Origin of the sequence: Tunturiibacter gelidiferens, assembly GCF_013410115.1 — a bacterium.
Taxonomy (GTDB): domain Bacteria; phylum Acidobacteriota; class Terriglobia; order Terriglobales; family Acidobacteriaceae; genus Edaphobacter; species Edaphobacter gelidiferens.
Genome location: NZ_JACCCV010000002.1, coordinates 2,016,218 through 2,073,888, shown reverse-complemented (window position 1 = coordinate 2,073,888; position 57,671 = coordinate 2,016,218). Strand labels below are relative to the sequence as shown.

Sequence of the window (57,671 nt, the reverse complement as noted above, 5' to 3'; positions counted from 1 at the left end):
CTCCCCTACACTCCCGGCGGCGTCTTCGCCCAGGGCCTCGAATCCAGCCATGCTGCGGCCCTCGAACTTCACCACCGCCTCACCGAATCCACCCACTTCCTCACCCCGTCCAGCCCGCCGCAGCTCGACATCGTATTCTGGGCAGTCAACGCCCCAACCCCCGAGACTTCCTCAGCTCTGGCGCAGTCGATATTCGACGAAGCCGCCAAAAATGATCTTCACCTTGCTCTCGCCAAACTTCCGGTACGTTTTTTTCCACATAATACCTGGCTAGATACCCCCAAAAACGACTCTGAAAATAAAGTCACCTGTCTCCGGTCAGTTCTGATGAAGCCAGAACATCTCCTTTGGTTAGACCACTTATGGCAGCGTCTCCAGGCCGCCGCAGTCCACGAAGTCGCGTCAATACCCCAATAGCATGAGGGAAAGTAACCAGAGTTCCATCTTTTGGAGGAGAGCCGTTTGGTAGAATCAGTCCTAAATTCGACGCTTCAACGATCTAATCTTCGGATCTCATACAGCGCATCTCCCGCCGATAGAGAGTGATGATGTCGCAACTCGGGCCATCGACGCTAGAAATAGAAAATCGGATGAGATAAGGACCAATCAACGCATGACTCTTCCCTCCGCCGCCACCCCTGCTTCGACACCCGATCTCTCCGCCCGCACTATCGCCTACTTCTCCATGGAGATAGCTCTCTCCCCGGCATTACCCACCTACTCCGGTGGCCTCGGCATGCTCGCCGGCGATACCCTTCGTTCCGCCGCAGACACCGCAGCCCCCATGGTCGCTATCTCGCTCGTCCATCGCCGCGGATACTTCCGCCAGAAGCTCTCCGACGTCGGCCAGCAGACAGAAGCCGACGTTCCCTGGTCCCCTGAGACCACCCTGCCCAGCGCCAACCAGATCATCGCCCTCACCCTGCAGGGCCGTCAGGTCCTGGTTCGCGCCTGGCGCTTCGACGTCATCGGCGTCACCGGCCACATCATTCCCGTCTTCCTCCTCGACACCGACGTCGAAGGCAACGACCCCTGGGACCGCCGCCTCACCGACCACCTCTACGGCGGCGACACCTACTATCGTCTCTGTCAGGAGACCGTTCTCGGCCTCGCCGGCGTCTCGCTACTCGATGCCCTTGCCTGTAAACCGAAGGTCTATCACATGAACGAGGGCCACGCCGCCCTCCTCGCCATCGGCCTCCTCGAAGACCACCTCGCTGGCACCCCCCTCAAGAACGCAACCGAGGCCGACATCGAGTTCGTCCGTCAGCAGTGCGTCTTCACCACCCACACTCCAGTCCCGGCCGGCCACGATCAGTTCGGCGTCGATCAGATGTACCAGGTTCTTGGAAACGACCGCGCCGCCGCCATCGAGCAGTTCGGCTGCCTCCATAACGGCCTGATGAACATGACCTACATCGCCCTCCGCTTCTCGCGCTTCGTCAACGGCGTCGCCATGCAGCACGGCAAGGTCTCCCAGCAGATGTTCCCCGGATACAAGGTGTACTCCATCACCAACGGCGTCCACGCCGCCACCTGGCTCTCGCCTCACTTTCAGGAGCTTCTCGACGACGAGATCCCCCACTGGCGCACCGACAACCAGTACCTCCGCTCGGTCTACGGCATTGACCCGGCCCGCATCGCCGCCGCTCACAATAAGGGCAAATTACGCCTCTTCAGCTCCATCGCAAAACGCACCGGGCATCACTTCAACCCCAACGTCCTCACCCTCGGCTTTGCCCGCCGCGTCGCCACCTACAAGCGCGCCAGCCTACTCCTGCACGATCCCAAGCGGCTCGTTGAGATCGCCGAGAAGATCGGCGGCCTCCAGATCCTCTACGCCGGCAAGGCCCATCCCGCCGACGTTGCCGGTAAAGGTCTCATCCGCGAAGTGTTCGCCTCTGCCGCCAAGCTAAACTCGTCGGCCCTCAAGATCTTCTACATGGAAAACTACGACTGGGAGCTAGGCGCTCTCCTCACCCAGGGCGTCGACGTCTGGGTCAACACTCCGCGCCGCCCCTACGAGGCCTCCGGCACCTCCGGCATGAAGGCCGCCCTCAACGGCGTCCCCTCGCTCTCGATCCTCGACGGTTGGTGGATAGAAGGCTGTGCCGAGAACACCACTGGTTGGGCCATCGAAAACGGCGAAGACGAAGCCGCAGAAGCCACCAGCCTCTACGAGAAGCTGGAAGAGTCCATCGCTCCCATGTACGCCAACCCCCACGCGTGGGCTCGTATGCAGCAGCATTGCATCGCCATCAACGGCAGCTTCTTCAACACCCACCGCATGCTGGCGCAGTACTTCAAAAACTCATACTTCCCCCCTACGCCGCTCTCCCCAACCCAGGCCAGCTATCTCGACCACCGTCGTTCCACGGACACGGTAGTCCCCGAACCAGCTCTCGTCTAACAGAACCCGCAAACAACATCTCAGGCAACGACGATCTTTACCGTCGTTGCCTGTTCTCTTTTCACTCCCACAAATCGAAGGGTGCCCCGTCTTAGCGCAGTCTCATCGCGCTAAGGTAGGAATGTAAAACCTTTCACCCGTGTCGCTGCTGTTGCCGTTGTTGTGGCTGTTGTGCTGTTGTTGTTGCCGCTGTTGTTGTTGCTAGTTTTTTTGTTGTCATTCCGCAGCGAAGCGGAGGAATCTGCTGTTGCGTTTAAAAACTTCCAACCACTAATCCCCAGCCACAACCTCTGCCACCCGCCGCCCAGCCCGTCGTCCCCGCACCGCCCGGGCAAACCTGCCCCTCACTCGATCGAAGAACAGATAAACCACCGGCGTAGTAAACAACGTAAGAGCCTGCGAAACAATCAGCCCACCCACAATCGTGATCCCCAACGGCCGCCGCATCTCGCTGCCTGTCCCTCGTCCCAGCGCCAGCGGCAATCCTCCCAGCAAAGCCGCCATCGTCGTCATCATGATCGGCCGAAACCGCAGCATACACGCCTCGAAGATCGCCTCCTGCGGCGTCTTCCCATGCTGCCGCTCCGCCACCAGCGCAAAGTCGATCATCATAATCGCGTTCTTCTTCACAATTCCGATCAACAGAATGATCCCGATCATCGCGATCACACTCAGATCCACCTTGAACAGCAGCAGCGCCACAATCGCGCCCACGCCGGCCGAAGGCAGCGTCGACAGAATCGTCAACGGATGAATAAAGCTCTCATACAGAATCCCCAGCACGAGATAGACAGCCACCAGCGCCAGCAAAATCAGCCACGGCTCACTCTTCAGCGAATCTTTGAAAGCCTGCGCCGACCCCGCAAAACCCCCATGAATAGCCGAAGGCATCCCGATATCCACTCGCGCCTGCTGAATCGCCTGCGTCGCCTCACTCAGCGAAGCCCCTGGCGCAAGATTGAACGACAACGTAGTAGCCGGCGACTGCGACTGATGATTCACCGCCAGCGGAATCCTCTGCGCCTCAAAGTGCGTCACTGCCGACAGCGGCACCATCGCCCCGGTCGTGCTCTTCACATAGATACTCTTCAACGCATCCGGATCCTCCTGAAACTGCGGCGCAACCTCCATCACCACGTGGTACTGATTCAGCGGCATGTAGGTCGTCGAAACCTGCGTCTGTGCAAACGCATCCGACAGCGTAGAATCGATCGTCAACGGCGACACCCCCAGCCGGCTCGCAGTCGCCCGATCAATCACCAGCTGCCCACGTAGTCCCTGCTGCTGCTGATCCGTCGCGACGTCTTTAATCTGCGGCAGCTGGTCCATCGCAGCTTCCAGCTTAGGACCCCACTCGTCCAACTCTTTGAGATTGTCTCCGGTCAGCGTGTACTGATACTCCGTCGCCGTGTTCCGGCCGCCAATCCGCAGATCCTGAAAAGCCTGCAGATACATAATCACGCCAGGCAGGTTGCTGACCTTCGGTCGCAGTCGGTTGACGATCACCTGCGCCGTGTCTCCCGTCTTCTTGCGCTCGGCATCCGGCTTCAGGGACATAAACATGAAGCCGCCGTTTGAATTTCCGCGCCCACCCGCAAACGCCGTAACATCTTCAACGCCAGGGTCCTGCTGTGCGATCGCCGCCAGCGCCAGCACATTCTTCTTCATCTGCGCGAACGATACATCCTGCTGCCCCTGCACCTGCCCGCCAATACGCCCCGCGTCCTGCTCAGGAAAGAATCCCTTCGGCACCAGGATGTACAGATAAACATTCAGCACAAACGTCAGCACCGTTATGACCAGCACCAGCCTCTGATGCTTTAACACCCAGCGCAGCCCCAGCTCATACTCCGCTGCCAGCCACCCTAGAGCCCGCTCGCCCGAACGGTAGAACCACCCATGCTCCCGCCTGCCGTGCGGCTCCAGATACTTCGCGCTCAACATCGGCGTAGTCGTCAGCGATACTACCAGCGACACCATAATCGCCACCGACAGCGTCACAGCAAACTCGCGAAACAGCCGCCCCACAATCCCACCCATCAGCAGAATCGGAATGAACACCGCAATCAGCGACGTGCTCATCGACACCACCGTAAATCCAATCTCCTTCGACCCCAACATCGCGGCCTGATACGGCGACATCCCCGCTTCAAGATGACGGCTGATATTCTCGATCACCACAATCGCGTCATCGACCACAAACCCCGTCGAGATCGTCAGCGCCATCAGCGACAGATTGTCGAGCGTATACCCCAGCAGGTACATGATGGCAAACGTCCCCAGCAGACTCAATGGCACCGCGACTGTCGGGATTAAAGTCGACCGCACCTCGCGCAGGAACAGAAACACCACCAGCACCACCAGCAGAATCGAGATCACCAGCGTTCGCGTTACATCCTTCACTGAGGCGCGAATCGTAGTAGTCCGGTCGAGCGCCACATGCACCGAAATCGCCGGCGGAATCGACGCCTCCAGCATAGGCAACATCTTCTTCACGTTATCCACGGTCTCAATCACGTTCGCCGTCGAGGTCTTGAACACGATCACAAGAATCGCAGGCTTCCCGTTGAACACTCCGGTAGCATGAACATCCTCAACACTGTTGACGACATTCGCCACATCCTGAATCCGCACCGCACCATGCGCCGTCCCCGGTCCGGCACCCATCCCTGTACTCGCAACCACAGGTGCAGCGACGGCCGCTGTCGTACTGTTTGTCGCGGCTCCATTCGCACCGGCCCCGTTGCCGGTCGAGCCAGTACCTCCACTCACCGCCTGCGGATTACTCGTCAATGCGCTCGCCACCGAAGCAGGCAGACCCGTGCTCGCAGGTGCCGAACTCACCGGTCCCTTATCCGTTGCCACAATCAGCGGAGCATACGCCGCCGCACCAAACAGCTGATCCGTTGCACTGACACTCCACCGCCGCGTGTCATCCTGCAGATATCCCTTCGGCTGATTCACATTCACCGTGCCGATCGCCGCCCGCAGCGCCTCGAGCCCCACGCCATAGTGAGCCAGCTGCATCGGGTTCGCCTCAATCCGAACCGAGGGCTTCGCGCTCCCCCCGCAGAAGGTCTGCCCCACGCCCGGTATCTGAGCGATCTTCTGCGCCAGGATGCTGTCGCAAGCGTCGTACAACTGCGGCACATTCATCGTGTCAGAGGTCAGCGCGATAATCATGATCGGCGAGTCAGCCGGATTTACCTTGTAGTACCCAGGATTACTTGGAAGATTCGCAGGAAGCTGGCTCCGCGCCGCATTGATCGCCGCCTGCACATCCCGGGCCGCCCCATTCACATCACGCGTCAAATCGAACTGAAGCGTAATCCCCACCACGCCGGTAGAAGAATAGGACGTCATCTCGTTGACGCCGGCAATCTTCGAGAACTGTCGCTCCAGCGGCGTCGCCACAGACGAAGCCATCGTCTCCGGATCCGCGCCCGGCAAATTCGCACCCACCGAGATCACCGGAAACTCCACCTGCGGCAGACTGGCCACCGGCAGCAGCGTATAAGCCGTCGCGCCCGCCAGAATCACCGCTATCGACAAAAGAAACGTCGCTACCGGACGCCGAATAAATGGTGCTGAAAAATGCATAATCCCTAATCCTTAACCATCAATCAGCCGACATCGCATGCGCGTGCAACTCCGCATCCTTCGAACGCCCCGACCTGCGCGCAAGCCGGTCGAAGAACAGATAAACCACCGGCGTCGTAAACAGCGTCAACACCTGCGACACAATCAGTCCACCCACAATCGTGATACCCAGCGGCCGCCGCAACTCACTACCCGTGCCTGTACCCAACGCCAGCGGCAGACCGCCCAGCAGCGCCGCCATCGTCGTCATCATAATTGGCCTAAACCGCAGCAGACATGCCTGATAGATCGCCTCCGTCGGCGTCATTCCCTGCTCGCGCTCGGCCTCCAGCGCAAAGTCGATCATCATAATCGCGTTCTTCTTCACAATGCCTATCAGCAAAATAATTCCGATCAGCGCAATCACACTCAAATCCACATGGAACAGCAGCAGCGCCAGAATCGCGCCAACTCCAGCCGAGGGAAGCGTCGAAAGAATCGTAATCGGATGAATATAGCTCTCGTACAAAACGCCCAGTACGATATACACCACGATCAGCGCAGCCAGAATCAACAGCGGCTCATTCGCGATCGAAGACTCAAAGGCCTTCGCCGAACCTTGGAATTCACCCTTCACGCTCGGCGGCATATGCAACTCCGCCTGAGCCTTGTTCACCGCATCCACCGCGTCGCCGATAGACTTGCCCGGCGCCAGATTGAACGAGATCGTCACAGCAGGGAACTGCCCCTGGTGATTGATCACAAGCGCTGTAGGCTTCTCCTCAAAGTGCGTAAACGTCGACAGCGGCACCTGCGTCCCGTTGGAGCTCTTCACATAAATGTTGTCGAGCGCCGCCGGATTCCGCTGATACTTCGGAGCCACCTCCAACACCACGTGATACTGATTCTGCTGCGTAAAGATCGTCGAGACCTGCCGTTGCGCAAACGCGTCATCCAGCGTGTCGTCGATGTTTTGCGGCGTAATCCCCAGCCTCGAAGCCGTATCGCGGTCGATCACAAGCTGGGCCTCGAGCCCGCTCATCTGCTCATCGCTCGCCACATCGCTCAAAATCGGAATCTGTTTCAGCTTTCCGACCATTCTGCTGGTCCACATCGTCAGCTCCTCAACATTCGCATCCTCCAGCGAATACTGATACTGCGTGCGGCTCACGCGGTCTTCCACCGTCAGATCCTGCAGCGGCTGCAGAAAACACTGAATCCCATCCACCGTCGCAACCTTCGGCTCCAGCCGCTCGATCACCTCCAGCGCCGTCGAGCTTCTCTGCTCCCGATCTTTCAAATTAATCTGAATGCGCCCGCTGTTCAAAGTAGAGTTCGTTCCATCGATTCCAATGAACGATGACACGCTCTCAACATCTTTATCCTGCAGAATGATCCTCGCCAGCGCCTGTTGCCGCGAGCTCATCGCATTGAAGCTGATTGTCTGCGGAGCCTCCGTTATCCCCAGTAGCACACCCGTATCCTGAACCGGAAAGAACCCCTTCGGCACTATCAAAAACAGATAAACCGTCAGCGCAAACGTAGCCAGCGTCACCAGCAATGTAGCAGTCTGGTGCCGCAGTACAAACCGCACACCCACCGCATACTTCGCAATCACATACTCAAAGAACTCTTCGCTCTTCTTGTAGAAGGTATTCTGCTCGCTCTCAGGCGTATGCTTCAACAGCTTCGCCGACATCATCGGCGTCAACGTCAGCGACACCAGCGCCGAAACAAGAATTGTAACCGCCAGCGTTACAGCAAACTCGCGGAACAGTCTGCCGACAATATCGCCCATGAACAGCAGCGGAATCAGCACCGCAATCAGACTCACCGTCAGCGAAACGATGGTGAATCCAATCTGCTCCGAGCCCTTTAGCGCAGCCTCCAGCGGAGAATCTCCCTGCTCCAGAAAACGCGAGATGTTCTCGATCATCACGATCGCGTCATCCACCACAAACCCTGTAGAGATCGTCAACGCCATCAGCGACAAGTTATTCAGGCTGTACCCCAGCAGGTACATCACTCCAAACGTCCCCACAATCGACAGCGGCACCGCAACCGAAGGAATAATCGTCGCAGCAATCGACCGCAGAAACAGGAAGATCACCATCACGACCAGTCCAATGGTCAGCACTAGCGAAAACTGCACGTCCTTCACCGAAGCCCGAATCGTATTCGTCCGGTCCGTCAGCACCTGGAGTTGCACCGTCGCCGGCATCGTCGACCGCAGCTGCGGCAGAATCTTCTGCACCTCATCCACCACGCCGATGATGTTCGCCCCCGGCTGCCGCTGGATGTTCACGATCACCGCCGGCTTCAACACTGCCTCGCGCGTCTGCTGTCCGCCTGCGCCAGCTTGCGCCGCAGTCCCCATCCACGCCGCCTGAAACAGATTCTCCGCGCTGTCTACCGCATTCGCCACATCCGACAGTCGCACCGGAGACCCGTTCCGGTAAGCAATAATCACATTGTTGTAAGCCCCACTCGAAGGCAACTGATCGTTCGCGCCGATCGTATACGACTGGCTCGCTCCATTCAGATTTCCCTTCGCCTGGTCCACATTCGTCGTTCCGACCGCAGCCCGAATATCTTCAAGGCTCAGTCCATAGTTCGCCAGCGCCGTCGGGTTCGCCTGAATCCGCACCGCCGGCTTCTGCCCACCATTGATCGACACCAATCCCACGCCCGAAAGCTGCGAGATCTTCTGAGCGATCACCGTATCCGCCAGGTCCTCCACCTTCGAAAGCGGAAGCGTATCGCTCGTCAGCGCCAAGGTCATAATCGGAGCATCAGCGGGATTCACCTTGCTATATACCGGCGGATTCGGCAGGTCCTTCGGCAGATAGCTGAACGCCGCATTGATCGCCGCCTGCACATCCTGCTGTGCGATATCGATCGACTCCGTCAGCGAAAACTGCAGCGTAATCACACTTCCGCCGCCCGAGCTCGACGATGTCATCTGGCTAAGCCCAGGTATCTGCCCAAACTGCCTCTCCAGCGGAGCCGTTACCGACGACGCCATTACCTCCGGACTCGCCCCCGGATAAAACGTCTGTACTTGGATCGTCGGATAGTCCACCTGCGGCAACGCCGACACCGGCAGTTGCTCATACGCGACAAACCCCGCAAGCAAAATGGCCACCATCAAGAGCGAGGTGGCCACAGGCCGAAGAATAAACGGCTTCGAAGGACTCACGAGGGCTGCCCCACGTTGCTCGTCATTCCCAACTCCGCAGTAGTCCCATCTCCAGCCTTCGTCGGAGCAGTCTTCGGAAACACCTTGCTTCCATTCTTCAGCTTCTCCTGCCCATCCACCACAATCTGGTCTCCCGGCCTCACGCCGCCGCTCAGGATCACCTGCGTCCCCTCGGTCAGTTCCACGTTTACCGTCTGCGCCTCGACATAAAATTTCGTCTGGTTCTCTGGCAGCTCAATCGTCGGACCATCCGCATTCTTCTTCGCCAACGGGTCCGGCGGCGGCTGCCCCTGCTTCAGCAGATAAACAAAGTTCCCCTGCGTTCCCGTCTGCAGCGCCGAAGCCGGAATTACCACCGCATTACGCTTCTCCTGCAGGATCAATCGCACATTCACAAACTGATTCGGAAACAAAGCACCGTCTTTATTTTCGAAGACGGCCTTTGCCTTCACCGTTCCGGTCGTCGTGTCAATCTGGTTATCGACCGTCAACAAACTTCCACTCGCCAGATGCGTCGCCGCAGCCCGGTCATACGCCTCCACCACCAGCTTGTCGCCCGCGCGCGTTCGCCTCAACACCTCAGGCAGCTGATCTTCCGGCAGTGTAAAGATCACCGCGATCGGCTGCAGCTGTGTCACTACCAGCAAGCCATTTGTATCTGCCGCATGCACAATATTTCCAGCATCGACCTGCCGAAGCCCAACCACTCCATTGATCGGCGAAAGAATCTTCGTATATCCCAGGTTCACCTTAGCGGCTTCAATCGCCGCGTGGTCCGAAGCGATCGATCCCTCCGCCTGCCCAGCCGTCGAAGCCTGCGCCTGCTGGCTCTCCTTCGAAACCACGCCAGCTGACAACAGCGCCTCATACCGCGCCGCCTCCGCGCGAGCATTCACCGCATTCGCCTGATCTTTCACCAACTGTCCCTGCGCCTGTTCCAACGCCGCCTGGTAAGGCTTCGGATCAATCTCAGCCAGCGTCTGTCCCTGCCGCACGGCCTGCCCTTCGCGCACCGGCACCTGCATCAACTGCCCATCCACACGCGACTTGATCGTCACGGTGTTGTAAGCGGTCACCGTTCCCAACGCCGTCAGGAAGATCGGCATCGTCTTCTGCTGCACCGCAGACACCTGCACCGAAGCCGGCCGGTCCGCCTGCGCCGCCATCATCATCTGCACGCCGTTCTGTTCCTTCGTGTTTCGGCGGATCTTCCACACCGCCGCGCCCACCACCGCGAGAATGACCAAAACCACAATCCACTTCCGCGCCGACGACCCCTTCGGCTCCTCTGGCACCGGCTCGGCACGCCGCAACTCTCTCTGCGACTCGCCCGCCGCTACCCCATCGTGTCGTTCTTTCTCATTTACTTGCGTTGACAGCATGGAGATGGTCTCTGCTCTCTCGGTAAAATTCACTGCACGAACAAATGGATTACTGTGCCAGATATCTAAGAATAAATGATAATGACGTTGGTCGCCCACGCACTTTCTTGCTCAACGGCCAGCCGAACCACTGTGCAACGTGATGCGCTAATTCCAAATATTTTGGTTAGACGTACGAAAGGACGCTTTTGCCTCTCCCGGCCACTGAAATTGACACTGCCGCGCTCCCGGTCCTCTGTGTCGACCTCGACGGCACCCTCGTCAAATCCGACACTCTGCACGACTCCGCGCTCGCCGTCGCCCGCCACCACCCCCTGGCCCTCCTCAAAATCCCCTCCTGGCTCCTCCAGGGCAAAGCCGCCCTCAAACGCCACCTCGCCGCCACCGTCCAGCTCGACGTCGCCCACCTCCCCTACAACCGCGAACTCCTTCAGTATCTGCAACAACAACACGCCACTGGCCGCCCCATCTACCTCGCGACCGCCGCAGACGCCGACACCGCCCACCGCGTCGCCGCCCACCTCGGCCTCTTCACCGGCGTCCTGGCCTCCGACGGCCAGCTCAACCTCGCCGGCAAAAACAAGCTCGCCGCCTTCCGCTCCCGCTTCGGGGACAACTTCACCTACATCGGCAACGCCATGCCCGACCTCACCCTCCTCGAAAGCTGCAAGGAGCCCATGGTCGCGAATCCCACCCCTTCCCTCCGCGCAGCCCTCCGCAAAGCCCGCGTCACCCCCGCCCGCACCTTCGACGAGACCGTCTCCCCCCTCAAAGCCTGGCCCAAAGCCATCCGCCTCCACCAGTGGGCCAAAAACGTCCTCATCTTCCTCCCCCTCCTCCTCGCTCACAACTGGACCCCCGGCATTCTCGCCGGAGCCACCGTCGCATTCCTCAGCTTCGGCCTCTGCGCCTCCGCCACCTACATCGTCAACGACCTCCTCGACCTCGAAGCCGACCGCCAGCACCCGCGCAAACGCCGCCGCCCCTTCGCCTCCGGAGATCTCTCCGCCCTCTCCGGAATCGCCGTCATCGTCCTCTTCCTCACAACCTCCCTCGCCCTGGCCATAATCGTCCCGCTTGTCATCTCAGCCATCTCCCCCGACGCCAGCCTGGTTCGGCCTCACCACTTTCTGCTCTGGCTGGGCATCTATCTGGTCACCACCCTCGCCTACTCGCTGCGTCTCAAACGATCCGTCCTGGTCGACGTCATCGTCCTCTCCGGCCTCTACACCATCCGCATCATCGCCGGCTCAGCCGCCACGGGAATCCCCGTCTCCACCTGGCTCGCCGGCTTCAGCATCTTCTTCTTCCTCTCCCTCGCCTTCGTCAAACGCTTCGCCGAGCTCGAAAATCTCAGCGAGCGCGGCGGCTCCACCGTAGGCGGCCGCGGCTATCACGTCTCCGACATCGAACAGCTCCGAAGCTTCGGCACCGCAAGCGGTTACGCCTCGGTCGTCGTCCTCACCCTCTACATCTCAAACCTCGACGCGGCCCAGCTCTATCACCACACCAACCGCCTCTGGCTCCTCGTCCCCGTCCTTCTCCTCTGGATCAGCCGTCTCTGGTTCATCGCCTCCCGCGGCCAACTCGACGAAGACCCCGTCGTCTACGCCATCACCGACCGCCGCAGCCTCTTCATGGGCCTCCTCGTAGTTCTGGTCGTCCTCTCCGCCCTCTGACCCCATCACACCCGCCTTCCCGAACGCCCTCAAGTTGCCATTTACGAACTACTTATGCGCGACTCAATAGCATGGGCATAGAAGTCAGAAGGGAGGCATGCAAAATGCCCAACGTGCATGGTATCGAGTTCAATTCAAATCAGTCGGAGCTGGTCAAGGACCTGGTTCGTGAACTCGTCAAAGATGGAAGCTGTGCCGTATACGCGCTCAGCAACATGAAGCCCAACGGCGAACTCAGGATGGCAACCACACCGCCTACTCCAAATTCAAGACAAGTCGGCGGAGTCTTCCTCAGAATTCGTCCCGGGATTAACGAGGCAACCATCGTTCGTCCGATGAACGCCAAGGCAGGCGATCCGCTCACCAAGTTGGCCAAGCTAACCCAGGCCGAGACGCTTGAGATGATTCGTATCTGGCGAAAAGAGACCAAATGCGGTCCCACCCTGATAAAGTCAGCGCCAGCCAGCAAACTCGCAAACCCCGCCAGCTCCGGCCGATCTAACCAGGCAGGCGTCTAGTGGAAACACCCAAACGGCCCTGATCGCACAAAGTCCATACTCAGCGTTCAGGGCTGTTCATACTCCCGCTGAAACACTTCCTGCACCCCTCGCTTCGTCAAACAACTCTCCCACTCCACTGACACCGAAGTGCATCATTAACACAGGAGAGTCCAGCATGCGCCCAGACATCGTCCCCGGAGCCATCTTCCCCGACTACGAACTAAGCGACCACACCGCCACCCGGCGCAAGCTCTCCGAACTGCAGGGACCGGACCCCATGGTCCTCGTCCTCGGCCGCGGAGGATTCTGCCCCAAAGATCGCCGCCAGGCAGAACTCCTCGTCCAGCTCCATCGCGAGATGGAAGTTGGCTACAGCCGTCTCGTCACCATCAGCACCGACAATATTGTCGAAACCAAGGAATATCGGTTAGGAGTCGGTGCTCACTGGACCTTCCTCTCCGACGCCGGACGCCGCATCCAGAAAGACCTCGACATCGCCGAATACACCGACACCACCCACAATCCCATGATTCCCCATACCATCGTCCTTGAACCCGGTCTCGTCGTCTTCAAGGTCTACAACGGCTACTGGTTCTGGGGCCGTCCTACTCTTGAAGAACTGCGCCAGGACCTCCGCGAGATCACCAAAAAATGCCGCCCCGACTGGGACATCACCGACGCCGAACACAGAGCGGCCTGGCAGCGCGGCGAAAAGGACCGCTTCTACCCCTACGGAAAAACCTACGCAACCGTTTTCGGCGAGCATGACTAATAAACGGAACAGAATGAGCGAACTTCGGGGATCATGGTAACGACACTATTGGCTAACCCACCCCCAAAAGAATCGTCATCTCGACCGGAGGCGGCGCTTTTGCCGCCGCAGTGGAGAGACCCCGCATTTTGCCGTTGTCGTTGCTGTTGCTTGTCCTTTGGTTGTCATCCCGCAGGGATATGCTTCTGTCTTTGCGGCGCCAACAGGTACGCGAGGGTTCGCAAGCGAGGCTCTCCCAGCCAACAACTAGAAGGACCGTCAGCCCCGCGCGGTATCGCGTCCTCGACGCCCTGAAGTCCCCTAGACACCCATGTAATTTATCCTGAACACAACCCATGAACGAAGCCATCCCTCAACTCCACACCTTCGACGAACCCTCCCTCGACGCCGCCTTCGCCACCCTCGCCGAAGAAGTCCGCACCGCCGACACAAATGACGTCGAAGCCTTCCGCCTCCACTGGCTAGGCCGCAAGCAGGGCCGCCTCAAGCTCATCAGCGAAGCCTGGTTAAAATCCGCACCCCCCGAAGCCAAAAAAGCCCTCGGCATCCGCTTCAATGAGCTGAAGGCCCTCGTGGAATATCAACTCTCGCCGGAGAGGCTCGTAAAAGTACCTGTCTCAGAATCGGGGCTTATCGCTGAATATGCGACCCAAGGAACGATCTCTGCCAACCTTCATAAGAAGCAGCATCCTTACCCTCTGGACATCACCCTCCCCGGCTCCCTCCGCACCCCTGGCATCCCCCACCCCCTCCTCAAGACCATGCACGAGATCGTCTCCGTCTTCCATCATCTCGGCTATAGCACCAACCTCGGCCCCCAGGTCGAGTCCGATTTCTACAACTTCGAAGCCCTCAACTTCCCCGAAAACCACCCAGCCCGCGACACCCAGGACACCTTAGTCATAGCGAACCAGCACGGGCGCCCCAGCCGCGACCGGCTCCTCATGCGCACCCACACCAGCCCGGTCCAGATCCGCACCATGATCGCGCAAGCCCCGCCCATCCGCATCGTCATCCCCGGCAAGGTCCACCGCAATGACGCCGCCGACGCCACCCACTCCCCCATCTTCCATCAGATCGAAGGCCTCTGCGTCGACACCAATATAACGTTCTCGGATCTAAAGGGAACGTTAGACCACGCCATGAAGGCCCTCTTCGGCAGCGACGTCAAAACCCGCTTCTTCCCCTCCTTCTTCCCCTTCACCGAACCCAGCGCCGACGTCCAGATCTCCTGCATCTTCTGCGGAGGCAAGGGCTGCCGCAAGTGCAAACACTCAGGCTGGATCGAGCTTCTAGGCTGCGGCATGGTCGACCCCGCCGTCTTCGCCGCCGTCACTGCCGAGCGCCGCAAACTAAACCCCGCAGACGACGCCTACGACCCCGAGAAGATCACCGGCTTCGCCTTCGGCATGGGCGTCGAGCGCATCGCCATGATGCTCCACGGCGTCTCCGACATAGGCCACTTCTACTCCGGCGACATGCGCTTCCTGGAGCAATTCGCCTAACTCCAATCCCGAGCAACGCGAGTGCCGCAAAAAGCCCGCATCACCCAGACAAGGTATAAAAGTCACGAAGTGACCGCCCGCCGAAACTCCCTCGGCGTCTGCCCCTTCAACCCTCTGAACTGCCGATTAAAGTTAGCCAGATTCCCATACCCCACCTCATCCGCAATCACCGCAATCGGCTTCTCGCTATTCAGCAGCAGCGCACAAGCATGGCCCACCCGCAGATGCGCCACATACATCCCCATCGTCATCCGCGTCTGCCGCTTGAACAGCCGATGCAGCGAGCTCCGACTCAGCGCTCCAACCTTCACCAGCTTCTCCACCACCATCTCATCGCGATAGTGCCCATGCAGATGCGAGATCACCTTCCCAATCCGCTCCTCGGTCGCCTCCGCGAAACTCTCACTCTGATTCGCCTCTGAAGCCAGCGGCTCACTCCCAGCATCTTCCGCCAGCAGCAGCAAAACATTCAGCAACCCAGTCAGCCTCGGCCCCGCCCCCTGCCCAACCATCGCGCAGATAATCTCCCGCGCCTTCTCCCTCACCGGTTCAGAAAACGTCAGCGCCCGCGAAGACCGCTCCAGCAGCCGCCGAATCGGCCTCAACTCCACATGCGGATCGATCATCCCTTTCACAAACGCATCGCTGAACCAAAGCACCAGCGCCTGATGCTCCCTCTCCTTACACACATCCTCACTCGAGCACCACGTATGCGGAATCTTCGGTCCAATCAGCACCAGGTCCCCAACGTCATACCGCGAGATGTTGTCCCCAATGAACCTCTGCCCGCGACTATTCAACGTCAACGTCAGCTCATACTCGCTGTTGTAGTGCCACTCAAACGGAATCGCAGGCAGCCGCCGGTCAAACAACACCCACGAAGAATCCTTCGACGTCTTAATGTGCTCCAGAAACGGCTTCATTCCGCCCCTTAAAGTCTCTCTCGAAATTCGTCATCTCGACCGAAGCCATGCGGTCTTATCGCATGGCGCAGCGGAGAGACCCCCGCATTTGCTTTTCTTTCCAGCAGCAAGAATCAGTACATCCACACACAAGCTCTCAAAGTCGACGCAATTATAGCCATCCCACGCAGCCACGTGAGATTCCAGTACCAGTAATTGGCACCCAAGGCCAACAACTCCCCCTCGCACCGCTCTAAAGTTCTCTCGTACGTAACCAGCGCAAAGGACCGGAACCAAAATGAGAACTCAAACCGCAGTGCTCGAACACAACGTCGTCGGCAAGCCCGGCGAAAACAGCCTCAACATCGAAGTCGCCCGCCAGCCCCTCCGCGAGATCAAGAAAAAACTCCCCCTCCGCGTCCTCTCGCAAGCCGACTTCGACCACTGGCAAACCTACGGCTACGTCGTCGTCTGCCAAGCCGTCCCCTCCGCCAACGTCGAGCGCACCCGCAACTTCCTCTGGGAGTTTCAGGAGATGAACCCCAACGACGTCTCCACCTGGAACGCCGCCCAACTCCGCAACCACGCCATGAAGGAGCTCAACAACAGCGGCATGGTCGAGGTCTACAACCACCAGACCCTCTGGGACAACCGTCAGGAGCCCCGCGTCTACGACGCCTTCGTGGACATCTGGGACGACGAGCGCCTCTGGGTCACCATCGACCGCGCCAACCTCAACACCCCCAACCGCAGCGGCCGCGCCTTCGCCGGCTTCATCCACAACGACGTCGACACCACCCTCGACCCACTCCCTGTCAACGTCCAGGGCGTCCTCTCCCTCGTCGACACCGACGCCTCCACCGGCGGCTTCCAGTGCGTCCCCGAGATCTTCCGCAACTTCGAAGCCTGGAAGAAGACCCAACCCGCCGATCGCGACGGCTTCAAACCCGACATCACCGGCTACGAACTAAAACCCGTCCTCATGAAAGCTGGCGACCTCCTCATCTTCAACAGCCTTCTAACCCACGGCATCCGCCCCAACACCTCCGAAGACAAAGCCCGCGTAGCGCAATACATCTCCATGACACCCGCCGACGGAGGCAACGAAGAGATCCGCCAGCGTCGCATCGACTCTTGGCGCGAACGCCGCGCCCCCGAAGGCTTCGCCTTCCCCGGCGACCCCCGCGAGTGGGAGCGCACCAAATACAAAACCGCCGAACTAACCCCACTCGGCCGCAAACTCCTAGGCCTCGACCCCTGGTAACAGACCTCATTCTCCTCAGCAGCCTTTATTTTTCTTCCAAAACAACGTCATCTCGACCGAAGCGACGGACAGTCTCACCGTCCGTCGCGCAGTGGAGAGACCACCGTGTTTGTCGTTGCTCTTGTCGTTGCTTGTGCCTTTGCTGTCGTTCCGCAGAAAAGCGGAGGATCTGCCGTTGCTTGTTACTTTGTTGTCATTCCGCAGCGAAGCGGAGCAATCTGCTGTTGTATTTTGCATTTAAATTTTGGCCGTCATTCCGACCGGAGCGCAGCGTAGTGGAGGAACCCGCTGTTTCACCACCACTTCACCAACATCCCGTAACAATCAGACGCAGCGATAAAATCGTTCATGCCGTCCGCCCCAGACACCATAGACCAAATCTTCGCCGTCGCCCCCGCCATCCGTTACGTAGCTCTCTACCGTCAAGGCCACCTGACCTCCCGCCAACGTTCCGCAATCTCCGGCGCCTCTGCCTCAGAGTCCGACCGCTACGAAGAGCTGTTCGTAAATCCAACTCTTCTCACCCTCGCTAGGCAGCGCGGCAACCTCGACTGCGGCGGCGCAAAGTTTGTCCTCGTCGGCTACGGAAACTTCTACCAGCTAGTCCTCGACCTGCCTGACGGTCACGCATCCATCTGCTTCGAACTCTCCTCAAATCCCTTGAACTACGCCGACGCGATCCGCACGATCTGCAACAAGACGTAACTCTCAACGCAACTGGTCCTCCGCTAAAGCGCGTCTATCGAGTCCACATCCTCCACCTCACCGAAAAGCTCATCGTCAAAAAGAATCACCCATCCGTGTCGCAACTCACTCCGCCCCCAACCCAGCCCGCAAACTAACCAGATTCTGTGGCCGCACCTTGATCACTCCACCCCGCGGACTATCGATATCCGCGATCAGGAAAAACGAGATCGCCACCACCAGCGGAAGCACCATAAACAGCCTCCATTCCATCCCCCGCGCCCCATACCCCACCAGGGCATTGCTGAAGGTGGCGATGGCAAACATCAGACCCCATGCTGCAACAGGAATCCTGTTCCACCACGCCGCCTGCGTATACCCCTGCGAGTTCAGCACGTCATTCATTCCGCCGACTGCCAGCGCAATCACCGGCGAAGGCTGCGCCACCGCTGGCTTCGATGCTGCCGCCCAAAGCTCTCCCTGCACCCGGGCCGTATCCAAATTAATCTGCTGCAACACCTGGGGGCTCCGCGTCCGGTAAAACCCAATCCGCAGATCGGTGTACTGCGTCAACAGCGCCCGCAGCCGCGCTCCATCCGCCGCCGGAAGCAGATCCGCCCTTACATACTCTGTTCCAATCGCATTCGCCTCTGCCTCTTCATACGTTTTGCGCAGATCGTACCGTCCCGTCGCCATCGAAAAGCTGAACCCAATAATCAACCCCAGCAACGTCAGGGTCGCAGCTTGTACAACGCCGAAATCTGTCCGAATCTCCTCCGTCAAATCCGATCGCCGACGGCTCAGTCGCCTTCCCACCCAAGCCGCAAACCACATCAGAAAAAACGCAATCACAGCTACCAGCAATGGATAGTCCAAAGGGTTCCTCACTCGCGTGTCTCCGAAATCTCCAATAACGCTATCTCTCGCAGACTACAACTCTAAGCCCGCTTAAGACCTCCGCTTCGTCGCCGACCCAAAGAACCCAAACAGCAGATGCAGCACCGCGAGCGCCAGCGCACCAAGAAACGCCGCCTTGAACGTCGTCACCGCAAACCCCGGCACAAACTTACTCGAGAACCAGAGAATCACCGCATTCACAACAAGAAAAAATATCCCAAACGTAAGAATGCTCAACGGTAGCGTAATGATCTTCAAAAACAACCCGATCGTCGCGTTGAACAGCCCAATCACCACGACGGCAATCAGCGCAGACACGAAGTTACTCACGTCAAAGCCCTGAACAAAGTGCGCCACCACCAGCAAAGCCACAGCATTCAGAATCCAGTGCAGAAGCAAGCGAAGCATCGTCTATCCTCGTTTAGAAAAATGTTCAACGTTTAGAAAAATGTTCAGCGAAATTTGATATACGGAGTGCGACCAGCATATCCGACGCCACCAACCTCCGCCACAACTTCCGCCCGAGCATCGCCTCAAACACTAATCACTTCACCTCGCCCCATTGCCATGATTCTTGCCTCCCCGGCGCATAGATAACAGGTGTTCTGCGCAAATTTTTGCCGTCCGCCGTATGGTATTCTCCCCTCGTTCCCTCGATTCCAGGCCCCCGCAGTTGTAATTTCGTCACCGTCTCTGTGCCGATCTCTCTTCGCGCACCGCGAGGAAATCTCCGTGGCCATCGCTTCATCAACCGGCCAGCCATCAACGCCCACAGCGCCTGCTGGCGCCGACCCGCAACCTCGGCTGCGTGAGCTCGACTCGCTCCGCGGTTTGGCCTCCCTCGCCGTCGTTCTTCATCACTTTGTTCTCATGTGGCCCGCCTGGCCCTGGCCCACGCACGGACCCCTCTGGCACCGCCTTCATCTCACGCTGCTCTTCTATCCCCTTTACGCAGGACACGAAGCCGTCATGCTCTTCTTCGTCCTCAGCGGCCTGGTCCTTTCCTTCCCCTACCTTCTGGGCCGAGGCCAGCCCTATCCCATCTTCCTCGCTCGCCGCATCCTGCGCATCTACGGACCCTACCTCGCCGCCCTGATTCTCTCCATCGCCGGCGCCGCCATCTGGCACGGCAACCACGCCCGCGGCGCCTGGGCCGCACCCTTCTGGTCCGAGCCAGTCCGTTGGACCCTCGTCCTCCAGCACATCGCCTTCCTCGGCATCTACAACTGGCAGCAGTTCAACTTCGTCATCTGGTCCCTCATCATCGAGATGCGAATCTCCATCATCTTCCCCCTCCTCGCCTACTTCATCCTTCGCCTGCGAACCCGCATCGCTCTCCTGCTCGCCCTCGCTCTATCGCTCACCACGTTCCTCGTAGTCTTGTTCCATCCCGATGCCGATCAAACCACCGGCCTCTTGAGAACCGTTCACTACACCGCCTTCTTCATCTTCGGAATACTCCTCGCCCGGCACCTCAAGACAATCTCTGCCCGCTTCCGCTCTCTGCCCGTAACCATTCGCTTCGGCATCGCCGCCCTCTCCTTCGCCCTCTACAACTTCAGCGTCCCCTTCCTGTGGAACTTCCGCCGCCCCTGGACCATGACGGCAACCGAATGGCTCGTAGCCGCAGGAGCGATCGGATTCATCGTCGTGGGCCTCAACGCCCCGCCAGTCCAGCGCTTCCTTCTCTCGTCCATCCCGCGCTTCCTCGGCAGAGTCTCCTACAGCCTCTATCTCATCCACGTCCCCGTACTGCTCGCCCTCACCTTCTCCCTGCGCAACACCCTCTCCCCCTGGGTGCAGTTTCCCCTCTACCTCGCCGCCACCCTCCTCCTCGCGTGGCTCTTCTGCCTCTGCGTGGAAGAGCCCTTCATCCGCCAGGGCCAGCGCCTCGGCAAGAAGAAACCCGCAACCCTCCATGAGCCTTCCCTCAACCACCAGCCCCGCGTCGCTCTGCACAGTTGACCGCCCCGCCTCTCCATCACAACTTTTGTGCGTTTCAACAAGACTCTCGCCGCGATCACTCAGGCGCGAGTGTCTTCAGGCAGCTTTCTCACTGCGCTCCCGGCGTCACTCCAATCGTCTTCATCCACTCCTCTACCAGATCAGGCCACCCCGTCACCGGAAGCTTGGTTCGCCGCAGCCCATACCCATGCCCACCCTCGGCATACACATGCAGCTCCGCCGGAACACCCGCGCCCTTCAACGCCAGAAAGTAGTCCACCGCATTCTCCACATGCACCGTATCATCCTCTGCCTGCACCAGAAACGTGGGCGGCGTATCTCTGGTCACCGGAATATCCGCACTGAACTTCATCCCATTCTCCGCATCCGCCATCTCCCCCGGATACACCACCACCGCAAAGTCCGGCCTGCAACTCAACTCGTCCGCCGAATCCACCTTCGCGTAGAGCCTCGTCTCATAGTGGGTACTCACTGCCGCCGCCAGATGCCCGCCAGCAGAAAACCCCAGCACACCAATCTTCTTTGGATCAACCTTCCACTCCCCAGCCCGAGCCCGCACCATCCCCACCGCTCTCTGTGCATCCTCAAGCGCCGCAGCCGACTTCGGATAAGGCCCCGTCCCCGGCACCCGATACTTCAGCAGAAAGCACGCAACCCCTCGCGAGTTCAGCCACTCGCAAACCTCGGTCCCCTCCAGATCCATCGCCAGAATGCTGTACCCACCTCCCGGAAACACCACGACCCCAGCACCATTGCCCACCTTCGGCTCATACACCGTCAGCGTAGGCACCGACACATTCCCCAACCGCACCACCGGCCTTCCCGCAATCTTCTCGCTCGCCGCCGTCGAAGTGTCCGCCTCCGGCCCCGTCGCAGTAGCAGCCGCACCCGGAACCCCCTTCGGCCAAAGCTTCACCACCGCATGCTCCGCCCCCGCAGGCCAACTCGAAGACTGCCCCCAAGCCACAGCACATCCAGCAACCATCAAAAAACCCGCCACCACTCGCCGCATCACAAATCTCCCAGGTCACCCAGCAATCATCACCGGATACCTCGCGTCGGGCAAGCCACCCCAGAAGCGAATCATCAGATCGCGCGAGTAAAAGGGATCTCTTTCAACGAGACGAATCTCGTCAATCAAGCTACCAGTCAGGCTTACTTGGGATTCCGTGTCTGTGATACGTCAAGGAGCTTTGAGGGCTCAACATCCTGCCCTGTCTTCATGTCAGCAGCTGTAGGAACCCATACCGCCTGAGGTTTGTCAGAGTCACGAGGCGTCTCAGGCTTCGGCCGCTCTCGCGGATTCTCTGGATCCTCAGGCTTCTCCTTCCGCTTTCTCATTCGCGAATCAAGGCTTCCCGCCAGCACAACCAGCGACCCCACCAGCGCGAACCCCGACTTGAAATCGATCCACGCCATCTCAGTCCGCCGTCCTTATCGCGGCCGCGCTCCCAAGAATCAATACCCCAATCCCGTAGTACCAGCTGTGCATCTGAACCCGGCCGTCGGGAATCATCGCCCTCGTCGTCTCGCTATGGAGCATCGTGCTGATCACCCCAAACTCGAACGAAACCATGACGGTGTACGCGATCACAAAACCAACCGACAATACGTCCCAGATCGTCTTCTTGCGGATCATCACGAATCGTCCCAGACTATCTCCAACCAGTGCCACACAGATCAGGTAAACATCTCCTCGTTCGATCGCTTCTTTAAACCCGGAGGCCGTTTTGTTTAGGTCATCCCCCGTCAGTGCAAAGGCGAGCGGAATCATCGCAAACGCAAAACCAAAGATCCCCCACACCAGCAGTCCCTTCCACGGCAGCGTGCTCAGCGTGAGTGTCCTCATGCCCGTCATTGTGCTCCGAATTGTCGCAAAAAGAATAAGTTTTTTTTGAGTCCACTCCATCCAGAACAATCTCAGTCTGCACAGGTTCGCGCCTTACTTACCTTGCCGAAACCACCCCCTACATCCGCAACATTTAGACTAAAACCGTCCAACATGAAACTCCCGAATCTCGAATATGTGCGGCACGGCCCGCGGTTACAACGTAGACGCGCTTCCTCCTATCAGGAGATGTCTTTCCAGTCCGCAAGAGGCAAGCGATGAGAACTAGGCATTTCCGAGAGCTTCTCGTATGGCAGAAGGCAATGTTTTTGACGAAACAGGTCTACTGCCAAACAGCAACTCTGCCAAAGAGCGAAATCATCGGCCTGCAAAGCCAGATGAGGCGCGCTGCCGTCTCGATTCCCAGTAACATTGCAGAAGGACATGGCAGGCTCAGCGACCATCTACTCCGAGTTTTTCTCGCGCAGGCGCGGGGCTCGCTCTACGAACTTGAAACGCAGATTCAGCTTTGCCACGATCTGGATCTCATTCCGCCAGACGCGGTAAAAGATCTCTTCGAACTTTGCAACGAAGTAGCCAGAATGATCAACGGCCTACTCAAAACCCTAAAGCCCAAGGAAACCAAACAGTCCGCCGGCTAGGTGACTCGCCGCTAACTAGCTGACTTGCTGACTCGCTAACTTATGAACATCATCACGCCATGGCTCCGCACCTACGTCCCCAACATCCCGGTCGATGATCACCAACTCGCCGAAGACCTAACCCTCCGCGGCATCGCCGTAGAAGGCATCCATTCCCTCGGCAGCCCTACCGATGGAAAAGCCAACGGCCACCTCTTCGAGATGGACATCACCACCAACCGCGTCGACGCCATGAACCACTACGGCATAGCCCGCGAAGCCGCCACCATCTACAACCTGCCTCTGGCTCCCCTCAACACAAAGCTCCCCATCGGCACCCTGGTCGACGAGCCCTTCTCCATCCGCATCGCCCCCGAAGCCAAAGGCCTCTGCGGTCGCTTCACCGCGCAGGTCATTCGCAACGTCACCATCGCCCCCAGCTCAGCCCACGTCGCCGACTACTTCACCCTCCTCAACCAGAAACAGATCTCAAACGCCGTCGACGCCTCCAACTTCGTCCTCCTCGGCATGGGCCATCCCACCCACGCCTTCGACCTCGACAAGATCGAAGGCGGCATCGTTGTCCGCCTCGCCCACAAGGGAGAAAAACTAAAACTCCTCGACGGCACCGACCGCACCCTCGAAGCCGACGACCTCGTCATCGCTGATCACAAAAAAGCCCTCTCGCTCGCCGGAGTCATGGGCGGCTGGGACTCCATGATCACCCCCGAGACTAAAAACATCCTCGTCGAAGCCGCCTGGTTCGACCCCGCCACCGTCCGCCGCAGCTCCCGCCGCCACGGCCTCCACACCGACGCCTCCCACCGCTTCGAGCGCGGCGCAGACTTCAACGCAGCCCCCATCGCCAACGCCCTCGTCACCCAGCTCATCCTCCAGAGTGGAGGCGCCCAGAGCGGTGGCCCCGAAGCCCAGGGAAACGGAAAGCTAGAGGGCGAACTCATCGACCTCATCGACCCCGACGTAGCCGCCCGCACCGCCAACCGTCCCCCCATCGAGCTCTCCGTCCAACAAGTCCAACGCCACCTCGGCACCACGATCGACCCCCAGGGCATCACCTCCGAGATCGTCGCCCAGTACCTCACCTCCCTCGGCTGCGAGCTCCTCCTGCAAGGACTAGACCTCTACTCCACCAAACTTCCCAGCTGGCGTCTCGACCTCGAGCGCGAGATAGACCTCATCGAAGAAGTAGCCCGCGTCTACGGCTACAACCGCTTCGCCAACACCCTCCCCGCCCCCGCGGTAGTCATGACGGAACCAACGCAGGCCAAAGAAGCCGCCGTCCGCACCCGCCTCCTCGCCCTCGGCTTCAGCGAATCCATCTCCAGCACCTTCGCCTCGCAGCACGACTCCGACCTCTTCTACCCCACAAAGAATTTGAATCCGCTCAAAAGTCCGGGTGCCCCACATCTCGACTCTGAGATGTGGGCATCGTCCGAAGGACGACCGCTCTCCTCCACTCCCCGCGCAACCGTCCCCCTGGAGAACCCACTCTCCGAAGAGGCCTCTCTCTTGCGCCCCTCCCTCATCCCCGGCATGGTCACCATGCTCGCCCACAACCTCAACCGCGACGTCCGCGAGGTCCGCCTCTTCGAGCAGGGCCAGGTCTTCACCGGCACCATCCCCGCCGACGGCAACTACATCTCCGAAGTCCACGAGTCCCCGCAACTCTCCCTCGGTCTCACGACCAATTCAGCCCGATACTCCAACCTCTACTCCGCCGAGGACGCTCCCTTCTTCGAGCTCAAAGGCGCCATCGAGTCCCTCCTCTCTCTCTTCGACCTGAGCGCAGCAAAGGACACCTTACCCCCACACGTTCCAGCGTCAGAGAGAGAATCGTCATCTCGACCGGAGGCGGCGCTTTTGCCGCCGGAGCGGAGAGACCCCCGCATTTCGTCGATGCAGCCGCTTAGCTTCTCGGCGGCCGCCCCCGCCTGGCTCCAGCCCGGCCGCAGCGCCACAGCGCTCGTAAACAACCACCCCATCGCCCACTTCGGAGAACTGGTTCACACGCAAAAAGAAACCCGCAAGCTACGCCAGCCCCTCTACCTCGCGCAGCTCGACCTCACCGCCCTCTACGAGCTCCCCCTAAAAAAAGTCACCGCCCACGACATCTCCCGCTACCAGGCCGTCGAGCGCGACTTCTCCTTCGTCTTTCCAGACGCCACTCAATGGCAAGCCGTCTCCTCTGCAATCCACGCTCTCGCCATCCCCGAACTCCAAAGCCTAAAGCCCATCGAAGTCTTTCGCGACGCGAAGAGATACCCGGGCGTTTACTCGCTCCTCCTCCGCACCGTCTTCCAGTCCAACGACCGCACTCTCCGCGAAGACGAGCTCACCGACTGGTGGACCCGCATCATCGCCGCCCTCACCGCCCTCGGCGGCACCATCCGCGACGGCGCAGAGAGCCCCGCCAAAACAAGCTGATCGATTCACCCACTGTTCTGCCGGACGAGATCATCTTTCTTCCGACCAACGGGAGGACCCATGCGGCTGCTCTCACCCAGACCGGTATACCCGCCACGAAGTGGCCGCGCTCCGCGCAGGAGGCCCGTCCGGCAGGACAGTCTCTCCCAAAAAAATAAATCTCAAAAGCCTGTCACATTTTTCATCACTCAAAAACACGCGGCGAAACCCCACAATCTCACCAGCAAACCACCACACTCACACCACAACTTCACCACACCAAAACCACCCAAAAGCGCAAAACCCCCCGGGAAAAACAGCCACTCCACCTCAATCACAAATTAATCCGCAAAAAACACGCACCCAAATAGATTCCACCCCGTTTTCCCCAGCAAAATTCCACCCCTCCGCCGTCTATACTGAAAAGAATATGAGCACCTCCACCATTAGCTCCAACATCAGCATCGATGAATTCCAGGCCCTCGAACAAAAAGTCCTCCGCGCCGTCGAAGTCGTCAAACGCGAACGCGAAGCCCGCGCCGCCGCCGAAGCCGAAGTCGCCACCCTCCGCGCTCAGCTAGCCGAGCAGCAAAGCCTCTCCACCATGGTCGAATCCGAGCTCACCACACTCACCAAAGAGCGTGAAGCCGTCCGCCAGCGCGTCGAAAAGATGCTCCAGCAGATGGACGAACTCCTCTAAACCTCACCGCAAGGAGACCCGATGAACCAGACTCTAGAAGCGCAGGCTCGCGAAGCCCCCCAGGCCACTCAACAGCCCGCCGCCGAGCCCACGCAGAGCCAGTCCATCGCCGTCGAAATCTACGATCAGATCTACCATCTCCGCGGCACCGACCCCGCTTACATCGAGCGACTCGCCGCCGTCGTCGACGCCAAGATGCGCGCCGTAGCCTCCCACGGCAATACCGTCGACTCGCTCCGCGTAGCCGTCCTCGCCGCCCTCAACATCGCCGACGAGCTCTGCTGCGCCCGCGACCGCAGCGACAACCTCGCCGGCAGCCTGCAGAACTCCCAGCAGTCCCTTCGCTCCCGCGCCGGCGACCTGTCCCACCTCCTCGACGAACTCCTCGAAGACCGCAAAGTCGGCTGATCGTACCGCGGGTACTCGAGTTCCCTATAAAGCTGGATAGAGCAGGTGATAACCTTAAGGGACCCTTGGAGGCTTTCTGTTAAATTGGGCTGCACGTTATTTCCCTATCCTTCGCACCATCAAGAAACATGGTCTTCTTGAAAGTGGAACGCTGCTGGAAATCGGATCCGGGCCATTTGGTATTGGAACGTTTCGTAAAGTCCCGTTTACCGGGTGTGACCTCGCTTTCGCAGATAAAGAACAGTGGCCAATGACTCAGCTGGCAGCATCAGCTGCTGAATTACCTCTCGGTGATAGATCCTTTGATATTGTGCTCGCCTCGGATGTTTTGGAGCACATACCTCCGCCTGTCCGAATGAAGGTGATCAGCGAAGCACTCCGGGTGGCCGACAAACTCGTGATCTTTGGATTCCCTTGCGGAAAAGAGGCCCACGACTCCGACAGAGCCCTGCGCCAGGAGTACCTGGACAACAATCTCAAAGTTCCGGAGTGGCTCGAGGAGCATATGGAAGCCGATTTCCCCGAACCAAGCCTGTTCGGCAATCTGCACGGATGGAAGGTTGAACAATTCAGCAATGAGAGCCTTGGCTTTCACAAATGGATGATGAAGCGAGAGATGAACCGGCTATTTGTTCGTGTCACAGGGCGAATTTCTAGGTCTTTACCCGGCCTTACTGAAAAATTACTCAGGAATAGGGACGGAAATCCCTCATACCGGCAAATTTTTGTGCTGACCAGGATTTAGCGCATCCCTGAGTCACGCGAAGACATTGACAAACGCAACCCTGGGATCCCGAACCGACCAATCGAATCCATTAGGACAAGTTGACCCCCGCTGATAGCGGGCTTGGCCATCCTCATGATAAATTCCACGCCCTCGTCGAGATGCACCGCTCCCGGCGTGGCCGACTTGCCATTCTCCGGCCCTACCGTTAGCATCCAAGTTAAGAACTCCGGCCTGCAAAGCAGGTACGCGAACAACGCTGGTTGAACCAACATTCATTGAACAGGGGCCTGGCTCGTAGACATGGTTCGGTGTGCAGTCCTCCAGTCAGGAACGCCTAAAGAGCCACGGCAAGGTCCCGCCGTCTTAGGACGGGTTCACCAGCGCTTCGACGTACGGCCCAGTGGGTCGGTCTTCTTTTCTTCAGATCTGTCCAACCAATCCGCATTTAAAATGAAGCCACGATCTGCGGTTGCAAGGCAGTCGTCATTGCCGTTGCTGTTGCCTGTTCTTTTGTTTGTCATCCCGTAGGGATCTGCGGTTGCTGTTGCTTGCTCTTTTAATTCCGTATTCGCACCACCCCTTGAACCAGACCTTCGAATCCGCCTCAGAACGTGCACCCCTACCTTCTCCACTCCGGCCACCTCCTCCTTCCCACCTTTGGAGTTCTCGCCGCCCTTGGCCTTATGGCCGCCCTCACACTCAGTCTCCGCACCGCCGCAATCGTCGGCCTCGACCCCGACAAGCTCTGGAACGCCGGCCTCTTCACTCTTCTCTGCGCCTTTGCTCTCTCCCGCATCCTTCTCATCGCCACCAATCTCCACAACTTCTTCGCCTACCCCATCCTTTTACTCACAGTACCCTCCCTCACCTCCACCGGAATCCTCCTCACGCTTCTCGCCGCGCTGATCTATCTCCGCATCCGCCACCTCCCGCTCCTCGACACCCTCGACGCCTGGAGTCCCTGCGCCTCGCTCGTCTGGGCCTTCCTCGCCCTCGGACACTTCGCCGAAGGCAGCGACGCCGGCCTCCCCACCACCCTCCCCTGGGGCATCCGCATCCCGCCGAGCCACACCCGCCTCCACCCCGTCGCGCTCTACGCCGCCATCGCCGCAGCAACCCTCACGCTGATCCTCCTAAAGCAGCTAAAAAACCGCCGTCAGCCCGGAGACGCTGTCTCTCTGGCCCTCGCCGCCGCAGGCACGCTCCAGTTTCTCCTCACCTTCTTCCGCCAGCCCTACCCGTACACCACCACCTCCCCCTACATCCTCCTCGACCCCATTCAGTGGATCGCTCTCGGTATGATCGTTGTAGCGGCCATCATCCTGCTGCTGCCAAGAAAGCTGGTCTCCCATGCCGTCTAAGAACATGCTCCCCAAGGGCCAGCGTCGCCGCACCGTAAAACCCGAGTACCGCGCCACCCGAGGCGTAGAAGAGACCATCCCTCCCTCAGTCCCCGTCGTCGAGTTCGACGAAGTCGAAGAAGACTCCGACGCAGTCCGCACCTTCACCGCCGACCCTGCCGCAGCCAACCTGCGCCTCGATCTCTACCTCGCCCAGGCCCTCCCCGACATCTCCCGCGCACGCGTCCAGCTCCTCATCGAAGCCGGCCAGGTCCGCGTCGACGGCAACCCCGCCAAGCCCAAACAAAAGCTCCACGGCGGCGAGTCCATCGAGATCGAAGGCTCCCCCCAACCCGCGCCCCTCCACGCCATCCCCGAAGACATCCCCCTCGACATCCTCCACGAAGACAAGTACCTCGCCGTCATCAACAAACCCGCCGGCATGATGGTCCACGCCGGCTCCGGCGCGACCGAAGACGCGCGCAACCGCGGCACCCTCGTCAACGCGCTCCTCTTCCACTTCGCCAAGCTCTCCGACGTCGGCGGCGACCTCCGCCCCGGCATCGTTCATCGCCTCGACAAGCTCACCAGCGGCCTCATCCTCGTCGCCAAAGACGATAGCACCCACCGCAAGCTCGGCGACATGTTCTCCCGCCGCCAGGTCACCAAAACCTACGTAGCTCTCCTCCACGGGCACGTAAAAAAAGACGACACCACCGTCAGCCTACCCATCGCCCGCGACCTCATCCGCCGCACCCGCATGACCACACGCCGCGCCGACGGCCGCACCGCCGTCTCCCACTTCCACGTCCTCGAACGTCTAACCACTGCCTATGGCCCCTTCACCATGGTCGAGGTCCGCATCGAAACCGGCCGCACTCACCAGATCCGCGTCCATGCCCAGTCCCTCGGCCATCCCGTCGTCGGCGACACGCTCTACGGAGCTCCCCACGCCATCCCCGGCCTCGACCCCGCTCTTAATCTCGAGCGCAACTTCCTCCACGCTGCCCATCTCTCGTTCACCCATCCGCAGACCGGCAAACCGATGGATCTCGCATCCCCGCTCCCTGTCGAACTTGAGTCGTTTTTGCAAGCAATTCGCGCGAATTCGTCCACAATTGAGTAGAATCATCCGAGTGACCGCGCCCAACCGAATGAACCAAGTCTCTAGCCTCAAACTCCCCGTTTTTCTGCTCTCTCTCATCCTCGCCGCCACGCCTCTGAACGCTCAAACCGACTCAGGACCCAGCCCGGCGACAAACCCCGCACCATCTGCTCAACCGCCCGCTACTCCGGCTCCCACCGCCTCCCAACAGCCGGCCGCAACGCCGTCGCAAGCTCCTGCCCAGTCCGGCCAGGCCAGCCCGCAGATCGACGAGCCCGTAACCACCCTTCAAGTCCAGGTCAACGAAGTCAACCTCATCTTCACCGTCATCGACAAGCACGGTAAATTCATCACCGGCCTCAAGCGCGAAAACTTCGGCCTCCTCGACGACGGCCGCCCTCCCACCGCCGTCCTCCGCTTCACCCAGCAGACCAATCTCCCCCTGCGCGTCGGCATCATGCTCGACACCTCCAGCTCCATCCGTCAGCGCTTCCAGTTCGAACAGGACTCCGCCATCGAGTTCCTCCTCCAGATCCTCCACCTCAACGACCGCGCCTTCGTCGAGGGCTTCGACATCGAAACTGACGTAGCCCAGGACTTCACCAACAACGTCGATCTCTTGAATCAAGGCATCCGCAAGCTCCGTCCCGGCGGCGGCACCGCCCTCTTCGACGCCCTCTATAAGACCTGCAAAGACCAGATGCTCCCCCTCCAGGAGACGGGTGCCGTCCGCCGCGCCCTCATCCTCGTCTCCGACGGCGACGACAACTACTCCCGCGTCCAGGAGTCCGACGCCATCAAGATGTGTCAGCGTGCCGACACCATCGTCTACACCATCTCCACCAACATCAGCCCCAGCAAAGACAAAGGCGACGACGTCCTCAAAGCCATCTCCGACGCCACCGGCGGCCAGGCCTTCTACCCCGTCAAGCTCGAAGACGTGGCCATCGGCTTCCGCAACATCGAAGAAGAGCTCCGCAGCCAGTACCACCTCGTCTACCGCCCCGCCGACCTCCGCATGGACGGCTCCTTCCGCACCATCTACCTCCAGGCCAACGACCCCCGCTTTAAGGTCCGTGCCCAAAAAGGCTACTTCTCCCCCCGCCCACCCCAATAGGCCAACTTTGCGACGGAGAAAATGGAAAAAAGCAAATGAGAAATCCATACCGTTCTGCTCTGTTCCTCGCACTGATCACGGCCTTGCCCCTCTATCTCCGTGCTCAACAGAACTCCGCCTCGCTCGTCGCTCCTCCGCTGATCCTCACTGGAGCCATTCCTCTGCCGAACGTTTCAGGCCGCATCGACCACTTTGCGATCGATCCTCTGCACAACCGGCTCTTCGTCTCCGCCCTCGGCAACAACACCGAAGAGATCGTCAACCTCAGCGGCCAGGCCGTCACTCATACCATCTCTGGCATCCCCCATCCGCAAGGCGTGGTCTACTCGCCCGAGACCAACAAGCTCTTCGTGGGAAGCGACCAGGGCAAGCTCTACATCTACGATGGCTCGACCTTCGCGCTTCTCGCCACTCTCGACTTCGGCGATGACGTCGACAACCTCCGCTACGACCCCGCCGACAAACGCGTCTACGTCGGCTACGGCGATGAAAAGACCGGTGCCATTGCCATGGTCGATGCAGCCTCTAATCAACGCCTCCCCGAAGAGTTCAAACTCGGCGCGCACCCAGAGTCCTTTCAGCTCGCCTCCTCCAGCCCCGAGATCTATGTCAACCTCCCCGATCTCAAGCAGATCGCCGTCATCAATCGCCGCACCCACGCCATCTCACGCTGGCCGTTGAAGTTCGAGAGCAACTTTCCCATGGCGCTCGACGAATCCGGCCACAGGCTATTCGTCGCCACCCGCACCCCCGCCCGCCTGGTCGTCTTCGATACCGCCACCGGCCGCATGGTCGCCGCCCTACCCGCCGCTCGCGATTCCGACGATCTTTACTTCGACTCCACCCGCAAGCGCATCTATGTCCCCGGCGGAGAAGGCTCCCTCAGCGTCTTCCAGCAGGTCGATCCCGATCACTACAGCCTCCTCGCCAAGCTGCCCACCGCCCTCGGCGCACGCACCGGCGGGTATTTAGGCAAAGGCAGAAAAGGCTTCGCCCGCCTCTACTTAGCCGTTCCCGCCCGCGCCGACCACGGTGCCGAACTCTGGATCTACACCCTGCAGGACGAATAGCGAACCCGCCCCTGGTTCCCGCTTGCGTATCCACGATCGCCGAATAATACTTCTGATCAGGGAAACTCGGGCCTGGAAACGGTGTCTAATCCAGCCAGGGGTTCTTCGCCATGAAACTGCATCCCATCCTCCTAGCCCTCGCCCTCTCTACCGCTGCCATCGCGCAACCACCCGCCGGTCCGCCGCCTCCACCCCTCGACCTGCAGGGTGCACTCATGAACCTCGCGGATCAGCCCGCGACCCACACCTCCTTCAGCTTCGATCGCAGCATGATCCAGATCGCCCAGAATCTTCTCGAGTCCAACGGCCTCGACGCCAACCGCGCCCCCGCCGCGCTCACCGGCATCTCGGTCGACAACTACCGCTACCCCCGCCCGGCCTTCTACACCCCTGAGGCCATGGACGCCATTATCGCCTCCTACAACGCCGCCGGTTGGAAGCATCTCGTCAACGCCAACCAGAACTCCGCCAACACCGCTCAGCCCCGCAACACTGTCACCGATCTCTGGCTCCACTTCGCCGGCCCCGACATCACCGGCGTCACCGTACTCAACCGCTCTGCTCGCGACATGAGCGTCATCCAGATCGCCTGCGAACTCCGCCCCCTCGACCTCGTCCACCTCAGCGGACACTTTGGCATCCCCAAGGTCGACCCCGGCGCCGTCATGGTCCCCGCCCCTCCGGGCCGCTAAGTCACTCGTGACGTGTATACCGGCTTCGCCCCTGGCCTTCCGATGGTCGGCACAAGATCCTCCTCGCGACCAACGGGAGCGCCAACCGAAGGGGTACACCCGCCACGAAGTGGCCGCCGCCCGCGCAGGGCGCACTTGCCGCATAGGTTATCTTGGTCTAGCTGACTGCCTATGCCCACCCGCCCCCACCTGGCCGTACTCCTTGATGACTTCCGTCGCTTCGGCCACCAGACAGCCATCGTCCAGTACACCGGCAACCGCCGCAAAGCCACCAGCTACCAGGAAATCGCCACCTTGGCCGAACGCTTCGCCGCACTTCTGGCCGCGCGCAACCTCCAGGTCGGCGACCGCCTCATCCTCTGGGCGCAGAACAGCGCCGAATGGGTCGCCGCCTTCTACGGCTGCATCCTTCGCGGCGTCATCGCCGTGCCCCTCGACGCCTACGGCACCCCCGACTTCGCCGCCAGAGTAGCCTCCGACGTCCGCCCCTCCCTCATCGTCGGCGACGCCACCCTCCTCCAAACCCTCCCCAACGACTGGCCACGTCTCTCCTTCGAAGACTGGCCCACCACCCTCCCCCCCACAGTAACGGCAGATCAAGCCATCCCCACCCTCTCCCACGACACACCCCTCCAGATCCTCTTCACCTCCGGCACCACCGGCGAGCCCAAAGGCATCGTCCACACCCACGGCAACATCCTCGCCAGTTTCGAGCCCATCCGCAACGCCGCCCAACCCTACATGCGCTACGAGCGCATCGTCCACCCTCTCCGCTTCCTCCACACCCTCCCCCTCAGCCACGTCTTCGGCCAGATGATGGGCCTCTGGGTCCCCTCCATCTTCGCCGCCGAGGTCCACTTCGAATCCCGCCTCACCGCCCCGCGCCTCATCGAAACCATCCGCCGCGAACGCATCTCCGTCCTCGCCGGAGTTCCCCGCGTCCTGGCCCTCCTCAAGACCCACCTCGAAACCGAACACCCAAACCTCACCGCACGCCTCGCAGCCGCCCAAGGCATCTCCGCACAAAAGCGCTGGTGGCGCTTCCGCGACATCCACTCCCTCTTCGGCTTCAAGTTCTGGGCCTTCGTCACCGGCGGAGGCGCCCTCCCCGCACCCATCGAGCAGTTCTGGAACGCCCTCGGCTTCGTCCTCGTCCAGGGCTATGGCATGACCGAAACCTCCGCCCTCATCACCCTCAACCATCCCTTCAAGGTAGCCCGCGGCACCATGGGCAAGCCCCTCCCCGGCCGCGACGTCAAGATCCAACCCGACGGCGAGGTCCTCGTCCGCGGCCCCATGATCTCCCCCGCCACCTGGTCCGCAGGCGCCCTCCAGCAACGCACCGACGAGTGGCTCGCCACCGGCGACCTCGCCGAAGCCCAGCCTACCGGCGAACTCCGCTTCCTCGGCCGCAAAAGCGAAACCATCGTCACCGCCACCGGCGTCAACCTCCACCCCGAAGACCTCGAAGCCGCCTTCGAGTCCGAGTCCGAAGTAGCCGCCTGCGCCGTAGTCCCCATCGAAGCCCCCACCGGCCCCGAACCCTGCGCCGTCCTCGCCCTGCGCACTACCCCCGACCACGCCCCCGCCATCCTCCAACGCGCCAACACCCGCCTCGCCGAGTTCCAGCGCATCCGCCGCTGGGCCATCTGGCCCGAACCCGACGTTCCCCGCACCTCCACCGGCAAAATCAAACGCGCCGCCGTCGCCACCTGGCTGACCAGCAGGGAAGCCAACAACGGAAGCGCAGCCACATCGCCATCCGCACTCCCATCCACCGACTGGCTCCTCACCCTCATCACCCAGATCACCGGCGAAGGCCTCCCCGCCGAGCTACCCCAAAATCCCGAAGCCCAAAGTCCCGAAGCCAAAGATCAAGACCTCCGCCTCGCCGAAGACCTTCGCCTCGACAGCCTCGGCCGCGTCCAACTCCAGGACGCCCTCGAGCAACGTCTCGGCACCCCGCTCCCGCAAGACCAATTCGACCACGCCGAGACGCTAAACCAACTACGCCAGCTCCTCATTCACTCCGGCAACGAGTCACTCGAGCCAATCCAGCCACTGCCGTCGAACGACACACCATCCACCGAAATCTCCACCGCAACCACGCCTCCCCGGAGATCCGAAGCCACTCCACCACCCGAACCCAGAACCTCTCCAGCCGCCACGCACTACCTCTATCCACACTGGCCCTGGTCGCTCCCTATCCGCTGGATTCGCTCCGCATTCGTAGAGTTCGTAGCCCAACCCTTGGTCTGGTTTCTAGCCGCACCCCTCGTCCCTCCAACTACCCCGCATCCAGCAAAAGCTCCGCAATCACCCGCTCCGCAACCAGCAGAACCACTCCTGATCATCGCCAACCACGTCACCGCCTACGACCTGCCGCTCCTCCTCTACGCCCTCCCACGCCCCATCCGCCTCCGCACCGCCGTAGCCATGTCCGGCGAGATGCTCGAAGACTTCCGCCACGCCCGCAACCAGCATCCCCGCTGGCTCAACCCACTCGGCCCGCCCACCTGGCTCCTCCTCACAGCCCTCTTCAACGTCTTCCCCCTCCCGCGCCTGCGCGACTTCCAGCGCAGCTTCGCCCACGCCGGCAACGCCCTCGACCACGGCTTCCACGTCGTCGTCTTCCCCGAAGGAACCCGCTCCCCCGACGGCACGCTCGCCCCCTTCCGCCCCGGAATCGGTCTGCTCGTAAAACAATCCTCCGCAGCGGTTCTGCCCATGGCGATCCAAGGCTTAGGCGAACTCAAAACCCGCAAACGCCGCTGGTTTCGCTCCGGCGCCCTCCAGGTGCGCACCGGCCAACCCATTCGCTTCGCCCCAGACGACTCCGAAGCCGCCATCACTGCCCGTCTCCACGCCGAAGTCGAAACGCTCCTCGCGAAAAATCAACCATAAGATCGTCGCTCCGCCACAGAGGACCGGTGCTTTTGCTGTTGTCTGTTCTTTTGTTTGTCATCCCCGAAGGGGATCTGCGGTTGTGGAAGGCCGTGAATGGAAGACCATGACTATCCCACAATGCGGAGATCGTCGCATAATGTCTTCGCGCATTTTGAGACCGCGTGCAGGAGTTGCAAATGGATCAAACAGACTTCGAACGGTACGTCCTGAACCTCCTCTTTGTCGCTCTCAAGCCGTTCGTCGCAGACGAGTCCGGCTGGGAATATAAACCCGTAGTGTCGCTCCTGAGTGGCTACTCGCTCTCCCGGTTCTATGACATGACAGAAGCCTTATTCTCCAGGCTCATCACCGTCAACAGCCATAGTCAATCGGGAGCCGACAGAGCGCAGCAACAGGTCTCGCTCATCCTCACCAGCAACAGAGAGCTCCAGACGCCACGCTCACTCGCCGAAGGTCTCTCCGGCGTCATCCTCGCCAATGCCCCGCGTCAGCAACAACAGCAACAACAGCAACAGCAGCAACAACAACAACAGCAACAACAGCAGCAACAGCAACAGCAGCAACAACAGCAGCAGCAGGAACAACAACAGCAGTACGACTACTTCACCTTCACCGGACTTCTCCCCACCGACCAGCGCGATGCAGTCTTCCTGCCCCGCCCCGAAAGCCTTCTCCCTCGCGTGGTTGTCACCGCGCTACCACCCTCGTCCCCCGTCGTCGCTCCACCACCCTCGCGCATAACCGCCCCAACACGCTCGACGGGAGGCGCCACTTCACCACCCTCGCGCGGAGGTGCCGCTCCACCTCCGCCCGCCCCAGTCAAACTCCCCCACAACTGCACCGCCGTGCAGATCTTTTACGCGACCGACCGTGAACGCAAAGACGACAAAAAGCTAGGCTACACCTTCACCGCAAAACGTTCCTCCGACGAAGCCCTCCGCTACGGCGAGTGCACCGTAAGCATCCCAGCCACCCACAAGCTCGGGGAACTCGAGTCTCCCTCCTTCCTGCGTTTTGAATTCCGCCCCAACCCCGAAAAACATATCGTCCTGCAGGTGGTCACCACTCTCGAGGAAGATGCGTTCTTCGAAAGCGTCAAGAAACGAGTCGACAGTTCGCCGGCCAAGGACGCCTTCATCTTCGTCCACGGCTACAACGTCGACTTCGACACCGCAGCTCGCCGTGCCGGTCAGTTCGCCTTCGATCTCGGCTTCATCGGAGCTCCCATCCTCTACAGCTGGCCCTCCAACGGCACCTTCGAGGACTACGCCAGCGACGCCGCAAACGTTGGCTGGACCGCAAGCCATCTCGAGCGGCTCCTGCGTCTTCTCGAAGCTCGCAGCGGCGCAAACAAGATTCACCTCATCGCCCACAGCATGGGCAATCGCGCGGTATGCGACGCCCTCAAGTCCCTAAGCTACGACCGCCCCGCGCAAGCCCATCCCCTCCTGCACCACCTCGTGCTGGCCGCGCCCGACATCGATGCCGAGACCTTCCGTCAACTCGCCTCGGCCCTGCGCCTGGTCTCCGATCACATCACTCTCTACGCCTCCTCCAAAGACAAAGCACTCGCGGCCTCGGCGAAGCTCCACAAATACCCAAGAGCGGGAGGCATCCCGGTACTCGTCCTCCCGGATGTCGAGAGCATCGATGCTTCCGCCGTCGCAAGTGACTTCCTCGCGCACTCCTACTTTGCAGGAACCTACCCGCTTCTCTCCGACATCTACGAGCTCCTCTCCGACGACAAGCCCGCATCGAAGCGATTCGCTCTCCGCTCCGCAACCGGCACCGACGGCGTCTATTACATGTTCAAGCCATAACGAAGCTCCCGCTAATCTCACTCACGTACCAGGCACTCCATATTTCCTCTCACACTGAGAGTTTTGCTAGTAGAAGACGCGACGCGGCACTTCTACGCTAAGTCCGATGACCTCTCGCGTTCCTTCAAGATAGCGTTCGCGCGGGTAAACGTCGGGGGATAGCAAATGGCCGCTAGGTACAAACTCTTTAGCCGCAATGGAAAAACAACGAGTGTAACCTCAACCCGCCCGCTCCGAATCGGCATCTCGGCTGCATCCTGGAGTTGTCTTGTCATGCTCGGGATTCTTTCGTCCGCAGCGGGAGCGCAGGAATCCCTTCCGTTCCCGCCCACGCCCTCCGCCTCGACCGCTGGGCTGACGATGAAGGACTCTGTCTACAAGAAACGAGTCGATCCGAAGCACCTTCCCTCTGACGCGCCGAACATCCTTATCATCCTGATGGACGACGTCGGTCCGGGCCAGGCCTCAACCTACGGTGGCGAAATCAACACACCGACACTCGACCGTGTAGCCAAGGCGGGGATCTCGTACAACCGCTTTCACTCCACCGCGATGTGTTCGCCGACACGCGGGGCGTTGCTCAGTGGTCGCAATCACACTCGCATTAGTAACGGCCAGATCGCCGAACTGGCCAACGACTTCGACGGCTTCAGCGGAACGATCCCAAAGTCGGCTGCAACCGTAGCAGAGGTACTTAAGGACTACGGTTACAACACCGGTGCCTGGGGCAAGTGGCATAACACGCCCGCTGAGCAGACGACCTCAAAGGGACCCTTCGACTATTGGCCGACCGGCTATGGGTTCGAGTATTTTTATGGTTTTCTCGCAGGTGAGGCTTCCCAATATGAGCCCCGTCTGGTGCGCAACACTACCGTCCTCGACCCACACGAGTATGAGCATCCCGGTTATCACCTCTCCGAGGACATCGCCACCGACGCCATCAAGTGGCTGCGCGAACAGCAGGCTTTCACGCCGGACAAGCCATTCCTCATGTACTGGGCGCCGGGCGCGGCGCATGGTCCGCACCAGGTTCCCCAGGAGTGGGCCGACAAGTACAAAGGCAAGTTTGACGACGGCTGGGATAAATATCGCGAGCGGACCTTCAAGCGCGCCAAAGAGATGGGCTGGATCCCGCAGAACGCTCAACTCACCCCACGCCCCCCGACAATGGCCTCATGGGATTCCATTCCGGAGAGCGAAAAACCCTTCCAACGCCGCCTGATGGAAGTCTTCGCCGGGTTTGCGGAACACGCCGACTACAACGCCGGACGCGTCATCGACGAGATCGAGCAGGAAGGAAAGCTCAACAACACGCTCATCTTCTACATCTGGGGTGACAACGGCGCCTCGGCCGAAGGTCAGAACGGTACCATCTCTGAACTGCTCGCACAGAACGGCATCCCGACCACGATTCAGCAGCACATCAAGACAGTCGATGAACTTGGCGGGCTTAATGTAATCGGCTCCGCAAAGACCGACAACATGTATAACGCGGGCTGGGCCTGGGCGGGTGGGACACCTTACAAGTCCACCAAACTTGTCGCTGCACACTTCGGCGGCACACGCCAGCCGATGGCTGTCTCCTGGCCGGCAAAGATCAAACACGACGGCACCCCTCGTTCGCAGTTCCATCACGTCACCGACATCGTGCCGACGATCTATGAGGCAGTCGGCATCACGCCGCCACGCGTAGTCAACGGTATCGATCAGATGTCCATCGACGGCACCAGTATGGTCTACACCTTTGGCGACGCAACAGCGAAAGGCCGCAAGACTACCCAGTTCTTCGACATCATGGGTAGCCGTGGCATCTACCAGAATGGCTGGTTCGCCGATACCTTCGGCCCCCGAACTCCGTGGATGCCGGGACTACCCAAGGGCATCGGGGAGTGGAACCCGGAGAATGATGTATGGGAACTCTACAATCTGGATGAAGACTGGTCTCAAGCCAACGATCTTGCAGCGAAGATGCCGGAGAGGGTCGCTTACATGAAGAACCTCTTTCTGGTCGAGTCCACCAAGAACCAGAACCTGCCCATCGGCGGAGGTCTGTGGACGCCAGTGTTCCATCCGGAAGATGGGCCCTCCACGCCGTATACGGAGTGGAACTTCAGCGGTCCCATCACGGGGATGCCGGAGTTCGCGGCGCCGAAGATCGGAAAGTTCGATAACACTATCAGCATGGAAGTAGAAGTTCCCGAGAATGCTAACGGCGTTCTCTACGCCCTCGGCGGCTTCTCCGGCGGCCTCTCTCTATATGTGAAGGATGGTGTGATTCATTATGAATACAACCTCTTTGAGATCGGCCGGACGAAAATCGCAGCGACAAACAAGCTACCGACCGGCAAGGCGAAGATCGAAGTGGAATCGAAGCTCGCTTCGCCCAAACGTGGTGGTCCGTTGGATATCACGCTTAAGGTCAACGGTCAGGTTGTAGCTCAAGGCCGAGTACCAATTACCGCGGCGATGGCCTTCACCGCGAACGATTGCCTCGATATCGGCAGCGATCTCGGCTCGCCCGTATCGCTCGACTACTTCGACCAGGCACCGTTTGCATTCAATGGAAAGATCGTCACAACGAAAATCTCCTATTCGAAGAAAGAAGAGAAAAAAGACCAAAACTCCCTCTCCGCCTCCCCAGACGAAGGTCAGTAGAGAGCGACACTATGATGCATGCGTGCTTATCCGGGCAGACCGGCCGGATAAGCGGCCGACGCGCAGCCAGCCGCCGAATGATTCCGGCTTCCTTCGCCGCGAGAAATCTTGTCAAGCCCCAGTGTCCCCAAAACCCGCGCCAATCCAGCAGATTCGCGTGGCGTATTAGTTATGGTCAAACCGCTATACTGGAAACAGATCATAAAAGCCCCGGCCAACTCCGGGGCTTCACCTGTTAAAAGGAGAGACACAAACCCATAACCCCTTTGCTTAGAGGAATTTAAACGTAACCCTTTTGGAATGAATATTTTGCGAAAGGGCGATTTATATAAGCCATGTGGAATGAGTATTTTAGCTGGAAATACCCCCCAGGGGGGCTCCCCCGAATCAGTACCCGTACTGCTCCACCTGTCGCAGCAGCTCGAGCTTTCGCTCCGGCGGCAGAAAGCTCGCCTCCACCGCATTGGCCGCCAGCTCCCGCATCTGCTCTAACGAAAACTCAAACCGGTTCTGCACCAGAACGTACTCCTCCAGCAGATTGCTCCCGAACATCGGAGGATCGTCCGAGTTGATCGTCACCATCAGCCCCGACTCGAAGTAGTGCTTCACCGGATGCTCGTCGAAGCTCTTGCAACAGCCCGTCCGAATATTGCTGGTCACGTTCAGCTCCAGCGGAATCTGTCTCTCCGCCAGCACCTCCAGCAGCTCGGCATCATGCTGTGCCGACAGAGCATGACCCACCCGCTCCGCGCCGATGTTAATCGCCGCCCAGATGCTCTCCGGCCCTATCGTCTCGCCCGCATGAGCAGTCAGCCGCAGTCCGGCCGCCTTCGCCTCCGCGTACGACTCCTTGAAGAGATCCGCGCTGCCCCGCTCCTCATCCCCGCCGATCCCGATCCCAACGATGCGCGGATAAAGCTTCCGCAACTCCGCCGCCTTCCGAAACACCTTCACCGCCTCCTCCGCCCCAAAGTGCCGCACCGCATCGATCAACCAGTAGATGGTCGTGCCAAAATCCTTCTCGCCCCGCACCCGCCCACGCTCGATCGCCTCGACGTAAGGCTCCACCTCGGCGTTCTTCCAGAAATAGATAATCCCGAAAGAGACGTACACCTCGGCGTGCACCACCCCCTGTGCCGCCAGGTCCCGAACCATGTTGTAAGTAATCAATTCATAGTCATCCGGCCCCACCAGACGAGCCGAAACCGCTTTGAACGAATCCATGAATCCAAGAAAATTCTCGTAGACATAAAGCTTCTTCGCCACCTCTGCGGTCAGCGGCTCCGCATCATGCCGCTTGCTCAACTCCAGCAGCGTATCGAGCTGAATCGTTCCTTCGAGATGCAGATGCAGCTCGACCTTCGGCAGCTTTCGCAGCCACTCAACTACATCGATCTCAGCGTCTTGTTTCGTCTGTTTGCGCGCCATCTATCTATCCTAGACTTGTTACAAGCCTCGTTGCGCAGGCGTGCCTAAACTTTGGGTGCGTAGAACTCACTCCGCTTGCGGCTATAGAAGAAGTAGATCAGCAAGCCAAGTCCAAGCCACACGAAGAATCGTATCCAGGTAATAATCGGCAATCCCATCATCAGCAGCACACAGAAGGTCACCGACAGCATCGGAATCACCGGCCCAAACGGAACCCGGAACCTCCGGCGTCGCTCCGGTTCGCGATACCGCAGAATGATCACCCCAATCGAAACCAGGGCGAACGCAAACAGCGTCCCGATATTCGACAGATCCGTCAATGTCCCGATGTCAAACAACCCGGCAGGAATTCCCACCACGATTCCAGCCACCCAGGTCGCAACCGCAGGAGTCCGGAACTTGGGATGAACCTTCCCGAAGAACGCAGGCAGCAACCGATCCCGCGACATGGCGAACCAGACGCGCGACTGACCCAACTGAAACACCAGGATCGACGAGATCATCCCCATCATCGCGCCCAGCAGAACCGCCAGCCTCACCCAGTGCAGACTGTGTCCTCCCGGCTGCATCGACAGCTTCTTCAGCGCATTCACCACCGGAGCCGCATCGTCAACCATGCTCTGCCAAGGCACCAGTCCAGTAAGGATCGTCGCCACACCGATGTACAGGATCGTGCACACGACCAGCGTGGCGATAATCCCGATCGGAACGTCCTTCTGAGGATTCCTGCACTCTTCCGCAGCGGTCGACACCGAATCAAACCCAATATAGGTGAAGAAGATGATCGAGCCACCGGTCAACACACCTGACCAGCCGTTCGGCGAGTAAGGGTGATAGAGTGCAGGCTTGATGAAGTGTGCTCCAGCGAAGATGAACAGCAGAATCGCGGCGAGCTTCAACAGCACCATGATGTTGTTGGTCCGCGCTGACTCCCGAATCCCGCGCACCAACACCACAGTGAGCAACATAACTACCAGAAACGCCGGCCAATCGAAGCCGAAGTGCCATCCTGGGAGATAGAGATCATGTCCCTGCAGGTCCTGCAATCCACCAGGGAGAAACACGGGCGAGATCCAGCGCAGCGCGGGATGGAATCCGAACCAGTCGAGCAGATCCACCATATGGGCTGCGAAGCCCACCGAAACAGCCATGTTGCTGCCTGCATACTCCAGGATCAGGTCCCACCCAATGATCCAGGCGACCAGCTCGCCCAACGTCGCATAGGTATAGGTGTAGGCTGACCCCGCAATCGGAATCATCGAAGCCAGCTCCGCGTAGCAAACCCCCGTCAGACCGCAGACAATCGCAACAAGCACCAGGGAAATGGCAAGTGCCGGACCCGCTCCTGGCCGACCCGCCAGCGCCGAGTGATGAATCATATAGTCCAACACGGGTGCACGCAGGATCGAAGTTGTGTCAAACTTCTCGCCTGCGATTGCGGTACCGACAACCGTAAAGATGCCGGAGCCAATCACGGCTCCAATACCCAACGCGGTTAACGAAAGTGGGCCCAGCGTCTTCTTCAACGCGTGCTCAGGCCGCTCCGACTCAGAGATCAGCTTGTCGATCGACTTGGTTGCAAAGATTTGCCTGGCCAGCGCGCTCGCTCCTGCTTACGGATGAATTGGTGCGGGGCGTTTCCGACTACACAATGCGATTTCAGAAGACTTCAATCAGGAGGGAGCCGCAAGGCAAGATCGTCCGCACGGCTCCAACAGGAGATCAGCTATCGCTTGCTTTGACCGCGAGCCGCCTTCTTAACCTTTTGCTTGTTCTCGCCACGGGCGCCAGTGCGGGGGCCCTTTGCTGGTGCTGCTTTGCGTGCTGCGCGCTTTACCTTCTTGCGCTCCTGTGTGTCAGTGATGCTTTTGGTATTTGCCATGTATCTTTGCCAATCTTTCTATAGCTGCGATTTTTCAAAACTCTAAAGGCGCTCCAGCTGAGCGAACTTCTCTACCAGCTTCTTTACTCCGTGCTGTTGAAATTGTACTGTAATCTTCGCATCATCCCCATCGCCCTCGCGACGAAAGACAGTTCCTTCGCCATACTTAGGATGCCGAACCCGTGAACCCTGCCTCAGGCCAGTCTTACCGGTCTGCTCCTGAACCCCTAGCTTCGGGCGCGATATCTTTTGTCCGCGCGCGGCGAAGAAGCTGGCGATGTTATCTATTGACTGTCCCGGCAATGCAGTCTTAGCGGAGTGTCCGGCCCGATTGTTCACCCCAGGAAGCCCCGAAGCGCGAGCCGAAATCCGCTCACCACTTTGATCTTCGTCTTCATAGCTATAGTGCTGCTCCCCCTGTTCGGGACTGGGACGACCAAACTTGCTTCTCTGGGGGTAGGGAGTCGCGTACGCCCCACCGTAGCCCGAACCATAATTCGATCCGGAAAACTGCGGCCGAGCAGGCGGACTTCCCAAATCTTCCACAAGTCGGCTTGGAACCTCTTCCAGAAATCGTGAAGCGATGCTGGATTCCGGCATATCGCTTCCGTATCGCCGTCGATATCTGGCGCGAGTCATGATCAGCGTATCCATCGCTCTCGTCATTCCGACATAGCAAAGGCGGCGCTCTTCCTCGAGTCCTGTTGGATCGGTCAGCGTCCGAGAGTGCGGAAACAAACCCTCTTCCATCCCACTCAAAAAAACCAGCGGAAACTCCAGACCCTTGGCTGCATGCAACGTCATAAGGGTTACCCTGGCCTCTTCGCTGTAGCTATCTGCATCGCTGACCAGCGCGGCGTGATCCAGAAATTCGTGCAGCGTCTCACCGCGCTCCTGGGCGTCCTGGGCCGCGTTAGCGAGTTCCTTCAGGTTTTCGATCCGCGAGAATGATTCTGGAGTTGCTTCTTCCTCGAGCGCTCGAATGTATCCACTTCGGTCGTTCAGAAACTTGATCAGCTCCGGCAGCGTCGCTGCATCACCCGGTTTGCGAAACGCCGGCTTTTCGTCCGCCATTATGATCTCGGCAGCCTTGTTCATTGTCGTCTCCGCGGATCTCTTGAGCACCACAGGAGCGAACGGATTGAAACTCGCTGAATCGATTCCGTGTGCAGCATCCGAGTCTGAAGCGTTTTCAGCCGCGATCGTGGACATCTCTTCGCTTGGGCCGAAGTCGAACCCGAAGTTGAAGCTCGTATCGAACGAAGAATCCACGCCCATGTCCTCAGATTCTGGATCACCAAATCCAAACGAAACATCTGCTTCAGCTTCTTCAGCCGCATCGGTGAGCAGGGAAGCGTCATTGTCCTTTGCAACATCCTCAGACAGCTTCTCTGCAAAACCGGGTCCCAACATTGCCCGCGCATCCTCGATCAGCCGTCTAAAACTACTCAAGGCCTGTAATGCGCGCGCAGGTAGCAGCCTATCTTCAATCGCATGGCCAATCGCGTCCCACGTGCTCTTGCCGCTCGACAGAGCCATTCGCTCCAACGTCTCCATCGTTGTTTTGCCAATACCGCGGGGAGGCGAGTTTACTACCCGTCCAAGCGCAACGGAGTCGTGCACGTTCTGCACCAGCTTCAGATAGCTCAGAATGTCCTTCACCTCGGCGCGATCATAAAAACTGAATCCGCCCACCATGTGGTACTGAATCTGGTACCGGCGCAGCGCCTCTTCGACGAGTCGCGACTGGGAGTTAGTTCTGTATAGCACGGCGCATCTCGGCAGATCCGCCTGTCCCCCGGCCTCGCGTAGATACCGCTGGATTCGATCGGCAATAAACAGCGCTTCGTTCTCGCCATCGGGGGCTTCATAGTAGCCGATCAGACTACCACCCTCTCGGGTGGTGAACAGGTTCTTGCCTTTTCGCTGCGTATTCTGCGCTACGACTGCGCCCGCGCCTTCCAAGATTATCTGCGTTGAACGATAGTTCTGCTCGAGCCGGATCGTCTTTGTCCCAGGGAAGTCCTTCTCAAATTCCAGTATGTTTTTAATGTCTGCGCCGCGCCAGCTGTAGATCGACTGGTCCTCATCGCCCACCACGCAGACGTTCGCGTCAGGCCCGGCCAGCAGCTTCATCAACTCATATTGAGGCCGGTTGGTATCCTGATACTCGTCGATCAAAAGATATTTGTATCGTCGGTTGTATCTTTCTCTAGTCTCCCCCGATGACTTCAGCAGGCGGACGGTTTCAAGGAGGAGATCGTCGAAGTCCAGCGCATTCGCTTTAAACAGTTCCTTCCTGTAGATCTCAAAAATATGAGCAATCTTCTCTTCCATTGGATTGGTACTCGCAAGAAAATACTCTTGCGGGTCAATCATGTGGTTCTTCGCCCAGGAGATTCTCCCGAGCGCCACCCGTGGCTTCAGAGACTTGTCATCAATGGCTAGCCGCTTCAATGCCTGCTTCACCACCGCCTGCTGATCGGTCTCATCGTAGATCGCAAAGGTCTTCGTCAGCCCGGCGCCTCCTACACGAAGCGCTTCTATGTCCCGCCGCAACACTCGGACACAAAAGCTATGAAATGTGGCCAGCATCGGTTTAGCCAGACTGCTGTGTCCTAGAATCTTATCGACCCTGTCGGCCATTTCTTTGGCGGCTTTATTCGTAAACGTTACAGCGAGAATTGCATCGGCCGGCACGCCCCGCTCCTGAATCAGATAGGCGATTCGATGCGTGATGACACGCGTTTTGCCAGATCCCGCGCCTGCGAGCAGAAGCACAGGTCCATCTACTGACTGGATTCCCTCCTGCTGTTGCGGATTCATATTCTCCAAAAGTCGACTCAACGCGCACGCTCCACATCTATTTTAAGCTTCCCGAGGCTCGCTCTCCAGTGGCTCGCTTGAAGCTTTCAAATTCCCATTGCTGTTGTTCATTTGCGAACAGCTTGTCCACTCATGGACAGCGGTTAAATCAAATTAAGACTGGATGGTTAATTCGAAAACCAAAGTGATATTTTTGGGAACTAGTTTCGTCCAATCTGCGTAACTCAACTCACGACGGGCTCCCTGATCCATGGCAGAGAACTTCAGTCGAATCTTGAAGTAATGGAGCGTGGTATGAAACGTCACAATCTCTTGACCGTCGCAGTTGTCGCTAGCTCTCTTCTTGCAGTCCCGGCCATATATGCGGCTCCTACAAGCATCTCATCTCCCGTTCATGCAATGTTCGGCAAAACAAAGACCAACACGATCAAACTCAATCTTCGCAATGATACCGGCACTTCTCTACAGGTTCTGGTAGGGGATAAACCGATGACGCTTGAGCCCGGAAAATTAGTTAACCTCGACGTTCCAGTGGGAACACGCATCGTCGCCAATAGTGCCACACCAAACCACGCGGTAGGGTCGCTCATCGAAGAGGTCATCAAAGATCATAAAGGTGCCACGATCGCGATTCGCTAAGAAGACTTGCGACGAAGACGATATGTGTAGCTGTCTCCGAAGGCCGACCGCCGCTATTAGATCCGGTCGGCCGCAACTTTCTTCCTCCCCTTCCCTTGATTGAGTCAAACGCTCATACACTCGACGTGAAGCGCCTTGATATCCTCAATCGTATGATTCGCAATGTTGCTGTCTTTTGTGCTTCCGTTAATGGTCTTCATCCTGCCTACCGAGCGGACGCCGAGCATCTGGGGCGCGCCCTTGCTACCCGCAATATTGGGATAATTTATGGAGGCGCAAACGTCGGCCTGATGCAGGCCGTTGCTGAGGCCGCCCTAACCGCCGACGGCAAAGTCATAGGAGTTATTCCGGAGGTGCTCGTCGATCTCGAAGTGGCTCATCACGGTATCACCGAACTTCACATCACCAGCACCATGCACACCCGTAAGGCGCTTATTGGAGAAAAGGCCGACGCGTTCATTGCGCTGCCTGGAGGCTTTGGCACCTTCGAGGAACTCTTTGAAGTCCTTGCCTGGCACACCCTCAAGCTCCACGCGAAACCTATCCTCTTGCTCAATACACACGGCTTCTACGAAAAGCTTCTCACCTTTCTTGATCACTGCGTCGCCGAAGGTCTGCTTAAGCAGAAAAACCGACAACTCCTTCTCGTCGCAGATACTGTTGAAGAGGCGCTCACGATGTTGAAGTTAGACGACCGAAGAGCGTCTGCGGGCGGACTAGACTGAGTCTTGACACGCTACGAAACCAACGCCATCATTCTCTCGGTCTTTAGCCTGACCTCTCCTACAACTCTTGCTTTGTCATACAACCGTCGCAACGGCACACTCGTCGGAGGTACTCCCAAGAATAAATTCCACTTTCGTGTCCATCGTTCCACTTGAACTTCAGCGCATACTTGCCTACTGGCGTCACCTCCAGCGGTCGTGCCGGAGCCTTGTACATCTTCAGTAACGTATGCTCTTTAGCTTTCGCCTCACCCGGCAATCTGTTGGTCTTCTCCCTGTCTTCGTGGCATGTCGCGCACGGACACGCGTTCCGCAACCACTCAAAGCTCCATACGCTCCTGTGCCCATCGTTCCACTCGATCTCGACGCCAGTTCCTTCGGTCTTCTTCACCCGCACCTTTTTCGGAGTCACCGCATTTGGCGGCATCTGTGCGTGCTCCAAGTCTTCGAGCCGTGCTCGCTCCGCGCTAACAATACGAATTCCTTCATGACTCATAACGTGTTCTCCGGTTGCTCGCAAAGATCATCGAATAATACATCTTCAATCCCTTCATCCCGGCGCCGTTCTCTAGCCATTTCGCCAGAAGAAATAAGCCGCCATCACGCATCCTGTGATCACAACGATCGTTCGCAGGACATTTGCATTCATTCGCCGAGCGTACTGTGCTCCAACATATCCGCCAATCCCGGCGAATATCATTGAGATCAGACAGTAACGCCAAATGACTGCGCCACCTAATACAAACGTGATCACGGCGCATAAGTTAGACAAACAAGCCGCGAGAACCTTCAGCGAGTTCAGCGCGTTCATCTCCTCAACTCCAAATAATGCCAACGCGCTCATAATCAAAAAGCCCGCACCTGCACCAAAGTATCCGATGTAGAAGCACACCGGCAGCAACACAAAAAAAAGCGGTTTCACAGCTGGAGGTTTCTTGATATGAGGCTCAATCGATCGTTTTCTCAGCCACTGCGATACCGGACCACTGATTCCAAACAACAGAGAAGCGACCAGCAACAGCCATGGCACCAAATGCAGAAACGTAATCTGCCGGGTATTCAGCAGTACGACAGCGCCACTGACTCCGCCCAGAATCGAAGCCGCACAGACAACCGGCAATAGATCCCGCGTTAAGTCTCCGCGTAACGCAGCAACCGAAGTCAGCTGTCCCGGCCATAGCGCGACCGTATTTGTCGCATTCGCCTGGATGGGAGCCACCCCGATCGACAGCATAGCCGGAAAGGATACGAACGATCCGCCACCAGCCATCGCATTCATCACGCCAGCGATAAGAGACGCCGTGACCAGCCAAACGTAATGCAAATGCGAATTAAGACTCGAGATCATCCATCTTCTATTGTATCGAGTTCTACTTGACCGCCGATTCTAAGCCTCGCAAACTCTAAAACTTCACATCGCTGCGGGCATCACTGGAGTCGCCGCAATCAACCGGCGCGTATATTCGTCTCGCGGGGTGTCGCAAATTTGCTCGCACTCCCCCAACTCCACTAGCCGCCCTCCTTGCATTACCGCCACCCTGTCGCACAAGTAGCGCACAAGGGGCATAGAATGCGAGATAAACAGATACGTCAGTCCGTACTCTCTCTGTAGATCCCGTAGCAAATTCACAACTTGCGCGCCTACGCTAACATCTAGCGCACTCACCGGCTCATCCAACACCAAGAATTCGGGTCGTAGAGCCAATGCCCGCGCGATATTAATTCTTTGTCGTTGCCCACCGCTGAACTCATGAGGAAATCGTTCTAGCGCCGACTCGTCCAAACCTACCGTCCGCAACATCTCTTTTAGCCGTGACGCCAGCCCCCCAGATGGTCTCGCCCGATGGATCTCAAATGGCTCGGTCAAGATCTGCTTCACCCGCATTCTAGGATTTAACGCCGCGTAGGGATCTTGAAACACAATCTGCATACGTCGTCGCATTTCCCGCATCTCGCGTGATGTCATGGACAGTAGATCCCGTCCTCTGTAGCTCAAGTCACCCGCGGAAGGTTCTTCCAGTCTTAATAACAGGCGTGCAATGGTGCTTTTCCCTGACCCGGACTCGCCGACCAATCCCAACGTCTCTCCCGGCCGGATCACGAACGAAACATCGTCCACCACTAGGTGTCCCCTTCCATACTCCTTCTTCAGGCCTCGAGCCTCCACCAGCGCCGTCTCATCCATCGACATAGTCGGATGGTAGCATCCGAAGTCTGTGCGTCTTTACAATGCCCATGCGCAATAGCTGACCCTGCTCCGCGAACCGGTCGACACAAACGAAATACCGACGAACAAGAGGAGCAACGCTCAGCGCGGGCTCTAGCGGTGCGATGCGGCGAAAGCATTCGTATAGATGAACTGCGATCCGACGATCAGAAGCCAGACCCAAAGAGCAAATCGCAGGGGCCTCTTGGGTATCCAGCGCACGGTCACTGTTCCCAGAGCAACGCCAGCGAGTCCTCCGAGAATCAAGTGCCGAAGAAGACTCGAGTTCGTCCCATGAAAGAAGCCATGAGCACCACTTCCGACGAGCGAGAGGAGAAAGCCAAAGACGATATCGGTTCCAACCACTTGCGCCGGTGAGAGAGAAGTCAGGCTGAGCAGCGCCGCAGTACCCAACGCTCCGGCTCCTGCGGAAGAAAACCCCACCTCAACTCCAAGGGGTACCATCAGAAAAGGTAGCAGGCGGCTGCGATCCCTTGGTGGCGCTTCGGTTCGTGTCGGTCGAAACGAGAAAAATATCTGCCAGAGTGCTGTTAGAACCAATACGCCGCCGAGAAGGCCATTCAGCAGAAGTTGCGGGCCGTGGACATCGAGGTGGCGGAGAACGAGCGAGCCAATAAGAACCCCTGGCAACCCACCGATCAACATAAGACTAAGGACACGCCATGAGACCTGTTTGCGAGCGATCTGCGATGGTACCAGGACAAGTTTGACGGCGGCAGAGAACATGAGCCCCGTGGCTACAGCCATCGGTGCAGGAACTCCAAGAAACAAGATGAGCAGCGGCGTCGTGATCGTGCCAGCGCCGACACCGGTCAATGCGATGAAAACTGCGATAATAAATCCGATGGCGTATTCCATAAGTCTTCCTTTCGGCGACCGTTTCGCCGCGGATCACCGGTTTGGAGCAGCCTGAATGTGAATGCCGCACTCGACCTTGCGGCCAGCCCAGCGACCAGAGCGTGGGTCGTTAGGATCTGTAGGTATCGAGGTGCAAGGCTTGCAGCCGATGCTGGTGTAGCCGGCGTCATAGAGTGGCAAGAGCGGAATACCGTAGAAAGCGCATGCCTGCCAGATGTCCCGCGTTGTCCAGTCGGCGAAGGGGCTGAGTTTGCGAACTGTGACGCCGCTTGGCAGCGTGAAATCTGCGATCTCTTCAAGCGCAGTACGGCTACGCGCCTGCTCTCGGCGTAGACCGGTAAGCCAAGTCTTATAGTTTCCAACCGCAGAGAAAAGCGGCTCGACCTTGCGTAAGGCGCAACAGCGGTCTGGTGCGGTCTGGTAAAGCAGGCCAAGCTCAAGCTCTTGCTCTATCACCGTATGGACTGGAAGAAGATTAGTAAGGTTCAGTTTCCAGTCGGTTGCAATCCGGTCCCGGTAGATGTAGGTCTCCGGAAAGTGATAACCCGTATCCAGGAAGAGCACCGGAATATCAGGCCGCAGTTCGCGAACGAGATGAAGTAGGAGAACATCTTCGGCCTGAAAGCTGCACGAAAGACAGGCATCATTCTCGGTAGGTGTTTCTGGCAACTCTCGGGCGAGGAGTTCCCGGACGTTCGATAGTTTGGCATCAAGCGTGGGGGATAGGACTACAGGCAGATCCACTGTCTTGTGAGAAATTTCAGGAGAGGGCGCTAAATTGTGAAGGATGGTCATCGTCTATTTTTCTCCCGTTGTGATGGCGTAGGCATCGAGGAAACGAAGAAGGTCATCAACGTCAGATACGACAGCCTCCCTTTCGCCGAAACGAACTGTCCTGTCCTCGGACGCAGCGTGAGTCAAGACGAGGGCTCCTCCGGTGATAAGCACTGCGATAGATTCGTCAGAGGGGAACTCGGGGCGAACGATGAAAACACCGCGAAGGAAAAGGGCTCGTTCCACCGCATCGGCAAAATCAATAGGGCTGCGGAGATGAATGTGCGCTCCAGAGTGGCCCCAACGCTCTCGTCGGTCAGTCTCTGTTACCACATTTGTCGTTTTGACGCTCGTTTCAACGCCGATAGAGCGGATCATTCCTGCAGCGACGGTCAGATTAGTGACTGGATCGATCAGAACGAAGCTTCCGGTGATACGGTTTGTGGAGTAGTTGTCAACAAAGAGCGGTAGTACGGATTGAACCTCTACTAGACCAATATCGTTAAACTTAAGCGTTTCGGCGGCGTCTTGTTCCAGGGTTTCTACGTCAAGGCGGTATCGAATATCAGTGATCTGGACCTGAACGGTCTTGCTGGTGTGCTTCAGTAAGTAGCGGCGTGCAAGGTCGAGAGGCTTCTCGTCCATCCAGACGAGGGAAGCGGTGAAGCTCTTCGTCGTGATCGCCGGAAATTCGGGAGCGACGATTAAGTCGCCTCTACTAACGTCCAGTTCATCTGTAATAGTAAGAGTTACAGATTGAGGTGCTTGGGCCTGCACAAGATCACCATCGAAGGTAACGATGCTCCGCACGCGGCTGATTCGGCGCGATGGGAGCACCATGATGGGATCCCCGGGGCGGATTGTTCCCGCTGCGATCTGTCCGGAAAATCCACGAAAATCCTGGTTGGGGCGAAGGACACGCTGCACCGGGAAACGAAAAGGGTGGGCGACTCCGGCCTCCGCTGCGGGGACCGATTCAAGTACTTCGAGCAGCGAGGGCCCTTGGTACCAGGGCATGGTAGCGGTTGCGCGGACGACATTGTCGCCGACCAGCGCGCTGACTGGAACGAAATAGAGATGCGGCGGCCGCATATCCCCTAGTTCTTCAAAAAATGCGGTGAAGTCAGCCCGAATTGCGTCGAACGCTTGTTTCTCGTAGTTGACGAGATCCATCTTATTGACGGCAACGAGGATGTGTGGAACGCCAAGCAGCGCGGTTATGCAGGCGTGACGGCGAGACTGGGTGAGCACGCCCTTTCGCGCATCGACAAGAACGATGGCAAGCGAAGCAGTTGAGGCGCCGGTAGCCATATTGCGGGTGTACTGCTCGTGGCCTGGTGTGTCGGCGATGATGAACTTGCGGTTCGCGGTGGAAAAATAACGATAGGCGACGTCGATGGTTATACCCTGCTCGCGCTCGGCACGGAGCCCGTCTGTCAGGAGAGCAAGATCGACGCTGTCCAGGCCCGTGGAGCCTTTGCCCCTGATCGAACGGACCTGGTCTTCGTAGACACTCTGCGTGTCGTAGAGTAATCGGCCGATGAGGGTCGACTTCCCATCGTCGACCGAACCGGCGGTGGCGAAGCGAAGCAGATCGCGGGCATGCTCATTCGCGAGAAAACTGGAAAGAGAAAACCCTGATACTTGTTCGAACTGCGTCTCGACATCCAGCTTCAAAACCGATTCACTGGGAGGCATTTAGAAGTAACCCTCACGCTTCTTAAGTTCCATCGACCCTTCTTGGTCATGGTCGATGACACGATTCGCCCGCTCCGAAGAACGGAAGGAAAGCAGTTCTTCGATAATCTTGGGTAGCGTATCGGCATCCGAGCGAATGGCTCCGGTGCACGGACTGCAGCCGAGCGAACGAAGCCTGGAGAGCACCATCTGCGGCCGCTCTCCAGGCCGGGCAATAAAGCTTTGTTCAACTGGGAGAAGTGCACCTTCGCGGACATACATCGGGCGCTCTCTGGCGAAGTAAAGATCGACGATGGGAATGTCTTCCTGCAGGATGTACTGCCAAATGTCCATCTCGGTCCAGTTCGAGAGCGGAAAGACGCGAATAGACTCTCCCGGGTGGATCCGCGAGTTGTAGAGGTTCCAGAGTTCAGGGCGTTGACCCTTTGGGTCCCATTGACCAGCTTTGTCGCGAAAAGAGTAGATGCGTTCCTTGGAGCGAGATTTCTCTTCGTCGCGACGAGCACCACCAAACGCAGCGTCAAAGCCATAATGATTAAGGCCATCGAGAAGCGCTTGTGTCTTGAGAAGGCCACAGCAGCGTTTGGTGTCGAGCGCGATCGGATTCGTGCCTGCAGCAATAGCGGGCTCGTTACGCCAGACAAGAAGTTCAGCACCAACTTCGGCTGCCATGCGATCGCGGAACTCGATCATCTCGCGGAATTTGAAGCCCGTATCGACATGGAGGAGAGGAAACGGGATCGGAGCAGGAAAAAAGGCCTTTTGTGCAAGTCGCAGCATCACAGAGGAGTCTTTACCGATGGAGTAGAGCATGACGGGGCGTTCAAACTCGGATGCAACTTCGCGGAGGATATGAATGCTCTCGGCTTCGAGGAGCTGTAGATGCGTCAGTGCAGGTGCGGCCAATGCCATGAATGACTCCAGAGGGAGTTTCGAATGCAACTTACCCAAAGCAAGAAGCTCGGGAGAGTTTTGAAAAAACAGTTTTTAAGAGTGGAAGATTAGAGCATGAGTCGACACGCCTGCTCGACGTTGAAAGGACAACAACAACGGAGCTGGCATGAGATGCACATTTCTCACACCAGAGTAGCAAAGGACGGAGACCGAGGCAAATCTTGGTCGGTTGGTTCAAATCGTCCGACGAAGGTCGCGGCCCTAAGTTGATAAAACTAAAGTTGCTTCGGTTATCTGACTTGAGACGGGAGGCCGTAGGGTGTTTCTCGTCCAAAAGCGAGACAGCGCGACTCGGCTAAAAGCCCCTATGCTACTATTCGTTTTATGGCTCTGACCTTCCACTACGCCGTTACTGGTTGTCGTTGTTGTGAAGCAGGTCTGCGCCTCTCGCCTACGCGAAACTAGTTTCCCAAAACAAAAAAACTCACAGCAACCTGTGCCAAAAGCGGGTCTCGGCTTTTCGGTAATTCAATGTATTCAAGAATTTTAAGGAAGTTCCGGCAGATCCGCATCGTAGTTTCCTCCTCGGAAACAATACCGAACTGTTGTTGCCGATAGTCTCCCGCCCTCTTCGAGAATTCGTAAAGCAATCTCTTCCCATCTACATGGCGTGTCTTGTTCTAAGCACTTGGAGGTACCCTCGATGTTCCATCGATCTGTTTTTCTCTCCGTGTCACTGCTTCTCGCAACCGCTGCCAACGCCCAGATTGTGGGTGGGACCATCAGCGGTATTGTCACAGATCCCGCCGGAGCAGTCGTTCCTGACGCCCAGATCACGATTCGCAATCAAGAGACCGGCGGTGAGCGCCACCTCATCTCCGACGCAGCCGGAGCATATGCTGCACCTTCGATTCCCGTTGGTGTTTACGCGATATCGGTCGTGCGCGAGGGCTTCGCTCCGCAGACCCGCGCAGGGATTTCTCTCACTGTAGGTCAAGCCAAGCGTATCGATCTCACAGTGCATCCGGGTAACGTTACAGAGCAGATCACGGTTACGGACGTTCCCTCGTCTATCAATCTTTCCACCCAACAGATCTCCGGACTCGTCAACGAGCGTCAAATCAAAGACCTCCCGCTCAATGGTCGATCTTACGATCAACTCATCATACTCAATCCTGCGGCAGTAAACTACACAGCACAGCGCAGTGGATCGGTGGGAACCTCCAACTCCTCTGTGGGTAGTATGTTTGCGATCTCTGGTCGACGCCCGCAGGACAATCTCTATCTGCTCAACGGCGTCGAATACACCGGCGCGTCTCTGATCAACGTCACTCCGGGCGGAACTAGCGGCCAGCTTCTCGGCGTCGATGCGGTACGCGAGTTCAATGTCGTCAGTGACACGTACTCGGCAAGTTATGGAAAACGTCAGGGGGCACAGATCTCCATCGTAACGGCCTCGGGCACCAATAACGTCCACGGCTCGGCTTACGAGTTTCTTCGTAACTCTTTCTTCGATGCACGCAACTATTTCGACCAGGCTCACATTCCGAACTTTCAGCGCAACAACTACGGTGCCTCTCTTGGCGGCCCCATCCGCACCAATCGTCTATTTCTCTTTGGCAACTACGAAGGCTATAGACAGAACCTCGGAATCACCGATGTCACGCTCGTTCCTGACACTCAAGCTCGACAGGGTCTGCTTCCCGATCCGGCTAATCCTGCCGGACCTCGCAAAAGCTATGGTGTCGCGAACGGAGTTAGACCTCTGCTTAATCTCTGGCCTGCACAAAACGGTCCGGAGCTCCTCGACGCCAAAGGCAATCCGACCGGGATCGGTGAAGCCTTCTCGAGTCCCACTCAACACATCCGCGAGGACTTCGGCACCGCGCGTTTCGATGCCAACCTTACGTCACGCGATCTCCTCTTTGGCGTCTACACCGCGGATGATTCCACCGCCAACACACCTACGCAAAACCCCTTCTCGCTCATCAACGAATCGCTTCGCGAACAAGTTGTCAGCATCCAGGAGCAGCACGTCTTCTCCGCTCACCTGCTAAATACAGCCCGCGTCGGCTACTCTCGCGCCAGCTTTTTCTTCCTCGGCAGTATTCCAACTTCGATTCAGAGCGAAACTCCGGGCTTTCTTGCGGGCAAGCCGACCGGAGCTATTGTGATCGCGGGTTCGACCGCCTCCAATGGCTCGTCGCAGATCACCGGCGCCGGTGCCAACGTTGGATCGAACAATGCTACGGCGCGCAACCTCTACACCTTCGACGACCACGTCTTCTATTCCCGCTCGCGTCACCAGGTTGAGGCCGGAGTGTGGCTTCAGTCGCTTCAGTCGAACGATAATCTCGCCCAGAACCAGTACGGCCAAGCCTCCTTCGCTTCACTCACCACCTTCCTGCAAGGAACTGTCAAGACCTTCACCGTCGTGCCCAATCCCACGCCGCTAAATTGGCGGAGTTTCATGAGCGCCGTTTACTTCGAAGATACCTGGCAACTTACTCCAGCGTTCGAGATTCGCGGCGGGATTCGTTTCGAATCCACCAATGGCTGGAACGAAGCCCACGGCCGTGCCTCGCAGTATGGGTTTAAGAACGGTGTCATCGATACAACTCCAACGACAGGAACCTCCGCTCTGTCGAACAACCGCGCGAAGATTCTCCCCGAACCACGCATCGGCATTGCCTGGAATGTCTTCGGCGATGGCAAAACTTCGCTTCGGTCCAGCGTTGGCCTTCATCACTCTCTTCTCGACAACCTCGACTATCGCCTTGATCAGGCCGCACCTTACAACACAACTCTCTCCTATTCCAACGTTCCTATCGCAAGTCCAATTAGCGGTCCGCCAGGGCTCATCTCTCCCTCTAACGTCCAAGCCGATATCTCGACTCCGGGCGTTGTCTCTTACGCACTCAGCATCGAACAGCAGCTCGATCAAACGACCTCAATTACGGTTGGCTATGTAGGCTCTCATGGTTATCACCAGATCCTTTCGGAGGATCAAAACGAACCCGGTTCCATCATCTGCTCTCCGAACTCAAGCTGCCCTCCAGGTACTTCGACCGGAACGATCTACTATCCTACGACGGTCAAAGCGAACCCTCTGGTAGCCAACACCACGTCATGGACCTCCGGCGGCTCCAGCAACTACAACGCCCTCGAGGTTGACCTTCGCCGCAACCTGGCACACGGCTTGCAACTTCGAGCCAACTACACCTTCGCCAAAAATCTCGACGACGGCTCTGCCTGGAATACGAGCGTCTCGGCCAACACTCCGGCGTTTGTTTCTTATCCGGGGAATCCTTCGCTGGATTACGGCCCCGCGGCGACTGATATTCGCCACCTCGCTACCTTCAACGCGACATACGAGCTACCCGTTGGTCGTGGCCACTTTCTCTTATCCACTGTACCGCCGTTGATCAACCACGCGGTATCTGGATGGAGTCTCAGCACCATCGCAACACTCCAAACCGGATTTCCCTTCAGCCCGCAACTGGGTTATAACCCTACCGGCTCTGGCGACACTCGCAACCCAGTCCGCC

At 58.5% G+C, this 57,671-nt stretch carries 44 protein-coding genes and 1 other RNA gene (2 of these 45 running past the window's edge); 26 read left to right on the top strand and 19 right to left on the bottom strand.

All coding sequences use genetic code 11. The features are described 5' to 3' along the window. On the top strand, positions 1 to 417 hold the 3' portion of the coding sequence (locus HDF12_RS20710; RefSeq protein WP_179586546.1) for a pyridoxal phosphate-dependent decarboxylase family protein. It extends 954 nt beyond the left edge of the window; only the last 417 of its 1,371 coding nucleotides appear in the window; its start codon lies beyond the left edge, outside the window; the stop codon is at positions 415 to 417. Between the two features lie 196 nt (positions 418 to 613). Next, positions 614 to 2,410 (top strand): alpha-glucan family phosphorylase, encoded by a 1,797-nt coding sequence (gene glgP, locus HDF12_RS20705; RefSeq protein WP_179586544.1) that lies wholly within the window; start codon positions 614 to 616, stop codon positions 2,408 to 2,410. 270 nt (positions 2,411 to 2,680) lie between these two features. On the opposite strand, the gene HDF12_RS20700 is transcribed toward glgP, so the two are convergent. Genes HDF12_RS20700 through HDF12_RS20690 form a run of 3 tightly spaced genes read right to left on the bottom strand, consistent with a single transcriptional unit; the run spans position 2,681 to position 10,570 of the window. Then, on the bottom strand, positions 2,681 to 6,010 hold the full coding sequence (locus HDF12_RS20700) for an efflux RND transporter permease subunit (protein WP_179586542.1): 3,330 nt from the start codon (positions 6,008 to 6,010) through the stop codon (positions 2,681 to 2,683). Between the two features lie 19 nt (positions 6,011 to 6,029). After that, positions 6,030 to 9,188 (bottom strand): multidrug efflux RND transporter permease subunit, encoded by a 3,159-nt coding sequence (locus HDF12_RS20695; RefSeq protein WP_179586540.1) that lies wholly within the window; start codon positions 9,186 to 9,188, stop codon positions 6,030 to 6,032. Then, positions 9,185 to 10,570, bottom strand: a complete 1,386-nt coding sequence (locus HDF12_RS20690; protein ID WP_179586538.1) for an efflux RND transporter periplasmic adaptor subunit — start codon at positions 10,568 to 10,570, stop codon at positions 9,185 to 9,187. The genes HDF12_RS20695 and HDF12_RS20690 overlap by 4 nt, the downstream gene beginning before the upstream one ends. Positions 10,571 to 10,758: 188 nt before the next feature. Here HDF12_RS20690 and HDF12_RS20685 point away from each other — a divergent pair, with 188 nt between their 5' ends. From HDF12_RS20685 to pheS, 4 genes are all read left to right on the top strand, one after another. After that, on the top strand, positions 10,759 to 12,249 hold the full coding sequence (locus HDF12_RS20685; RefSeq protein WP_179586536.1) for a UbiA family prenyltransferase: 1,491 nt from the start codon (positions 10,759 to 10,761) through the stop codon (positions 12,247 to 12,249). A 104-nt stretch (positions 12,250 to 12,353) separates the two neighbouring features. Continuing rightward, positions 12,354 to 12,767 carry a CRISPR-associated protein Cas5 gene (locus HDF12_RS20680; protein ID WP_257025752.1) on the top strand — a complete coding sequence of 138 codons (414 nt, stop codon included), beginning with the start codon at positions 12,354 to 12,356 and terminating at the stop codon, positions 12,765 to 12,767. A 157-nt stretch (positions 12,768 to 12,924) separates the two neighbouring features. Then, complete coding sequence (locus HDF12_RS20675) at positions 12,925 to 13,521, top strand: redoxin domain-containing protein (RefSeq protein WP_179586534.1); 597 nt, start codon at positions 12,925 to 12,927, stop codon at positions 13,519 to 13,521. 335 nt (positions 13,522 to 13,856) lie between these two features. Further along, positions 13,857 to 15,026, top strand: a complete 1,170-nt coding sequence (gene pheS / locus HDF12_RS20670; protein ID WP_179586532.1) for a phenylalanine--tRNA ligase subunit alpha — start codon at positions 13,857 to 13,859, stop codon at positions 15,024 to 15,026. A 62-nt stretch (positions 15,027 to 15,088) separates the two neighbouring features. On the opposite strand, the gene HDF12_RS20665 is transcribed toward pheS, so the two are convergent. Then, on the bottom strand, positions 15,089 to 15,949 hold the full coding sequence (locus HDF12_RS20665; protein WP_218892516.1) for a helix-turn-helix domain-containing protein: 861 nt from the start codon (positions 15,947 to 15,949) through the stop codon (positions 15,089 to 15,091). A 277-nt stretch (positions 15,950 to 16,226) separates the two neighbouring features. Between HDF12_RS20665 and HDF12_RS20660 the strand changes: the two genes are divergently transcribed. Then, positions 16,227 to 17,192: a phytanoyl-CoA dioxygenase family protein gene (locus HDF12_RS20660; RefSeq protein WP_179586530.1), complete on the top strand. Its 966-nt coding sequence runs from the start codon at positions 16,227 to 16,229 to the stop codon at positions 17,190 to 17,192. A gap of 348 nt (positions 17,193 to 17,540) precedes the next feature. After that, positions 17,541 to 17,897, top strand: coding sequence for a hypothetical protein (locus HDF12_RS20655; protein ID WP_179586528.1), 357 nt, complete (start codon positions 17,541 to 17,543; stop codon positions 17,895 to 17,897). Positions 17,898 to 18,002: 105 nt separating this feature from the next. Here the strand turns inward: HDF12_RS20655 and HDF12_RS20650 are convergent, their stop codons facing one another. After that, positions 18,003 to 18,764: a bestrophin-like domain gene (locus tag HDF12_RS20650; protein ID WP_179586526.1), complete on the bottom strand. Its 762-nt coding sequence runs from the start codon at positions 18,762 to 18,764 to the stop codon at positions 18,003 to 18,005. A gap of 60 nt (positions 18,765 to 18,824) precedes the next feature. Continuing rightward, positions 18,825 to 19,181 (bottom strand): phage holin family protein, encoded by a 357-nt coding sequence (locus tag HDF12_RS20645; protein ID WP_179586524.1) that lies wholly within the window; start codon positions 19,179 to 19,181, stop codon positions 18,825 to 18,827. 324 nt (positions 19,182 to 19,505) lie between these two features. Between HDF12_RS20645 and HDF12_RS20640 the strand changes: the two genes are divergently transcribed. Then, entirely contained in the window at positions 19,506 to 20,738 is a 1,233-nt protein-coding gene (locus HDF12_RS20640; RefSeq protein WP_179586522.1) for an acyltransferase family protein, read from the top strand. 88 nt (positions 20,739 to 20,826) lie between these two features. On the opposite strand, the gene HDF12_RS20635 is transcribed toward HDF12_RS20640, so the two are convergent. From HDF12_RS20635 to HDF12_RS20625, 3 genes are all read right to left on the bottom strand, one after another. Next, complete coding sequence (locus tag HDF12_RS20635) at positions 20,827 to 21,750, bottom strand: alpha/beta hydrolase (RefSeq protein WP_179586520.1); 924 nt, start codon at positions 21,748 to 21,750, stop codon at positions 20,827 to 20,829. A 143-nt stretch (positions 21,751 to 21,893) separates the two neighbouring features. Further along, positions 21,894 to 22,157 carry a hypothetical protein gene (locus HDF12_RS20630; RefSeq protein ID WP_179586518.1) on the bottom strand — a complete coding sequence of 88 codons (264 nt, stop codon included), beginning with the start codon at positions 22,155 to 22,157 and terminating at the stop codon, positions 21,894 to 21,896. A 1-nt stretch (position 22,158) separates the two neighbouring features. Then, positions 22,159 to 22,587 (bottom strand): hypothetical protein, encoded by a 429-nt coding sequence (locus HDF12_RS20625; protein WP_179586516.1) that lies wholly within the window; start codon positions 22,585 to 22,587, stop codon positions 22,159 to 22,161. A gap of 257 nt (positions 22,588 to 22,844) precedes the next feature. On the opposite strand from HDF12_RS20625, the gene HDF12_RS20620 reads away from it, so the two are divergent. From HDF12_RS20620 to HDF12_RS20560, 14 genes are all read left to right on the top strand, one after another. Further along, positions 22,845 to 23,228 carry a four helix bundle protein gene (locus HDF12_RS20620; protein WP_179586514.1) on the top strand — a complete coding sequence of 128 codons (384 nt, stop codon included), beginning with the start codon at positions 22,845 to 22,847 and terminating at the stop codon, positions 23,226 to 23,228. Positions 23,229 to 23,270: 42 nt separating this feature from the next. After that, complete coding sequence (locus HDF12_RS20615; protein WP_179586511.1) at positions 23,271 to 25,652, top strand: phenylalanine--tRNA ligase subunit beta; 2,382 nt, start codon at positions 23,271 to 23,273, stop codon at positions 25,650 to 25,652. A 409-nt stretch (positions 25,653 to 26,061) separates the two neighbouring features. Continuing rightward, the gene (locus HDF12_RS20610) at positions 26,062 to 26,331 is read left to right on the top strand and encodes a hypothetical protein (RefSeq protein WP_179586509.1); all 270 of its coding nucleotides are present in this window, start codon (positions 26,062 to 26,064) and stop codon (positions 26,329 to 26,331) included. A gap of 21 nt (positions 26,332 to 26,352) precedes the next feature. Then, positions 26,353 to 26,739, top strand: a complete 387-nt coding sequence (locus HDF12_RS20605; RefSeq protein WP_179586507.1) for a cell division protein ZapA — start codon at positions 26,353 to 26,355, stop codon at positions 26,737 to 26,739. A 250-nt stretch (positions 26,740 to 26,989) separates the two neighbouring features. Further along, complete coding sequence (locus HDF12_RS20600; protein ID WP_179586506.1) at positions 26,990 to 27,484, top strand: class I SAM-dependent methyltransferase; 495 nt, start codon at positions 26,990 to 26,992, stop codon at positions 27,482 to 27,484. Between the two features lie 207 nt (positions 27,485 to 27,691). Continuing rightward, positions 27,692 to 27,877, top strand: a non-coding RNA gene (gene ssrS / locus HDF12_RS23030) — 6S RNA. Positions 27,878 to 28,077: 200 nt separating this feature from the next. Then, positions 28,078 to 28,827 carry a prolipoprotein diacylglyceryl transferase family protein gene (locus HDF12_RS20595; RefSeq protein WP_179586504.1) on the top strand — a complete coding sequence of 250 codons (750 nt, stop codon included), beginning with the start codon at positions 28,078 to 28,080 and terminating at the stop codon, positions 28,825 to 28,827. After that, complete coding sequence (locus HDF12_RS20590) at positions 28,817 to 29,932, top strand: RluA family pseudouridine synthase (protein WP_179586502.1); 1,116 nt, start codon at positions 28,817 to 28,819, stop codon at positions 29,930 to 29,932. Before HDF12_RS20595 ends, HDF12_RS20590 begins: the two co-directional genes overlap by 11 nt. Before the next feature lie 28 nt (positions 29,933 to 29,960). Continuing rightward, entirely contained in the window at positions 29,961 to 31,028 is a 1,068-nt protein-coding gene (locus HDF12_RS20585; protein WP_179586500.1) for a VWA domain-containing protein, read from the top strand. 35 nt (positions 31,029 to 31,063) lie between these two features. Then, a complete protein-coding gene (locus HDF12_RS20580) occupies positions 31,064 to 32,098 on the top strand; it encodes a YncE family protein (protein ID WP_179586498.1) in 1,035 nt (344 codons plus the stop codon). Between the two features lie 110 nt (positions 32,099 to 32,208). Then, positions 32,209 to 32,790, top strand: coding sequence for a hypothetical protein (locus HDF12_RS20575; protein ID WP_179586496.1), 582 nt, complete (start codon positions 32,209 to 32,211; stop codon positions 32,788 to 32,790). 171 nt (positions 32,791 to 32,961) lie between these two features. Next, entirely contained in the window at positions 32,962 to 35,694 is a 2,733-nt protein-coding gene (locus HDF12_RS22705; protein WP_179586494.1) for an AMP-binding protein, read from the top strand. A gap of 179 nt (positions 35,695 to 35,873) precedes the next feature. After that, the gene (locus HDF12_RS20565) at positions 35,874 to 37,517 is read left to right on the top strand and encodes an alpha/beta hydrolase (protein WP_179586492.1); all 1,644 of its coding nucleotides are present in this window, start codon (positions 35,874 to 35,876) and stop codon (positions 37,515 to 37,517) included. A gap of 273 nt (positions 37,518 to 37,790) precedes the next feature. Continuing rightward, positions 37,791 to 40,172, top strand: a complete 2,382-nt coding sequence (locus HDF12_RS20560; protein WP_179586490.1) for an arylsulfatase — start codon at positions 37,791 to 37,793, stop codon at positions 40,170 to 40,172. A gap of 387 nt (positions 40,173 to 40,559) precedes the next feature. Here HDF12_RS20560 and add read toward each other — a convergent pair whose 3' ends face one another. The 3 genes from add to HDF12_RS20545 all read right to left on the bottom strand — a co-directional run bounded on the left by add (position 40,560) and on the right by HDF12_RS20545 (position 46,308). Further along, on the bottom strand, positions 40,560 to 41,600 hold the full coding sequence (add, locus tag HDF12_RS20555; protein ID WP_179586488.1) for an adenosine deaminase: 1,041 nt from the start codon (positions 41,598 to 41,600) through the stop codon (positions 40,560 to 40,562). 44 nt (positions 41,601 to 41,644) lie between these two features. Continuing rightward, positions 41,645 to 43,126, bottom strand: coding sequence for an amino acid permease (locus HDF12_RS20550; RefSeq protein ID WP_179586486.1), 1,482 nt, complete (start codon positions 43,124 to 43,126; stop codon positions 41,645 to 41,647). Positions 43,127 to 43,524: 398 nt separating this feature from the next. After that, positions 43,525 to 46,308, bottom strand: a complete 2,784-nt coding sequence (locus HDF12_RS20545) for an ATP-dependent helicase (RefSeq protein ID WP_373563993.1) — start codon at positions 46,306 to 46,308, stop codon at positions 43,525 to 43,527. Positions 46,309 to 46,602: 294 nt separating this feature from the next. On the opposite strand from HDF12_RS20545, the gene HDF12_RS20540 reads away from it, so the two are divergent. Together HDF12_RS20540 and HDF12_RS20535 are read left to right on the top strand one after the other, a co-directional pair. Next, a complete protein-coding gene (locus tag HDF12_RS20540; RefSeq protein WP_179586482.1) occupies positions 46,603 to 46,947 on the top strand; it encodes a hypothetical protein in 345 nt (114 codons plus the stop codon). Positions 46,948 to 47,099: 152 nt separating this feature from the next. Next, positions 47,100 to 47,672 carry an LOG family protein gene (locus HDF12_RS20535; protein WP_179586480.1) on the top strand — a complete coding sequence of 191 codons (573 nt, stop codon included), beginning with the start codon at positions 47,100 to 47,102 and terminating at the stop codon, positions 47,670 to 47,672. Between the two features lie 58 nt (positions 47,673 to 47,730). Here the strand turns inward: HDF12_RS20535 and HDF12_RS20530 are convergent, their stop codons facing one another. The 7 genes from HDF12_RS20530 to cysD form a co-directional block, all read right to left on the bottom strand. Next, on the bottom strand, positions 47,731 to 48,168 hold the full coding sequence (locus HDF12_RS20530; RefSeq protein ID WP_179586478.1) for a gamma-butyrobetaine hydroxylase family protein: 438 nt from the start codon (positions 48,166 to 48,168) through the stop codon (positions 47,731 to 47,733). A gap of 72 nt (positions 48,169 to 48,240) precedes the next feature. Then, positions 48,241 to 49,020 (bottom strand): sulfite exporter TauE/SafE family protein, encoded by a 780-nt coding sequence (locus HDF12_RS20525; RefSeq protein ID WP_179586476.1) that lies wholly within the window; start codon positions 49,018 to 49,020, stop codon positions 48,241 to 48,243. Positions 49,021 to 49,083: 63 nt separating this feature from the next. Then, the gene (locus HDF12_RS20520; protein WP_179587161.1) at positions 49,084 to 49,857 is read right to left on the bottom strand and encodes an ATP-binding cassette domain-containing protein; all 774 of its coding nucleotides are present in this window, start codon (positions 49,855 to 49,857) and stop codon (positions 49,084 to 49,086) included. A gap of 135 nt (positions 49,858 to 49,992) precedes the next feature. Continuing rightward, positions 49,993 to 50,757 carry a sulfite exporter TauE/SafE family protein gene (locus tag HDF12_RS20515; protein WP_179586474.1) on the bottom strand — a complete coding sequence of 255 codons (765 nt, stop codon included), beginning with the start codon at positions 50,755 to 50,757 and terminating at the stop codon, positions 49,993 to 49,995. A gap of 33 nt (positions 50,758 to 50,790) precedes the next feature. Then, positions 50,791 to 51,552, bottom strand: coding sequence for a phosphoadenylyl-sulfate reductase (locus HDF12_RS20510; protein ID WP_179586472.1), 762 nt, complete (start codon positions 51,550 to 51,552; stop codon positions 50,791 to 50,793). A 3-nt stretch (positions 51,553 to 51,555) separates the two neighbouring features. Continuing rightward, positions 51,556 to 53,229, bottom strand: a complete 1,674-nt coding sequence (cysN, locus tag HDF12_RS20505) for a sulfate adenylyltransferase subunit CysN (RefSeq protein WP_179586470.1) — start codon at positions 53,227 to 53,229, stop codon at positions 51,556 to 51,558. Next, complete coding sequence (cysD, locus tag HDF12_RS20500) at positions 53,230 to 54,141, bottom strand: sulfate adenylyltransferase subunit CysD (RefSeq protein ID WP_179586468.1); 912 nt, start codon at positions 54,139 to 54,141, stop codon at positions 53,230 to 53,232. Positions 54,142 to 54,826: 685 nt separating this feature from the next. On the opposite strand from cysD, the gene HDF12_RS20495 reads away from it, so the two are divergent. Beyond that, positions 54,827 to 57,671: the 5' portion of a TonB-dependent receptor gene (locus HDF12_RS20495; RefSeq protein WP_179586466.1), read on the top strand. Its footprint extends 407 nt past the window's final position; the window shows 2,845 of its 3,252 coding nt (coding positions 1–2,845); its start codon is at positions 54,827 to 54,829; its stop codon lies beyond the right edge, outside the window.

Excerpts from the sequence above, each read along its gene's own strand:
- HDF12_RS20675 (WP_179586534.1), top strand. The coding sequence starts at position 12,925 with ATGCGCCCAGACATCGTCCCCGGAGCCATCTTCCCCGACTACGAACTA.
- HDF12_RS20615 (WP_179586511.1), top strand. The coding sequence starts at position 23,271 with ATGAACATCATCACGCCATGGCTCCGCACCTACGTCCCCAACATCCCG.
- HDF12_RS20510 (WP_179586472.1), bottom strand. The coding sequence starts at position 51,552 with ATGACCATCCTTCACAATTTAGCGCCCTCTCCTGAAATTTCTCACAAG.
- HDF12_RS20635 (WP_179586520.1), bottom strand. The coding sequence starts at position 21,750 with ATGCGGCGAGTGGTGGCGGGTTTTTTGATGGTTGCTGGATGTGCTGTG.
- HDF12_RS20645 (WP_179586524.1), bottom strand. The coding sequence starts at position 19,181 with ATGCTTCGCTTGCTTCTGCACTGGATTCTGAATGCTGTGGCTTTGCTG.
- HDF12_RS20620 (WP_179586514.1), top strand. The coding sequence starts at position 22,845 with ATGAGAACTAGGCATTTCCGAGAGCTTCTCGTATGGCAGAAGGCAATG.
- HDF12_RS20565 (WP_179586492.1), top strand. The coding sequence starts at position 35,874 with ATGGATCAAACAGACTTCGAACGGTACGTCCTGAACCTCCTCTTTGTC.
- glgP (WP_179586544.1), top strand. The coding sequence starts at position 614 with ATGACTCTTCCCTCCGCCGCCACCCCTGCTTCGACACCCGATCTCTCC.
- HDF12_RS20580 (WP_179586498.1), top strand. The coding sequence starts at position 31,064 with ATGAGAAATCCATACCGTTCTGCTCTGTTCCTCGCACTGATCACGGCC.
- HDF12_RS20605 (WP_179586507.1), top strand. The coding sequence starts at position 26,353 with ATGAACCAGACTCTAGAAGCGCAGGCTCGCGAAGCCCCCCAGGCCACT.
- HDF12_RS20600 (WP_179586506.1), top strand. The coding sequence starts at position 26,990 with ATGACTCAGCTGGCAGCATCAGCTGCTGAATTACCTCTCGGTGATAGA.
- HDF12_RS20610 (WP_179586509.1), top strand. The coding sequence starts at position 26,062 with ATGAGCACCTCCACCATTAGCTCCAACATCAGCATCGATGAATTCCAG.
- HDF12_RS20690 (WP_179586538.1), bottom strand. The coding sequence starts at position 10,570 with ATGCTGTCAACGCAAGTAAATGAGAAAGAACGACACGATGGGGTAGCG.
- add (WP_179586488.1), bottom strand. The coding sequence starts at position 41,600 with ATGGCGCGCAAACAGACGAAACAAGACGCTGAGATCGATGTAGTTGAG.
- HDF12_RS20515 (WP_179586474.1), bottom strand. The coding sequence starts at position 50,757 with ATGGAATACGCCATCGGATTTATTATCGCAGTTTTCATCGCATTGACC.
- HDF12_RS20680 (WP_257025752.1), top strand. The coding sequence starts at position 12,354 with ATGCCCAACGTGCATGGTATCGAGTTCAATTCAAATCAGTCGGAGCTG.
- HDF12_RS20655 (WP_179586528.1), top strand. The coding sequence starts at position 17,541 with ATGCCGTCCGCCCCAGACACCATAGACCAAATCTTCGCCGTCGCCCCC.
- HDF12_RS20525 (WP_179586476.1), bottom strand. The coding sequence starts at position 49,020 with ATGATCTCGAGTCTTAATTCGCATTTGCATTACGTTTGGCTGGTCACG.
- HDF12_RS22705 (WP_179586494.1), top strand. The coding sequence starts at position 32,962 with ATGCCCACCCGCCCCCACCTGGCCGTACTCCTTGATGACTTCCGTCGC.
- HDF12_RS20575 (WP_179586496.1), top strand. The coding sequence starts at position 32,209 with ATGAAACTGCATCCCATCCTCCTAGCCCTCGCCCTCTCTACCGCTGCC.
- HDF12_RS20665 (WP_218892516.1), bottom strand. The coding sequence starts at position 15,949 with ATGAAGCCGTTTCTGGAGCACATTAAGACGTCGAAGGATTCTTCGTGG.
- HDF12_RS20520 (WP_179587161.1), bottom strand. The coding sequence starts at position 49,857 with ATGGATGAGACGGCGCTGGTGGAGGCTCGAGGCCTGAAGAAGGAGTAT.
- HDF12_RS20660 (WP_179586530.1), top strand. The coding sequence starts at position 16,227 with ATGAGAACTCAAACCGCAGTGCTCGAACACAACGTCGTCGGCAAGCCC.
- cysN (WP_179586470.1), bottom strand. The coding sequence starts at position 53,229 with ATGCCTCCCAGTGAATCGGTTTTGAAGCTGGATGTCGAGACGCAGTTC.
- HDF12_RS20585 (WP_179586500.1), top strand. The coding sequence starts at position 29,961 with ATGAACCAAGTCTCTAGCCTCAAACTCCCCGTTTTTCTGCTCTCTCTC.
- HDF12_RS20545 (WP_373563993.1), bottom strand. The coding sequence starts at position 46,308 with ATGAATCCGCAACAGCAGGAGGGAATCCAGTCAGTAGATGGACCTGTG.
- HDF12_RS20625 (WP_179586516.1), bottom strand. The coding sequence starts at position 22,587 with ATGAGGACACTCACGCTGAGCACGCTGCCGTGGAAGGGACTGCTGGTG.
- pheS (WP_179586532.1), top strand. The coding sequence starts at position 13,857 with ATGAACGAAGCCATCCCTCAACTCCACACCTTCGACGAACCCTCCCTC.
- HDF12_RS20530 (WP_179586478.1), bottom strand. The coding sequence starts at position 48,168 with ATGAGTCATGAAGGAATTCGTATTGTTAGCGCGGAGCGAGCACGGCTC.
- HDF12_RS20560 (WP_179586490.1), top strand. The coding sequence starts at position 37,791 with ATGCTCGGGATTCTTTCGTCCGCAGCGGGAGCGCAGGAATCCCTTCCG.
- HDF12_RS20540 (WP_179586482.1), top strand. The coding sequence starts at position 46,603 with ATGAAACGTCACAATCTCTTGACCGTCGCAGTTGTCGCTAGCTCTCTT.
- HDF12_RS20535 (WP_179586480.1), top strand. The coding sequence starts at position 47,100 with ATGATTCGCAATGTTGCTGTCTTTTGTGCTTCCGTTAATGGTCTTCAT.
- HDF12_RS20700 (WP_179586542.1), bottom strand. The coding sequence starts at position 6,010 with ATGCATTTTTCAGCACCATTTATTCGGCGTCCGGTAGCGACGTTTCTT.
- HDF12_RS20630 (WP_179586518.1), bottom strand. The coding sequence starts at position 22,157 with ATGGCGTGGATCGATTTCAAGTCGGGGTTCGCGCTGGTGGGGTCGCTG.
- HDF12_RS20590 (WP_179586502.1), top strand. The coding sequence starts at position 28,817 with ATGCCGTCTAAGAACATGCTCCCCAAGGGCCAGCGTCGCCGCACCGTA.
- cysD (WP_179586468.1), bottom strand. The coding sequence starts at position 54,141 with ATGGCATTGGCCGCACCTGCACTGACGCATCTACAGCTCCTCGAAGCC.